Source organism: Blautia sp. MSK18_10, from assembly GCF_020553185.1.
Taxonomy (GTDB): domain Bacteria; phylum Bacillota; class Clostridia; order Lachnospirales; family Lachnospiraceae; genus Blautia_A; species Blautia_A wexlerae.
The window spans coordinates 57,672-114,387 of the sequence record NZ_JAJCGT010000003.1; the positions used below are offsets into that span (position 1 = coordinate 57,672).

Here is a 56,716-nt window from a genome sequence, read left to right on the forward strand (position 1 = left end):
TGAGCTTGAGAAAGCGGCAGAACTGGCGAAAAGTGCCAATGAAGCAAAAACACGATTTCTGTTTAATATGAGCCATGATATCCGGACGCCAATGAATGCGATCATAGGTTTTTCCGGATTACTGGAAAAGAACCTTCAAAACGAGGAAAAGGCAAAAGAATATCTGGGAAAGATCTGTTCTTCCGGAAATCTGCTGATGACGATTATTAACCAGATCCTGGAGATAGCCCGTATTGAAAGCGGCACTACAGCTCTGCAGCTGAAAGCAGAGGATATAAACACATTATTTCATACGGTAAACACAGTATTTGAGGAAGATGTAAGGAAGAAGAACCTGCAGTATTCGGTAGATTTGGATGTATATCATACCTTTATCCTTTGTGACAGGGTGAAACTTCAGGAGATAATGCTGAACATCATCAGCAATGCGATAAAGTATACGTCAGATGGGCATGGGGTTCATGTAAAGATATATGAGAAGGATTCAGAGGATCCCCGGAAAGCCCGGCTCATTTTTACCTGTGAAGATACAGGCATTGGCATGAGCGAGGAATATCTTCCACATATCTTTGAAGAATTTTCCAGAGAGCATACAACCACAGAGAACAAGGTCGTTGGTACAGGACTGGGTCTTCCTATTGTAAAATCCATGATCGAGTTGATGGGAGGAAGTATCCGGGTAGAAAGTACGCAGGGCGCCGGGACAAAATTCACTGTGGATATTTCTTTTGATACAGCATCAGAAGAGGATGTATACAGGAATCAGATATCTGAACAGCCGGATGCATTAAAGAGGATGGAAGGAAAACGTATTCTTCTTGCAGAAGATAATGATCTGAATGCAGAAATTGCGATAGAACTGCTTGCGGAACAAAAGATTATTGCAGACCGCGCAATGGATGGAGCTGACTGTCTGGATAAGCTGGAGAAAGCAGCTTCCGGATATTATGATATGATTCTTATGGATATTCAGATGCCGGTGATGGATGGATATGACGCTACAGCCAGGATACGCAGAATGAAAGATGAGGAGAAAGCTTCCATACCCATTATAGCAATGACAGCAAACGCCTTTGCAGAGGACAGACAAAAGGCGATATCGACCGGAATGAATGATCATGTGGCAAAACCAATTGATATGAAGGTGCTTTTACCGGTGATGGCAAAATATATCAGATAGAATAAATCCGCCGATATGATTACACAAGTTGATCGTATCAGCGGATTTTTTGTCAAAATCTGTGGACTTATATAGTATTAAAAACTATATAAACTGGTTTCTCTTGACAAGAATGAATATTGTGATATACTTTGAATATCAAAATATTTAAAATACAAACAAAATAACAGGAGAAGAATTATAATGAAGAATTTCAAAATAGGAGATAAAATCACAAGAGTTCCTTTGATCCAGGGGGGAATGGGAGTTGGAATCAGTCTTGGCAGACTTGCAGGTTCTGTTGCGAAAGCAGGAGGAGTTGGTATTATTTCCACTGCACAGATCGGCTACAGGGAAGAAGATTTCGACAGAAATCCGGCAGCAGCCAATGAACGTGCCATTGCCGGTGAAATGAAAAAAGCCCGTATGATTTCCGAAGACGGAATCATAGGATACAATATTATGGTTGCACTGAAAGAATATGCATCTCACGTAAAGGCTGCAGTAAAAGCCGGTGCAGACATCATTATCTCCGGTGCCGGACTTCCTACAGAGCTTCCGGAATTGGTAAAAGGAAGTCTGACAAAGATTGCACCTATCGTATCTACAGATAAATCCGCAAAAGTAATCCTGAAATACTGGGACAGAAAATACAAAAGAACTGCAGATCTGGTAGTGATCGAAGGTCCTCAGGCAGGCGGACACCTTGGCTTTCATAAAGAAGAACTGGAGAAATATACTGAAGAATCCTACAGTGAAGAAATAAAGAAAATCATCGCAACAGTAAAAAGCTACGCAGAGAAATATGAGACAGAAATCCCAGTGATTGTAGCCGGTGGTATCTATAACAGAGAGGATGTCCAAAAAGTGGATAATCTGGGTGCTGATGGCATTCAGGTTGCTACCCGCTTTATCACAACGGAAGAATGTGATGCAGACATCCGCTATAAAGAAGCTCATTTAAAAGCAAAAGAATCCGACATTGCCATTGTAAAAAGCCCGGTAGGAATGCCAGGTCGTGCCATTATGAACAAATTCATGACCCGTGTCATGAACGGCGAACAGATTCCACACAGTCCCTGTCATGGATGTCTTGTAAAATGTAGCCCCAAAGAAATACCTTACTGTATTACTGACGGACTGATCAATGCAGTAAAAGGGAATGTAGATGAGGGACTTCTTTTCTGTGGTGCAAAAGCATGGAAAGCAGAGCGTTTGCAGACAGTACAGGAAGTGATTAATGACTTGTTTTAATCAATCAAGCAGCGAAGCGGATTGTGAATATCCGTTTGACTATAGAAATGCATAATTTAAGGGGTGAACGTTTTGTAATGTTCACCCCTTATTATGGATTTGTACAGTATTTAATTCTGAATTTCTGCCAGTGCCTTTTTAAACTGAAATGTAAATAAAACAGAGGTAAAGATCACAGCAGTAATATCTGCAATGGGTTCTGCCATATATACGCCTGTTGTTGAATCAGATATCATATGAGGCATAATATAGATCAGCGGGATCAGCAGTACAAACTTACGGACAACAGCAACAATAATAGAGTTTACTGCCTTTCCAAGGGAGGTAAAGGTCATCTGGCAGGCAATCTGGATACCGAAGAGGAACAGACCACCCAGATAGATTTTCAGCATTGGTGCAGTAAATTCGATAAGACTTGTATCTGCCGTAAAAATGCTTACAAATACTCTGGGAACAAGCTGTACAGCAGCCCAGAGGAGTACAGAATATGACAGACAGGTGATCAGAAGCAAACGAAAAGTTTTCTTTACTCTGTCTGCATTTTTGGCACCGTAATTATAACTGGAAATTGGCTGTGCTCCCTGCGCAATTCCCTGAAGAGGAAGCATGGCAAACTGCATAACACTGGTCAGGATGGTCATGGCTCCCACTGCAATATCACCGCCGTACCGAAGCAGGGATGAATTAAAGCAGACAGTTACAATACTTTCACTTGACTGCATGATAAAAGCAGCAAGTCCCAGTGCGATACAGGGAAGAACAACTTTTGCCTCCAGATGGAGATGCTTTTTCCTGAGGTGAAGCTGTGTCTTTTTGCCACAGAGGAATAAAACTACCCAGAGTGTGGAAATTGCCTGTGAGATAACAGTTGCCAGTGCAGCACCGCGTACCCCCATATGAAAAACAAAGATAAATACAGGGTCTAAAACAATATTGCAGACAGCACCGATCAGGACGGAAACCATGGAAAATGTGGTAAATCCCTGTGCAGTGATGAATGCATTCATACCAAGGGTTAATTGTACGAACAAGGTACCGAAAGCGTAAATATGCATATAATCTGTTGCATAACTGATGGTGTTTTCACTGGCGCCAAAAGCCAGTAATAAATCTCTGCCCCAGATCAGTAAAATGGCAGTGAGGATAACAGAGATAATAATCTGAAGAATAAAACAGTTGCCCAATATATTCTCAGCAGATTTATTATCCTGTTTTCCCATGTAAATAGAAGCCCTTGGTGCGCCGCCGGAACTGACCAGTGCCGCAAATGCGGAGACGATCATGATGATGGGCATACAGACTCCCACACCGGTAAGTGCCAGGCTGCCTTCCCCCGGGATGTGGCCGATGTAAATACGGTCTACAATGTTATAAAGCATGTTGATGAGCTGGGCGATCACTGTTGGAATGGATAGCTTTAAAAGAAGCTTTCCAACAGGTTCTGTGCCCAGAAAATTTTTGTTATCCTGCATGGATGATAACCTCTTTCTTAAAAATATTTTTGAATGAATAATATTTAATGATACGATATAAAGAAAGGAAAGTCAACTCAGGATAGAGAATTTTGGCTACGTTACTGTGAACGGAGTGAACAGTAACGAACGGAGTGAACAGTAATAGTTCCGGGACATCTGGCAGATACAGATACCCGGAACTTTTTGGATTAAGATGCGTTATTTTAGAGGATTACTATAAATCAGGCAGCGAAGCGTATAGTTTTATCTGCCTGATATGTCAGAAAATGTCCGGATGAGATCAGATTGTAATTACATACGCCCTGTTTCCTCTATAATAGGGACGTCCGTCTACACCACTGAGATCATAACTCATACGGTAATATCTTTCGATATGTCCTGTGCCTTTTGCCCAGTTCGGATCGCAGACTTCTCCTTTGATCTCAGCCCATCCATGACCGCCTGATGAGATAACCTTGGCTTCAAATCCGACTGCGTTAGCCAGGTAAGCAAATGCAGATGCAAAAGCGAAACAGTCGCCATGCCCCCGGTAGAACATATCCTCCGCATAGCTGACATCCCAGTTTGAGTAATAGTAACGGAAATCGTAGTCATTGCCGGTGCCACCGTATCCGTAGCTGACTGCCTTCAGATAACATCTCCATAATTTCTCTGGTTTGGACATATTTCTTTTGGTCACACGACGCATGACCTGGTTAGCTGTGACCATAAGGTTCAGTTTTCTTTTTTCTTCACTGTTATAGCGTGCTTCTCCACTTTTGGTAAGATAAATACCATTTACACGCCGGGAAGTTACCATGGAGGCATAACAGCCGTTGCGGATCTGGAAGAAATAATAATCTCCCTTGATCTTCTGCCAGCCGTTTTGCTGGATTCCCTTTTCATTAAAATAATATTTCTTTCCGCGGATCGTGACAAGTCCCTTTACAGTATGTCCGTTTTCATCATAGTAATAAATGTTTCCGCTGGGTTTGTGGTCAAATTTGTTACGTTTTTTTGATGCTGCGGATACTGAAGCTGAAAATAAAAAAGAGCAACAGATAGCAATAAGAATTGCTGAGATAGAAAATACTTTTAATTTTTTCATAGAGCACCTCCGTTCTTTATGAGCAGATACTTATTTCTGATAAATAATGTACAATGAAGAAATTATCTGCTCTAATCATAAGATATATTTTATTATATAAGACAATTTAACTGTGCGCAATATTAAATTAAGGAGAAAAAGCGTTACTGTTCACACGCCACTATCCCGCGAGGTGTTTTGGCATGAATATGCCAAAATCCCGAGACATACAAGCCAAAATTCCATTGCCGCAGGCAATCTGGAATGAATTTTGGCTACGTTACTGTGAACGGAGTGAACAGTAACGAAAAAGCTGAAGAGCGGATTGTTGCGCGGATGTGTTTTGTGGTGTATAATTAAATGTAATAGGCTTGTGAACAGTAGCTCTGTAATTTAAGCAAGGATATAAGGTGAACAATTTTGAAAAAGACGATAGAAGAACTATTAAGTGGAAATTTCAGACATGAACATCCGCAGCTCCTTTTTTCGCAGGACAAAATAGAAGTGACTCTGAAAGCAGGTGATGTGTACAAAGGGGAACTGTATTTCGGAACAGAGGATAATCAGAAAATACGTGGATATATTACATCTTCCAACAGGCGCGTGGTACCGGGAACCGAGAAATTTTCGGGAACTACGGTGAGACTGCAGTATGGAATTGACGGTGCGGGGATGCACCCGGGTGAGAGACATGAGGGATGGCTTTGTTTCACCACAGACATTGGAGAATATAAGCTGCCATTTCTTATTCAGACAGAGAAAGCAGAACTGAAAAGTGTAGCCGGAGATGTGCCGGATATGGATACCTTTGTGAATATTGCAAAGGACGATTTTAAAGAAGCATATCGTGTTTTTACAGACCGCAGATTTGAACTTCTGTTAAGAAATGCCGGACAGAAAGAGAAAGCTCTTTATAAGGGACTCTCAAAACAGCCTGTGACATTTCAGCATGTAGAAGAGTTTCTGATCGGAACGGGAAAAAAGGATCCTGTAAAAATTGAACTGAAGGCAGATCAGAACAGCTTTTATGATATCAGTGAATCTGTCCGCGAAACTTTTGCAGTCCAGAGGAGCGGATGGGGACATCTCAGGCTGGAGGTAGAGGCGAAAGGCGATTTTCTGGAAGTTTCCAGGCATGTGGTCACAGATGAGGATTTTATAGGAAGCTATTATCAGGTGGAATATGTAATCCGTAAAGAAAAGCTGAAAAAAGGACGTCAGTTTGGTGAAATCACTGTGAAGAGTCCTTATCAGCAGCTGACTTATCAGATCACTGCATCCATGGAATCGAAAGTGCAGCTCAAAACAGAGATTCATGTGAAACGGCATAAGCTGGAACTGTTACGTGACCTTGCAGAATACTCCTGCAAAAGAATGGACAGTAAGACATGGATCGGCAGCAGCAGATTTGTCCTTAATCAGTTAAGGGAAGAAGGCTGTGATTATCCGGAATATCAGATGTATGAAGCATACATTCTTCATATGGAAGAAAAGGATGAGCAGGCAAGAGAAATTCTGAAGAAATTTAAACATCAGAACTTTGTCAGAGAGAATCTGGAACTGGCAGGTGCTTACCTTTATCTCTGCGTTCTTACAGGATTGCACAAAGACAGAGAACAGGCGATAAGACGTCTGTACAATTTCTTTCTGCAGAAGGAAGACAGTTTCCTGTTGTTCAAACTCTGGCTGGAGATGAATCCGGAGGATAAGGGTTCCCCTTCAAGGCTGGTATTTATGATGGAGGAACTTTTTGAGAAAGGCTGCAGGAGTCCGTTTCTGTATCTGGAAGCATGGAATTATATCAGCAGTGATACAACACTTCTTCACAGAATGAGCAGTTTCTGGACACAGGTATTTTTATTTGCGGGAGAGAAAGGTCTTCTGACAGAAGAGCTGGTGATGAGATTTGCCTATCTTACAGGGTATGAGAGAGAATTTTGTACCAGTATGTACAGAGCACTGGCAATGGGATACGATGCTTTTGAATCCGATGATACGCTGGAAGCAATCTGCAGATATATCATGCTTGGAAATCCGAGAAAACCGGAATATTTTAGATGGTTTTCCCTGGCAGTGGAGAAAGGGATCCGTCTGACAAGGATATATGAATATTATGTGGAAACAATGGATACATCTTATCAGAGAGAACTTCCAAAGCCCCTTCTGATGTATTTTACCTATAATAATACTTCTCTTGCAGATGATAAAAAGGCATTTATTTATGCAAGTATTGTGGGAAACAGAGGCCGTCAGCCACAGACATATGCGGATTACAGGGATCATATGAAGATTTTTGCCATGCGCAAGGCGAAAGAAGGACGGATGAATGAGAATTATGCGGTCCTTTATCAGGAATTTTTAAGCAATCCCAAGACAGAAGGACAGGCAAAACTGCTCGTGCAGAAGCTGTTTACACACAGACTGTACTGTGATGATAAGAAGATACGCTATGTGATCGTGCGCCATGAACAGCTCAGGGAAGAAGAAATTTACCCATGTATCCAGGGCGTAGCTTATCCAAGAATTTATACAGATGATGCGGTGATCCTGTTTCAGGATGGGAAGCAGAGAAGATATGTATCAACAGTAGATTATAATATCAAGAAATTATTCGATGAGCGTGAACTGACAGATAAGGTTCTTGGTTTTCATATTGAAGAGCCGGGACTGGTACTTCACTGCAGTGAGCATACAGAACTGAAACCGGAGAATCTTCAGGCATTCCAGAGGATCCCGGAGTCAGAGGAATTTTCAGATGAATATCAGAAATGTATCAGAGAGAAGCTGCTTTCTTATTATTCCGAACACACCAGAGCAGAAGAAGCAGATAATTATCTGAGACAGATGGATTATAAGAAATATGCGGCTGTAGACAGAACAGCTCTTCTGGAAGTACTGATCTCCAGAGGAATGTATCAGCAGGCAATGTCCATTGTTTCCCAATTCGGATATGAAGGAATCCGCATAGAGAGCCAGCTGAAGCTGACCAGCAGAATGCTGACAAGATGTGAGATGGAGGAGGATGACGAATTGCTTGCCCTTGCATCGGATGTATACAGACGCGGAAAATATGATGAAGTGATCCTGAAGTATCTTATGGAATACAGATTTGGTCCTGTAGATGAACTGATATCTGTATGGAAAAGTGCGCAGGGCTTTGAGATGGATACTTATGAACTGGAAGAGAAGCTTCTTGGCCTTCTGATGTTTACTTCTGATTACAGGAAAGAGGGAGAGAAGATCCTGGAGGATTATGTTCATCACAGCGGAAAGGAACGTATTACAGGAGCATATCTTACGCAGACTGCATATGGTGCATTTGTAAAAGAATATCCGATGAGTGTTTTTGTAAGAAGTCTGCTGGAGCGGGCTTATGATGAGAAATGGCCGGTTGATTTTGTATGCAGTCTTGCTCTTTTGGAAGCGTATTCCAAAGAAAAAAAACTGGAGAAAAAACAGCTTTGCAATGCAGAGGAGATTCTTCAGAAATGTGTGAAACAGGGAAGGTACTTTGCGTTCTTCGGGAAACTTCCGGTATCTGTCTTAAGTCCCTATCAGCTGGATGATAAAACCTTTGTGGAATACCATGCAGATCCGTCTGCAAAGGTGACACTCTATTATGCACTGGATGCAGGCCTCGGAAATCAGGTGAAATATCAGACAGAGCCTCTGCGTGATTTATATGAAGGTATTTTTGCAAAATCATTTACATTGTTCTACGGGGAGACATTGCGGTACTATTTTGAATCAGTAACAGGAGAGCGGGTAAATCGGACACAGGAGAGGGTACTTACAATGAATAAGATTGAGGGTACACCTGTAAGCAAATATCATATGATCAATCAGATGCTCTCTGCACGCAGACTGGATAAAAAGAAAGAAGTGTTTTCACAGGTGAAGAAGTATCTTCGCCAGGAACAATATGTGAAGAAGATGTTTGTGATCGAGAAAGAAGAGCAGGAACAGATTGTCCTGAAACCGGGAGGAACAAATGAACGAAATTCGTGATTTGATCGTGGGAATTGATTTTGGCAAAGAGTATTCTCAGATATGTTATTATGACAGAAAAGGAGACGAGGCACGTTCTCTTTCTATGAAAGCGGGTGGAAATCAGTATGAGGCTCCCTGTATTCTGTGCTGGAGACCGGAGCAGAAAGACTATTGCGTAGGACTGGAAGCAGATTACTTTGTCCGGGAAAAGGGCGGGGTCATGATCGATGATGTCTATGGAATCTGTGAAAAAAGTGATTCTGTGCTGGTGGAAGGACAGGAACTTGCACCATGGGAGATCCTGGCTCAGTTTCTGCAGGGAATGCTTAAATTTCTGGGAGTGGCAGAACTGGTCAAAAATACTAAATGTGTGGCGGTGACACTGCCTGGACTGACGGAAATTCAGGTTGAGAATTTCCAGAAAGCATTTGAGATAATTGGATTTCCACATGAGAAATATATGCTGCTGGATTATGGGGAAAGCTTCTATTATTATGTGCTCTCACAGAAAAGAGAAACCTGGAACCGCAGTGTGGGATGGTATGCCTTTACACCGGAGAACGTGTCTTTTCGCAAGATGACAATGAACAGTGCAACAAAGCCTGTCACTGTAAAACTGGAAGAAGCTGTGGAGACAGAACTTCCTGCTGAGGGACAGGAGAGAGATTCAGAATTCGGTAAGTTTGTCCAGAAAACACTTGGCAGAGATCTGTTTTCCAGCATTCAGATCACAGGAGATGGATTTTCACAGGACTGGGCAGAGCAGTCTGTAAGGTTACTTTGTTATCAGAAAAGAAAGGTTTTCTATGGAAATAATCTTTTTGCAAAGGGTGCCTGCGCTGCAGGAAAAGAGAAAACAGAAAACAAGGCATTAAAGGGATATCGCTTTTTAAGCGATTCTCTGGTTATGGCTGATGTGGGGATGGAAATGAGAGTGATGGGTTCTCCTACCTATTATCCGCTGATCGAGGCAGGAAATAACTGGTATGACAGTAAGGCATCCTGTGAATTTATTCTTGATGATACAGAGGAGCTTGTGTTTATTGTAAGCACGTACCACAGACCGGAGAAAAGAAGGGTAGGAATGATGCTGCCCGGTATTCCGTTGCGTCCGGACAAGACTACCAGATTACGGCTGGAATTACAGTATATCTCATCTACAGAATGTAAAGTGACGGTTACAGATCTGGGATTCGGAGAAATGTTCCCTTCCAGTGGGAAAACCTGGACAGAGACAGTAGAATGGTAAAGGAGATGGAGCAATGAGCGGATATATTTTATGTCAGACAAAAAAAGCACAGCGTCCTTATTTTATAGAGAATATCAGTATGAATATTTATTCTATAGAAGAACTCTGTTATTATCTGTACCACAATCTTTACCTTGCTGATCATACTGTTTTTAATGAAGAATTATGCAACTGGCTCAGAGATGAGCTTGAACTTGTGCATCTGGCTGCAAAGCTGAAACAGAATCTGGAGAGAAATGTAAGTGTGGAAGAGATGATCTATCCTGTTTTCAAGGAGATCAATTACCTTACCTATGAGGAGATGAAAGGCTTTAACAGCAGGATTGTGACTTATGGAAAAGAAAAAGCGGCAGTCCGTCAGAAGAGAAAGGGAGATGCACTGACAGAAAACGGAATGTATGTGAACGCCATCCGGGTATACCAGAAACTCCTGGAAAGAGAGGATCTGTCTGAGCAGAGAAAAGGATTCGCAGCTTCAGTGCGCTATAATCTTGGCTGTGCATACAGTTATCTTTTTCAGATGGAAAAAGCACAGGAATGTTTTCTGGAAGCATACAGAGAAGCACATTCAAAAGATGCCTTAAAAGCTTATATCATAGCATACAGCAGTGTTCATGATAAGACAGATTATGATAAGGTTATGGAAGAACTTGAAGTAGATGAAGAACTGAAGAAAGATATAAAAGAAGAAATCAGGCAGTCTATGAAAGCTTTCGAGTCTGTACCGGAAGAGAAAACAGATGAAAAAAATCTGGATGCCCTTCTGGAGAGACTTATGAAAGATTATCACAGAAGTACAGGTTCATAACTTACTCTTGACAGAGGCGGAGGTGTGTGATAGGATTAACACATACTTTCACATGGTAGAGTGGCTGTGTGATAAATAACAAAACAGATAAAGAGGAGATATTTATCATGAAAAAGAGATCTTTAGCAGTACTCATGGCAGGAGTAATGGCAGCTTCTATGATGACGGGTGTTGTTTCTGTATATGCAGATGCTGACAGTAAGACATTAACTGTAGGATTTGATGCACAGTATCCTCCTTTCGGATATAAAGACGATAATGGAGAGTATGTTGGTTTTGACCTTGACCTTGCACAGGAAGTATGCGACAATCTCGGATGGGAACTTGTAAAGAAACCGATCAACTGGGATTCCAAGGATATGGAACTGAATTCTGGTTCTATTGACTGTATCTGGAACGGATTTACCATTAACGGACGTGAGGATGACTATACATGGTCAGATCCATATCTGAACAATGAGCAGGTGATGGTTGTTGCAGCCGATTCAGGGATTGAGAAGTTGGATGACCTGGCAGGCAAGAATGTAGTAGTTCAGGCCGCTTCCGCAGCACTGGATGCATTAAACAGCGATGATAATAAGGATCTTACAGCAAGCTTTGCATCACTGACAGAGAATCCTGATTACAATACAGCATTCATGAATCTGGATTCCGGCGCTGCAGATGCCATCGCAGTAGATATCGGTGTTGCCAAATATCAGCTTTCCCAGAGAGAAGAAGGCAAATATGTGATCCTTGACGAGCCAATCCAGAGCGAAGAGTATGGAATCGGCTTTAAGAAGGGTAACGATGAGCTGAAAGATACTGTATGGGAAGAAGTTCTGAAACTTTATGATGCAGGTGAAGTTGATAAACTTGCTGAGAAGTATGAAGTAGCAGATATGCTCTGCATTGGAGATGATGAGAAATCTGATGATAAAAAAGATGATGCAGCAGAGGATGATGCTTCCGATGCAGACACAGCAAAAGAAGATACAGCTGATACAGCGAAAGATGCTGAATAGTCAGCCGGAACAAAAACAGTTATGATACAAGAGGACAGATCTGTGCAGGCTGTCCGCATTATAAAGGAATGGAGGGTACATTTTGTGCACCCTCTTTTCTTACTGTACAGGAGAAATTTTTCAGGAGGAAAGCTTATGTCTTTAAGTGTAATGCTGCAGCAGCTTGCCAGTGGTATGGTAGTTTCTGTAGAGATTTTTGTAGTGACATTACTTTTTTCACTTCCGCTGGGACTTCTGATCTGCTTTGGCAGAATGTCCAAGAATCCGGCGATACGTGGAATTGTGTCTGCCTACATATCAGTTATGCGTGGAACCCCGTTAATGCTGCAATTGATGGTTGTGTATTTCGGACCATACTTTATTTTTGGAATCCGTATTTCCATGGGATACAGCCTGATCGCTGTGTTTATTGCATTCAGTATTAACTATGCTGCATATTTTGCGGAGATTTACAGAGGAGGAATCGAATCTATCTCAGCGGGACAGTATGAGGCTGCAAAGATTCTGGGATACAGCAAAGCCCAGACATTTTTCAGGATCATCCTGCCGCAGGTGATCAAGAGAATCCTTCCATCTGTGACAAATGAGGTTATCACACTGGTAAAAGATACGTCACTGGCATTTGTTGTTGCTGTTTCGGAGATGTTTACAATTGCAAAACAGATTGCAAGTGCACAGACGACTATGATGCCTTTTGTGATCGCTGCTGTTTTCTATTTTGTGTTCAATCTTCTTGTTGCGATTGTAATGGATAAGATTGAGAAAAAACTGAATTATTATCGCTGACAGGCGGCTGGGGTTATAAAATATTTTTTGACTCTGACATCATTTAATTTAAGAGGAATATTTGCTATGGTATTATTTGAAATGAAAAACATAAAGAAGAGCTTCGGCAGCCTTGAAGTATTAAAAGACATTTCACTTCAGGTAGAGGAGGGTGAGGTTCTTAGTATTATCGGACCTTCCGGTTCCGGTAAATCCACACTTCTCCGCTGTGCCACCGGTCTTGAGACACCGGACAGCGGTGAGATCATCAAGCAGGGGGATGTGGGACTGGTATTTCAGAACTTTAATCTTTTCCCCCATTTTTCCGTACTGAAAAATATCACAGATGCTCCGATCAGAGTGCAGAAGAGAAAGAAAGAAGAGGTTTATGCACAGGCAAGAACTCTGTTAAAGCAGATGGGACTTGCAGACAGAGAGAATGCATATCCGTTTCAGCTTTCCGGCGGTCAACAGCAGCGTGTCTCTATTGCCAGAGCATTATGTATGAATCCGAAGATCCTGTTTTTTGATGAGCCTACTTCCGCCCTTGATCCGGAGCTTACGAGTGAAATTCTTAAGGTAATCAAAGATCTGGCAGCAGAGCACATCACTATGGTGATCGTCACTCATGAGATGACATTTGCAAGAGATATCTCTGATCATATTATTTTTATGGATAAGGGACTGATCGCAGTTGAGGGGAGTCCAAAAGAGGTATTTGAATCAGAACATGCGAGAATGAAAGAATTTCTTGGTAAATTCCATCAGGGATAAGGTTTTTGTGGTTGCTTTTAGAGGAATGATGTTATATAATTTCAACGTACGTGGTTGAGAAAAACGTACGTACAGAAGTGAAATAAAAGGATTAAAAATAATATCCTATAAAAAACAGGAGAGTGAAGATGAGTACAGACAGATATGTAAGTCCTTTATCAGAACGTTATGCCAGCAAAGAAATGCAGTATATTTTTTCCCCGGATATGAAATTCCGCACATGGAGAAGACTCTGGATCGCACTTGCTGAGACAGAGAAAGAGCTTGGCCTTAACATTACACAGGAGCAGATTGATGAACTGAAGGCACATGCAGAGGATATCAATTATGACGTTGCAAAGGAACGTGAACGTCAGGTGCGTCATGATGTTATGTCTCACGTATATGCGTATGGCGTACAGTGCCCGAAAGCAAAAGGAATCATCCATCTGGGAGCAACCTCCTGTTATGTAGGTGATAATACAGACATTATTGTAATGACAGAAGCATTAAAGCTTGTGAAGAAGAAACTGGTCAATGTTATTGCCGAGCTTTCTGCTTTCGCTGATAAATATAAAGATCAGCCTACTCTGGCATTTACACATTTTCAGCCTGCACAGCCTACTACAGTAGGTAAGCGTGCAACACTCTGGACACAGGAATTCCTGCTTGATCTGGAGGATCTGGAGTATGTTCTGGGAACAATGAAGCTTCTGGGATCCAAAGGTACAACCGGAACACAGGCAAGCTTTCTGGAACTGTTTGACGGAGATCAGGAGACTATCGACAAGATTGATCCGATGATCGCAGAGAAGATGGGATTTAAGGAATGCTATCCGGTATCCGGACAGACCTATTCCCGTAAGGTAGATACACGTGTTGCCAATATTCTTGCAGGAATTGCAGCAAGTGCACACAAGATGTCCAATGATATCCGCCTTCTTCAGCATCTGAAGGAAGTAGAAGAACCATTTGAGAAATCTCAGATCGGCTCCTCCGCAATGGCGTATAAGAGAAATCCTATGAGAAGTGAGCGTATTGCTTCCCTTTCCAGATATGTAATGGTAGATGCCCTTAACCCGGCGATCACATCTGCAACTCAGTGGTTTGAGAGAACTCTGGATGACTCTGCAAATAAGCGTCTGAGTATTCCGGAAGGTTTCCTTGCTATTGACGGAATCCTTGACCTCTGTCTTAATGTTGTAGATGGATTGGTTGTTTATCCGAAGGTTATCGAGAAACATATGATGGCAGAGCTTCCGTTCATGGCTACAGAGAATATCATGATGGATGCTGTAAAAGCAGGCGGTGACCGTCAGGAACTTCATGAGCGTATCCGTGAGCTTTCCATGGAAGCCGGAAAGACTGTCAAGGTAGAAGGCAAAGATAATAATCTGCTGGAACTGATCGCAGCAGATCCTGCATTCAACCTTTCTCTGGAAGATCTGCAGAGATCCATGGATCCGAAGAAATATATCGGACGTGCCAAAGAGCAGACAGAGAGATTTGTAAATACAGTAGTTCAGCCGATCCTCGATTCCCATAAGGAACTTCTGGGAGTGAAAGCTGAGATCAATGTCTGATCAGTAAATACTTAACATAACGGTTTGGAATATTACAGAATCTGATATAAAGATAATAAGCGTTGCTGTTTCCTGATGATATCCGGCAGGTCATTCTGCAAGGTCGGGTAAACAGTAATCAGTAAATACAGGAGGAATTATATAATGGTAAAAGCAGTTGTTGGTGCTAACTGGGGAGATGAAGGTAAAGGTAAGATTACCGATATGCTCGCTGAGAAGGCTGATATTATCGTAAGATTTCAGGGTGGTGCAAATGCAGGTCATACAATCGTAAATAACTATGGTAAATTTGCCCTTCATACTCTGCCGTCAGGTGTGTTTTATGATCATACTACAAGTGTGATCGGCAACGGTGTTGCACTGAATATCCCGGTATTTTTCAAAGAGTACAATGAAGTGGTAAGCAGAGGTGTTCCGGCTCCGAAGATCCTTATCTCCGAGAGAGCACAGATGGTTATGCCATACCATATTCTTTTTGACCAGTATGAGGAAGAACGTCTGGGCGGCAAATCTTTCGGATCTACCAAGTCAGGTATTGCTCCGTTCTACTCAGACAAATATGCAAAGATTGGTTTCCAGGTAAGTGAACTTTTTGATGAAGAACATCTGAAAGAAAAACTTGCAAGTGTATGTGCGACAAAGAATGTTCTTCTTGAACATTTATATCACAAACCGCTTCTTAATGTGGATGAATTATTTGCTGAACTTATGGAATATAAGAAAATGGTTGAACCATATGTATGTGACGTATCCCTGTATCTGTGGAACGCATTAAAAGAAGGTAAAGAAGTTCTTCTTGAGGGACAGCTTGGTTCTCTGAAAGACCCGGATCATGGAATTTATCCGATGGTTACATCTTCCTCTACCCTGGCAGGATATGGTGCAGTAGGAGCAGGTCTTCCACCATATGAGATCAAACAGATTGTTACTGTATGCAAGGCATACTCCAGTGCAGTAGGAGCAGGTGCATTTGTTTCTGAAATCTTTGGCGATGAAGCAGATGAACTGAGAAGACGTGGCGGTGACGGCGGTGAATTTGGTGCTACTACAGGCCGTCCAAGACGTATGGGATGGTTTGACTGTGTTGCTTCCAAATACGGATGCCGTCTTCAGGGAGCTACAGATGTTGCTTTCACAGTTCTTGATGTTCTTGGATATCTGGATGAAATTCCGGTCTGCACAGGATATGAGATTGATGGAAAAGTAACAACAGAATTTCCGACAACTACACTGCTTGAGAAAGCAAAACCGGTTCTGGAGACTCTGCCGGGATGGAAATGCGACATCCGCGGAATCAAAAAATATGAAGATCTGCCGGAGAACTGCAGAAAGTATGTTGAGTTCGTTGAGAAACATATCGGATTCCCGATTACTATGATCTCCAATGGCCCGGGACGTGACGATATCATCTACAGAAATAAATAATAAAGATAAATTTATCTGTCTGATCGGCAGACGGTAAATAAGACTATACGCCGGGGAATTTCTCCGGCGTGTCTTTTATATAACTGGAGGCTTATGAAAAAAGATAATAATAAGATAAAAAAAATCGGGGCATGGATCGCAATCATAATCCTGCTTCTTGCATGTTGTATGCCGATGATTTTTGCATTCGGGAATGGAGAAGATTCGCAGGTCTATTTTAAAGCCTCGCTTGCAGTGGCGATCATGGTTCCCATCATGGCTTATGCAATATGGATGGTTTATAAATTACTGAACAGGAATAAAAAGGTGGTGGATTCGGATATGGAGAATATTATTTTTGACGTTGGACAGGTTCTTGTAAAATATGACTGGGAGACCTATCTGGACAGTTTTGGTTTTCCGAAGGAAGAGCGTGATAAAATTGCGGAAGTGGTATTTCAGAGCAATACCTGGAATGAGAGAGACAGAAGCAGCGAGACTGAGCAATATTATGTAGATCAGATGGTAAAAGCTGCACCGGAGTACGAAAAGGATATCCGGGAGGTAATGCGCCGTTCTGACGAGACAATTGAGAAAACAGATTATGCGGAAACCTGGGTGAGATATCTGAAAGATAAAGGATATCATGTTTATATTCTTTCCAATTATGCAACTGACACACTGGAGAGAACGGAGGATAAACTTACGTTTCTTAAATATGTAGACGGAGCAGTGTTCTCCTGTCAGGTGAAGCAGATCAAACCGGAACCGGAAATTTACAAAACCCTGCTCGGACGCTACCATCTTGACCCGGAGAAATCCGTATTTCTGGATGACAGAGCAGAGAACTGTGAGGCAGCCAGAAAACAGGGAATCCATGCAATTCAGTTTAAATCTTTTAAACAGGCAGCAGCAGAACTGGAGAAACTGGGCGTCAATTAAAATTGTTACTGTTCACTCCGTTCTCAGTAACATAGCCAAAATTCATTCTAGTACAGCGTTTCGTAAATAACTATACCAATCGCGTAGGATGCGGATTCGAGTGTGCTGGTATAAAAACGCAGGCGTAGCGGGCTACGCTGAGGCTTTTAGACCTGTGCAATCGGATTCGCAGACAAGTGAGTGGTATAGTTATTTCGAAAACGATGTACTAGATTGCCTGCGGCAATGGAATTTTGGCTTGTATGTCTCGGGATAGTGGTGTGTGAACAGTAACTTAAAATTCACTAAAAATACAAAGAATATCATTTGTATTTTTAACTGAAAGATGATATAATAATAAAGCTTGTGGAAGGAATATTTTCCATATGTTTCCGCACAGGCATAATACCTATGAAATATTGGAAAAGAGGATTAAAGGAAATGAGCGATAAAACAATCTTAGAGCAGTGGCGTGCCATCGCCTATGACCAGCAGGCAGACCGTAATAAACTTCAGAGATTTTGGGCAAATTATTTTAATATTGAAAAAGGAATTTATGAGCAGCTTCTTAGCAACCCGGATGAGGTAGTAACCGGTACAGTTAAGGAACTGGCTGAAAAATATGGACAGGAAGTTCTGACAATGGTTGGTTTTCTTGATGGAATCAATGACAGTCTGAAGATTCCGAATCCGATTGAGACAATGGATGAGAACACAAAGGTTTCTCTGTGCTTCGATAAAGAACTTCTTTATAAGAATATGGTAGATGCAAGAGCTGACTGGCTGTATGAACTGCCACAGTGGGATGAGATCTTTACACCGGAGAAGAGAAAAGAACTTTATCTTGAGCAGAAGAAATCAGGAACAGTTGTCAAAGCAAAGAAAATCGGACGTAATGATCCTTGTCCTTGCGGAAGCGGCAAGAAATATAAATATTGCTGCGGTAAGAATGCGTAAGCATCCAAATCTGGAATATATTATCGTGCTTGGTGCCCATGTAGAAGGCACCCGGCTTACAAAAGCCCTTCTGGAACGTACCAGGAGGGCTTTACAGTATATGGAAGAGAATCCCGAGACTAAGGCTGTTCTGTCCGGAGGAAAAGGGGACGGAGAATCTATCACAGAAGCTCAGGCAATGTGCAATTATCTTGTGGAACATGGAATTGACAGAGAACGACTGATCCTGGAAGAGAAATCTACCAGCACAACAGAGAATCTGAAGTTCAGTCTGGGAATGATCGGACTGAATCATTCGGTGGGCATTGTCACCAATAATTTTCATGTTTTCCGGGGAACGGCCATAGGAAAGAAATGTGGATGCAGAGAAATTTATCCCATTCCTTCCAGATACCGTTCATGGAGACTTCTGATATATATTCCAAGAGAAATCCTGGCAATCATCAAAGATAAGCTGATGGGAAATATGTGACTGTTATGCGAATCACTATTTGACAGAGAAATATTTTTCCTTAATAACAGAAACCGGCATTTCCTGTCCGGTCCAGATCTGGAAAGCTTTAGCCCCCTGATGAAGAAGCATATACATGCCATTAAAGGTCTGGCATCCGGCTGCTTTAGCCTCTCTGAGCAGTCGGGTTTCCTGTGGCTCATAGACAACATCTGCCACTACAAGCTCAGGATGGAACAGAGATGTATCTTTGATGATGGTATCGTCAATATCCGGAACCATGCCTACAGAGGTTGCATTGATCAGCAGATAACTCTGTGCAATGGAATCTCGCAATGCAGTATGATCATCATTGTCGAAGAGGCAGACCTGACAACCTGTTTTAGCAGAGAGATTCTCAGCGAATTTCTGTGTGCGATTCCAGTATCTGCTGGTGCGGCGGGCAAAAATATGTACGGAAGCCGCACCGTCCAGGGCAGACTGTGCACAGATGGCCATCGAAGCTCCTCCTACTCCCATGACAGTTATATTTTTACCGGTAATATCATGTCCCGCATCACGTACAGATTGCATAAAACCGTACCCGTCTGTATTGTATCCGATTAACTTTCCGTTATCGTTCAGTACAGTATTGACAGCACCGATCAGTTGGGCTTCAGGGGAAAGATCATCCAATAATTCTACAATTTTATTCTTATTCGGCATGGTAAGGTTGAAACCGCGAATGCCGCAAGTCTTTAATCCTGCAACTGCTGCAGGAAGAGTTTCTTCATTTACATCAAAACATAAATATACATAGTCAAGCCCGAGAAGGCGAAATGATTCATTATGCATCAAAGGGGAAATGCTGTGTGCCACCGGGCTTCCTAAAAGCGCGGTAAGACCTGTGTGTCCGGTAATATTATTCATGTTAAAATCCTCCAGTCTGTTTTGTAGCAGAGACATAAAATACTGTCTGAATTGTGACAGTATAGAAGATGCCCTTCTAAAACATAGAAATTATCTATCATTTTATTCTAACTTCAATTATATGTCAATACATGTTCATTTTGGTTTATATGATAAAAACTGTCGATTTAGTGCGACAAATAATAAGACATAATTCCTCCGTTTTGACAAAATCCGCATACTTTATCACGTATAATGAATCTCACTTACCGAAGTGAAGGAGAAGTCAGAGGCAGTATCAGACGGAGGGAAGGAAATGCATTACGAAATATACATAGATGTAGTTTTTTTCACAAATCTCCTGATAGATTACATATTGATCAGATTTACAGGAATATTATTCCGATGTGGAAGAAGCAGAAAAAGAGCTCTTCTGGGAGCTGCTGCAGGTGCGGTGTTTTCCTGCTGGATCATTTATCTGCAATCTTTTCTGAAGTCTGGGATTTTTCTTCCGGCACTTGTCCTGCTGCATGGTGGCTGTGCTGCAGGAATGCTTGTGATCGGATGTAATCTGAAAAGGGGAAGTCTGCTGCTTAAAGCAATACTTACACTGTATTTTGCCGCATTTCTGTGTGGAGGGTTCTGGGAAGTGATCGTCAGTGATAAGTTGACAGTCAAAATGTTTCTGATCCTTGCAGCAGCAACGTGGTCCGGCATTACAGCGTTGTCATATCTGATGGATTCCATGAGAATACGGACAAAGAATATCTATCCGATAACCATATACTATAAAGGATGTGGATATTCTTTTCAAGGATTTTATGATTCCGGAAATCTGCTTATGGATTCTGTAAACGGAAAACCTGTATCTGTAGGGACAGAAAAAGTTTTATCTGAAATATGTTCAGAAGAAACCGTAAGCTGTTTAAAACACCTGAAAGAAAATCCCGGAGAGTCTGGGAAACCGGGAACTGCCGGGCTTCATCCACATTTTACTTTTTTTCACAGTATAGGAAAAGAACAGGGGATGATGCTGGCTGTTACTTTTGAGAGACTCTGCATTCAGACTCCAGCAGAGGTTGTCTGCATAGACAATCCGGTATTTGCATTTTCATTTGAAACATCCGCTTTTGGTAAGGAATACGAGGTACTTTTGAATTCCAGATTACTTTAACGGGAGGGGTTGTGACTATGAGCTGTTATCCATTACAGGTAGTGTCAAGAATGGTGATGAACCGTTCAGGAGAAGTTTTTTATATTGGTGGAAATGATGTGCTGCCGGCACCACTGGAGCCGAAGCGTGAGGCGTTTATACTGCAGAAGCTTGGAACAGGGCAGGAAGAAGAAGCGAAGTCTGTTCTGATCGAACATAATTTAAGGCTTGTGGTGTATATTGCAAAGAAGTTTGATAACACAGGAGTCGGGGTGGAGGATCTGATCTCAATCGGAACGATTGGGCTGATCAAGGCGATCAATACCTTTAATCCTGTAAAAAACATCAAGCTTGCCACTTATGCATCCAGATGTATAGAGAATGAGATCCTGATGTATCTTCGCCGCAACAGTAAGACAAAGATGGAAGTGTCCATAGACGAACCGCTGAACGTAGACTGGGATGGAAATGAACTCCTGCTTTCTGATATTCTGGGAACTGATGAGGATGTGATTTCAAGACGTCTGGAAGATGAAGTGGAGATTTCGTTGTTATCAAAGGCAATTAGAAAGCTTTCACCGCGTGAGCAGACGATCATCCGCCTTAGATTTGGTCTGGGAAAGGAGAATGCTGCAGAGAAAACACAGAAAGAGGTTGCAGACCTTCTGGGAATTTCTCAATCATATATTTCCAGGTTGGAAAAAAGGATCATGAAGAGATTGAAAAAGGAAATTGTGAAATATGAATAGACGTAATTGGGGAATGTAGTATAATGATATAAAGGATAGTAACTATTCAGCAATCCGACTGTAACTGTGAAAGCACTGAACGGTTATAATATAAGCAAACTGTGGGAACTGTTTTGCAGTGGGCGATTCACAGATATCAAGTCGGGGAAAGAAAAAAGGACAGAAGAGAAAAGTGAAGTTAAATAAAATACAGACAGAAAAAAACAAAGATAAAACTCTGAGGCAGGATACAGAAAGCTGCATACTGGCAGATTGCAGTTTATGTCCGAGAAATTGCCATGTAGACAGAACAGCCGGAAAAACCGGATACTGTGGAATGAATCAGAAGGTTAAGATTGCAAGGGCAGCTTTGCATATGTGGGAAGAACCATGTATTTCGGGAACCAGAGGTTCTGGGGCAGTCTTTTTTACAGGATGCAATCTGAGATGCTGTTTCTGCCAGAACCGGGAAATTGCCATTGGTGACAGTGGCCTTGAGATCACTGAGGAAAGACTGGCAGAAATATTCCTGGAACTGCAGGAAAAGGATGCTGCAAATATCAATCTGGTAACCGGAACACATTATATTCCACAGATCATCGCAGCTTTGGACTGTGCAAAGAAGCATGGGCTTAATATTCCGGTTGTCTATAACTGTGGTGGATATGAGAACACAGAGACATTGAAACTTCTGGACGGATATGTGGACATTTATCTTCCGGATTACAAATATGCGGAGAGCGAATTGGCGGTGAAATTTTCACATGCGAATGATTATCCTGAAAGGGCTATGGAAGCAGTTAATGAGATGGTACGCCAGACAGGAATGCCACAGTTTGATGCAGAGGGATATATGAAACGTGGGACTATTGTGAGACATCTTATATTGCCGGGGCATACAAGAAATTCAAAGAAGGTTCTGAAACTTTTACATAAGACTTTTGGAAAGCAGATTTATATCAGTATCATGAATCAGTATACGCCGGTTTTTGAGCAGAAAGAATATACAGAACTGAATCGTTGTGTAACCAGAAGAGAATATGAAAAAGTTCTGGACTATGCATTTGAGCTTGGGATTGAAAATGGATTTTTTCAAGATGGTGAAACTGCCAGAGAGAGTTTTATTCCTGCGTTTGATTATGAAGGTGTGAGAAAAATGCCATAAAATAAAAAACTCCCATAAATGGAAGGAGGCCGGTACTTTCGTACCGGCGCGTATGAAAAAGAAAAATATTTATAAGAAAGATTCATCATCTTTCTAAAGTTCATTATATCCAATAAATATGAATAAAATATGAATACAGTGTAAAAAAATAAAATTTGTTTTACCAAAATATTTTTAGAATTTCTTCCATGTATCCCTTACAAACAATATCAGTAACGGGAAAATCTCAAGACGTCCTGCCAGCATATCAAAAGTAAGGATAAGCTTTGAAAACCAGGAGAACATGCCGAAGTTTCCGGTAGGTCCTACCAGTTCCAGACCAGGTCCGATATTATTAAAGGTTGCCGCAACCGCCGTAAAATTCGTGATCAGATTGAAATCGTCAAAGGCAATCAGGAATATGGAGGATGCAAAAATCAGCATATATACAATGAAGAAAATATTTGTGGAACGAACAACTTCATGTGGGATGGCTTTGCCGTCCATTTTTATTTTCTTTACCGCATTTGGATGCAGAAAAATATGAAGCTCCTTGCGGACTGTTTTGCAGAGAATCAGGATTCTGGATACTTTAATGCCGCCGCCTGTACTTCCGGCACATGCACCGATAAACATCAGCAGTACCAGGATTGTCCGCGAAATTTCCGGCCAGGTATTAAAATCTGTTGTTGCATATCCGGTTGTTGTGATAATGGAACCAACCTGGAAAGCTGCCTGCTGAAAAGCTTTGGCTGCACTTCCGAAAATATGGTAAATATTGCAGGTGATGATAAGAATTGCAATACCGATGATTCCGAAATAATACCGCACTTCTTCCATTTTAAAAGCCTGAGCAAATTTTTTTGTGATAATGAAAAAGTAAGCATTAAAGTTAACGCCAAATAAAATCATAAATACAGTAATGACTACCTGCAGATATGTACTGTAACTGGCCATGCTGTCATTTTTAATACCAAATCCTCCGGTACCTGCAGTACCGAAAGCTGTACATATGGAGTCAAACAGCGGCATACCACCGACCAGAAGAAGCAGGATCTGGATCACTGTCATTACGAAATAAATAGAATACAGAATTTTGGCAGTTGACTGTACTTTTGGCGCAAGCTTGCTTACAGATGGTCCGGGACTCTCCGCTTTCATAAGATTCATATGATAACCGCCGGTAAGTGGCAGAAGGGAGAGGATGAAAACCAGAACACCCATTCCGCCGATCCAGTGCGTGAAGCTTCTCCACATCAGCATACAATGAGGAAGTGCCTCCACATCGCTGAGAATACTGGCTCCTGTTGTAGTAAAACCCGAAACTGTTTCAAATAATGCATCTACAGGATTTGGAATGCTTCGGCTGATCACAAAGGGGATTGCTCCTATGATACTCAGAACGATCCAGCTTAATGCTACAGTCACGAAACCTTCTTTTGTGTAGAAAGCCTTTCTTGTCGGCTTTTTCCTGGTGAGAGGAAGCCCGATGACCAGGCATAAAGCAATCGTGATCAGAAAAGCTATACCGGAAGTTTCCTGATAGATCAGTGCCGTAATTGCGGGCAGAGCCATAAATACAGCTTCAATTTTCAGAATCATTCCGATGATATAGACAATAATGGAATAGTTCATAATTTGGCTCCTTTATTTTTCCAGAATATCTGTAATATCGCGAAGGCCCTTCTGAGAAGTTACTATGATAACGGTATCTCCGACCTGAATGGTATCCTGGCCTCGGGGAATCTTGACCTGACCATTTCGGTTCAGGTAACCTACAAGGAGGTTTTTCTTCAGGTTCAGTTCAGATAATGGAATGCCTGTTACCGGTGAATTTTCGCGGATGGCAAATTCCAGAGCTTCTGCCTGATTATCCAGGATATGATAAAGGGTTTCAATATTGCTGCCGATGCTGTTCTGCATGGCACGTACATACTGCAGGATATAGTCGGCTGTGATATATTTCGGATAAATGACGCTTCCGATATCAAGGTTATCAATGACATCATCAAAGGCAAGGCGGTTTACCTTGGCAATCAGTTTGGCATTGGAAACTGTTTTGGCAAAGAGTGAAAGGAAAACATTTTCCTCATCCATGTTTGTGAGTGATACAAAAGCCTCTGTGCGTGAGAGTCCCTCTTCCATAAGGAGAGAACGATTGGTTCCGTCTCCGTTAATGATAGTTGCCTCCGGAAGCAGATCACTTAAGGTTTCACAGCGGGACTCATTCTGTTCAATGATCTTAACGGAGATGTTCATATCAAGCAGGGCTTTTGTAAGGTAATAGGAAATGGTTCCTCCGCCGACAATAATGGCGTTTTTTACCTGATTGGTTTTCAGGCCGATCTTTTTGAAAAAGGCTGCTGCATTCACCGGGGAAGCAAGAATGGAAACCATATCTCCGTCGTGGATCACCTGATTACCGCCGGGAATAGATACATGATCCCGGCTTTCTACTGCGCAGAACAAGACGTCGCATTTCAGGGCTTCCGTAATGCGTGAGATTGTCATGCCATCCAGATTAAATTCAGGAAGCACTTTGAATTTCAGCATTTCCACACGACCACGTGCGAAAGTATCGATCTTGATAGCTGAAGGGAAGCGTAAGAGACGGGAAATTTCCTGTGCAGCTGCAAGCTCCGGGTTAATGATCATAGTAACACCCAGACGCTTCTTGATGAAGCTGATCTCTTTGGCATAGATAGGATTGCGGACACGGGCAATCGTCTGGCAATGGCCGGTTTTCTGTGCGATCAGGCAGCAGAGGAGATTCATTTCATCAGAGCCGGTTACGGCAATCAGGATATCTGCATTCTCAATACCTGCTTCCACCAGCGTGTTGATACTTGCACCGTTTCCCACGATACCCATGGCATCAATGTCATCCTGAAGGGAAGTGATCACATTAGAAGAAACGTCTATAAGAGTAATGTCGGATTCTTCTTCCTGAAGCTGTTCTGCCAGGGTACGTCCAACTTTACCGCACCCAACAATAATTATCTGCATAATTCCTCCAATAAGGGGGCTGTCACATAATATCTATGTGAGACAGCCCCTTTTATATCATATTTTTGTTTGTAATTGCTCAATATTTTTGACAATTACTTTTGTGGCTATTAAGCTAAGAATACTATAGCACCACCGGATATATTTGTAAAGCAAATATGAAATTTCTGTGATTTTTAAGATGGAGCGTATTACTGTTCATTCCGTTCTCAGTAACACGCTTCACGATGCTAATCGCATAAATTCGCGCAGTATGTCGCAGGTTTTGGCTGCGTACGTTATTTATTGCTGTTGCATGATGCAGTGCAGGGATTATCAAATCCCGGGGTAAAAGCATAGAAGTTTTTGGCATCAAGTTCTTCCTGAATGGACTGAAGAGCTTCCCCAAATCTCTGGAAATGAACAACTTCTCTGGCACGCAGGAATTTGATGGGATCCGCAATCTCAGGTATATTGCGGACTACTCTGAGAATATTGTCATAAGTAGAACGGGCTTTTTGCTCTGCAGCAAGATCCTCGAACAGATCAGTGATCGGATCACCTTTACTCTGAAATTCACATGCATTAAATGGTACGCCACCTGCTGCCTGTGGCCAGACTCCCACTGTGTGATCGATATAATACGGTCCAAATCCGGATTTCTCAATTTCCTCCATGGAAAGGTCCCGGGTAAGCTGATGTACAATAGTGGATACCATTTCCAGATGACTGAGTTCTTCTGTTCCTATGTCGTTGAGCAAAGCAGAAGTCGTTCGGTTCGGCATGGTAAAACGCTGGGAAAGATAACGCAGGGAAGCGCCAATCTCACCGTCCGGGCCACCGGAGTGCAGTACCCTATAATAGTCCCGCAACCACAGTGTTTATGCGGGTTTGCGGGATTTTCAATTCAGGAAATAATGATGTCAAAAGACATTTTTCCGGATTCCTTATCATATATGATCTGCTCTACAACACTTCTGATCAGATTTCCTTTTTCTTCGTAACCTACGTCTGGATTCTTCAGGACATCCGCAACAGAACGGATCTCTTTCAGGACTTCTTCTGTATTAGGTTGCTCTGACTGTTCTTCCTGTAATAGCTGTGAAAGGGCAGCAGTCAATTCTAATCGGTCTGATACCAGACGGTCCTTATTATTCTTGTATTCCGCCAGAGTATCTACTCCTGCCTCATAAGCCTCTTTGATTCTGCCTTCTCTCATGGCGAGCTTACTGATCTCTCTTTGCAACTGATCAATCTGCAGTGAATGATCAGTCTTTTTCTTTTTACATACATATGTAAATTCTGCTCCATCTAAGATCTGATCAAAATAACTTATCACAGCTTCTTCGGCCTTTTTGACTGATAAAGCAACAGAAGTCTTATGAAATCCCTTTGCGTACTTCCAGCACTGGAAATAAGGACACTTATTATTACCGGTGTAAGAAAGTGTGGCTCCGCAGACAGAGCACTTCAAAAGACCGGATAGCCAGTGCTTGCAGGCAGAGACATTCCGTGCCTTGACCGGGCGTTTCCGGGAAGTGATCAGCTTCTGACGTTTTTCGTACCGTTCCCTGGAAAGACGTACCTCATGGTTTCCTTCAAATTCCACTCCGTTCCAGACAACAGTTCCGCAATAGAAGGGATTTCCAAGAATCCGGTCAACGCTGCGCCGCTCGAAGAGTTTTCCACGTTTTGTCCGGTACCCGAGATCATTGCAACGCCTGGCAATAGCTGTCTCATCTAAGTTCTGATTATCATACAGGTCCATGATATAAGAGACAATGGCATATTCAGCTTCATTAATGATATAAGGTTTTCCATGTCCAACTGCAGTATAGCCAAGACAGGGAGACGTCTGATAGCCTTTTTGCAGGGCTTTTTCTTTCATGCCACGCAAGACCTCACCCGACAATCGAATGGAATAGTATTCATCCATCCATTCGATGATGCGCTCGATCAGGCTGCCAAAAGGTCCCTCGATCAGTGGCTCAGATACACTGATCACGTCTACATTATCCTTCTTGAGCATACTCTTGTATACGATAGACTCTTCCTGGTTACGGGCGAAACGACTGAATTTCCATACCAGGATCACATCAATAGGGTGAGAAGGCTGCTTCGCCAGGGCGATCATCTTCTGAAACTCCGGACGCTTCTGTGCGTGCCGGCCGGAAACACTCTCAGTAAAGATAAAGTCCCCGGAAACAATCATGTCATTCTTCTGGGCATAATCCAGCAAAAGGCGCTTCTGTGCATCAGGAGATAACTCTGTTTGGTCCTCTGTCGAGACACGGATATAGAGAGCTGCTACTTTACTACTCATAAATATCACCTCGGTTTTATAAAATATGTAATTTCAAGTATAAAAATAACAGCCACACAAACGTTCTGATTGTGTAACTGCTCCGAAGATGATACAATATCTTTGCCAAAGTACTGGATCTCTTCGGAGATTCTTGAGCCGTCCCTGCTACCAACAGGGGCGGTTTTTATTATAATAATTCAGAGATCACAATTGATAAATCGGGATATATACATACTGGAATTTCATCGTCGAAAGAATACAATCCGGTACCCGATTCATTTTCAAAATCGTAGACATTTACGATACCTTTCAGGGGATTTATAATCCAATATTCTCTGACTCCGGCCATCCGGTATTTAAATAATTTTATTCCGTAATCTTTACTCTGGGTAGCAGGAGAAACAACCTCAATTACCCAGTCAGGTGCACCATGACAACCTTTTTCATCTACTTTGTCCGGTGAGCAGACAACTGTTAAGTCTGGTTCGACATAGTTCTTGTTATCTTCATTCAGGAACACTGCAAATGGAGAAACATATGGTTTACAGGATCCGCTTTTACTTTTAATATAATTGCGGATAGTAGCATACAGTTCACCGACGATTACCTGATGCCTGGTATTAGGTGGTGCCATCATATAGATCTGTCCATCAATCAGCTCTGCACGTTCACCATCCGGAAGAGCGTAGATGTCATCTATTGTATAAATCCGTTCTTTGGGTAATGGCATAATGAAAACTCCTTTCGTTAATCTATTGAGACAGTTACTTACTATAATTTCTTTAAGTTTTTACGTGGACCTTTTTCAAGTAAAATTTTATATGGTTCCGGCATTTCATAGTTTCCCCAACGTGTGTACAAAACCTCTTTGAGCAAAACTGGATGTAAATATCTCTGAACAACTTCTATTATTTGCTCTGAGAAATTCTTTAAATCAGATATATCTGAAATTGGCATACGAATTTCATTTTTATTTATATCCGGAAGAATCAATAATTTTTGCGTTCCGGATAACGAAATACGGCAAATCCATTTTCTTACATTTTTCTCATACAAAACAGCAGTATAGGATCCTGTATGCTTAAGGCTGATTTTATTCACGTCAACGGTATTCTTCAGGACATCTTTGATTTCAGAAAGAATATCCCAATGTTCGTTTGTTTGTATATTGGGAGCTGATACATTTGAACTGGTAACAGTGGTGTTAAGAGCCGCCTGGATTTTATCAGTCAACAATTCATTTATGTAATCGGTTAGTGCTTTTTCTACAATAGGTCGAAACTTTTCTATCACAGACTGTGTTTTTGCACCTTTATATACTGGCTGAAGAAAAAGCTTGATAAAATCATCAGTCGGATTTTTAAACTGATTTTCGATAAAATTTTTAAATAAACTATTATATTTCAATAATGAAGCAGAGTCCATAATTTCAGAGATATTAAGATTTTGTTTTTTAAATTTATTCAACTGAGAAATTTCTGCATCTTTGATATTAAGAAGATTGATATCTAGGAAAGGCTCTTTATCCATTTTGTTTGTGTCATCTAAATCTGTATAGAACTTATATTCTATACCATTGGTAAGAATGGCAAATTTAGCAGGTGTTGACACGAAATAGCGAAATAACTGAGAACTATGCCGATCTAACTTCTTATTTACAGATTTAGCTTCAATAAGAATGACAGGATCTTTACCCATCAGGATGGCATAATCAACCTTTTCTCCTTTTTTAATTCCAATATCAGCTGTGTATTCCGGACAAAATTCTAAAGGATTAAACACATCATATCCAAGAAGTTGAAAAAAAGGAACAATCAGAGACATTTTTGTAGCCTCTTCGGTTTGAAGAGTATCCTTGATATTTTCAAGACGCTCGGTGTATTTTCTTAATTCATCTTTGAATTCCATAATGGAAATCCTCCCTCTGTAATATAGACAATTTTAATGCAGATTATTTTCCTAACCTCAATTCAATTAATTTTTGATGATATCCAGTTATTCGGGATATCTGTTCAATAGTAAATTCTTTATATTCTTCCAAAAGCGAATCTGGTAATAACAGCTCCGTTCTTTAATCTGCTGATGAAATCATATGTATCACCGCAAATGGTTCGAAATAAATGACATAATTATCAACAACAGCGTATACACCGTATTTAGCATGGTAACACTGAATAGCCTCTTTTAAATATTCCTCCGTAGCATCCAGATATTCAGCCATCTCATAAAGATTCCCACATCCTGCTTCATAAGCACTGATCAGACCGGTAAGTCCAATCTTTAGATTATACCCATAAAGCCGAGCTCGATACTCCTGTTTTCGGCTTTCTGCCTTATTCTGGTCTAAAATGTTTCCGGAGCTGGTGCGATAATGCCCGATTTCTTCGGCAAGCACACAAGATTTTTCTGCTTGTGTTTCTATATCCTTTCGGATTGCTATGCGACTGCCACGGATCAGGCCATCATGTTCAGTAAGAGGTTGTTCTTTAACAAGTAACCCTTCCTGATTGGCAGCAGTCAGTAATTGTTCGTAATTCAATTGGGATCACCCCTTTAGCGATTAAAATAAAACGGTTCTCTTTAAGCTGTTTGCTTGTAGTCAACAACTGCAATTTCAGTCAGCATACCTTTAACTTTTTGAATAATTTCTTCGATTCGCTCAAGTGTTTCACCATTTAAGTATTCTTCCCCGCATTGAGAACACTTTTCACAAGGAACGTTCTTGATAATGATATAGCATCCCTGATAATCAGTCATGTAAGTTGTTGTAGAAGATTCAATATTACCTTTGCAGTAAAAACAAGTCATTATGCGTTCTCCTTTCTAGTCTTGAAATCAGATTCCCATTTATCAAAACTGGGGAAATAAGCTGTTATAAGGAACAAATCCGATTCGTGATTTCCGATGACTACATGAAGATATTTATCTTCGATGCTCATCCCCAGAATTAAACAACTGGGGTAAGGATAATCATCTGGATATTGTTCGATGATTTCTCCATTCATAATACAGGATATTACATCTTTTAAGAATATTCCACGCTGTTCCAGCCTTTTAGCTGCGTGGAGTGTAATACGAATGTTTTTGGGTATACATAGTTTACGCAATTCCAATATATCTAATGCCATATCATTCCTCCCATTCTGAATCATCATTCATAATATCCAGATCATGCTGAACACCCTCAGGAGTCTGTTCTACATCCGTCCTGGCATGAGCTGCAAGAAGATCTTCTTCCATCTGCTGGGTGGAGAGGAGGTTCTTTGAATAAGTTGAAACTTTATTTTTATTGGATGTAGATAATTGATCGTATAAAACTAAAAGATCAATATAGCGTGATATACGTTTAGCTGTTTGCTCCTTATTGTTAGATATTACTGTCATTTCAATGGTTCCTATGGGATCCCCCAATTGAAAAACAAAATCAGAATTCTGGTTTGTTGAGGTATTTTCAGAAGCAAGATTTATTGTTTGCTCATTATCCATCATTTTTAAAAGAGTATCTAGTTCAAGTCCCATTCCAGAAGCAACTTTGGCTATTGAGGGAAGGGTAGGAGAAATAGGCTTGTTATTTCTGGGATTTACATTATTTTCCAGCATTGAAATATATCCTTTGCTGAGCGAACAGTTACTTGCAAATTCACTCATACTTATATTATTTTCTTTTCGATATTTTTTTATGATATCTCCCAGTGTCATTGATACACCACCTTTTCTTTGTTTAGTATATTGTACAATAATGAAAAATAAAAGTCAACGAAATTGTTCAACATACTTGACAAATAATTCGACAAATGATACTATACGAATAGTTCAACATGATGAACAGAAAGGGGGATAGTAAAATGGGATTTAAAATAAGAGAATGTAGAAATGAAATAAATATGTCTCAAGAAGAGTTATCTAAAAAATCTGGTGTATCCAGAACAATCATTTCAGGTTTAGAGAACGGTACAATTACAGTAACAACTACAGAAACATTACTTAGAATTGCACGTGCTATGAATAAAAAGGTTGTGGATATTTTTTTTGAAACATAGTTCAACATGTTGAAAAAACAACAGGCATATCCAGAAAGAGGTGAGATAAATATCAACGATTGTAGTAGCCATAATTGCATCAGCAATTACCGCCAAAATAGTAGCCACCTACTATTTTAAAAAAGTAGATGGCTATGTTAAAGAAATGTGTGAAATGACAAATAAAAATAATGAAAAAACACTGTCTATTGTACACAAACTTCAAAGAAATTCTCTCCCAAAGGAGTAAGACACCCAAAATATTTTTTGATTTCCAGTTTCTTTGGTTTGTTTAGACTCTCTGTTTGTATAGAAAGAATTTTATAATATTCAGTTTCTTTAAAAGACTCATAAATAGAATCGTCCACTAGAGAGGCATCGGTTATTATTTTTATTATTCCTAATCGGTTAAGAGAGGAAATAGAAGAGCAAGCCTGCTCGAGGCTAATTTCTGAAAACGAAGGAATATAAACGTTTGAAATAATGGTATTGAAACTATTGTCACTGTAATCTCTTAAAATATAATCAACTAATGGAAAACTATCTCTAGGATCAAGACTTTTTAAAATTTTAGCGTCCAAAGGACTCATTTGCTTAATAATTTCTGCAAACGATGGATGAACAGCTTGAGTGTATCTGTCATCCATAGACTTAGATATTAAATTTACAAATAGTTTTCGAAGATCTTCTGATTCAATACAGTATTTGGAGTTTTCAAGAGCTTGGGCGGTTGTCTGAATGTTTGGTTCAGTAAGGTTCTCTTCGGGAATAGCTGCGATTGATTGAGATAACTCTTGACCATACAGTTCAAGGTCATGAGCGTATTTCATGCGACGCTTATCAGCGGCTTGAGTAATTCCGCCAAAAACCAAAAACCATAAATCAGAAAATGTTTGACCTATTCCTTGGGTTGGCTTATCCGTGAGATTTTTAACAGCGTTATCAATAGAATCTGGTAACTCAAGTAATTTGATAAGGGAAGAATCTTTATCAGACATAGTTATTACCTTCTTTCTTATGTACTAGGCATGGCAGTGCCTGTAATACCAGAATAGGAGAGCAAAGAGGAAAAGTCAATAGCTGTCAGACCAGAATGAGACAGCATAGGGAAGAGGTGAAGTGAGATGGAAATTCGATCTATAAAAATTGATTTCGACAAAGATATGCTGGAAATCAACGGAAAGAAAGCAGAGAAGCCAGTTATTGTAACTCTCCCAGGGCCTGATGGATGGCCCACACAGAAAATGTTCAACCCGGAAATCAAACCCTATGAAGAGTATGGACGTATCACAGTCACTATCAATAATAAGCTTTGATAAAACGAATGTTATTGGATACAGCATAATCAATCATTTTAATGAAATGACCGTTTATGATTGTTCCACAGATTTCGGAAATATCTTTGCCAGCATTAGACGGAATAGCAATTAAAAGATAATTTCCGGCAGAATCCTTACATTCAGTAAAGTAAGTATCATATCCATTGATATTTATTGAAATAGGTTCCATAAACGATACTCCTTTCTTAGATACTCGGCATGCCAGTGCCTGTAATACAAGAATAGGAGAGAAACAAAGAGAAGTCAACAAAGGCCGTTCGACAAACTGCTTAAATTTTTATAAACAGTAACCCATACATATCATTTCCCATACCATAAAAAAGAGGTGAGGAAGATGTCAGAATTAAAGCTGGTAACAAGAAATATCCGTATTAATGGAATTCAGCATAAAGCCAGTGATATGTCAGAAGAAGAAATCAAATGCCTGCTCATCCAGAGGCAGGATGAACTTCTTCTGAGCATGAATTACGAAAGAAAAGCCGCCGGTTAAGGCGGAGAAAGAAGGACAAGCATTATGAAACAGTACATAATCATAGCCCTCTGCATCCTTGCAGGGAAATATGTGGACATCCCGATCTGGTTTAACATCCTCTTTGGGATATCCGCATACTGGGCGGTAGATCAGTTCAGGAGAGTTCAGGAGAAAGAAACATGTTCAGAGACAAAATAAGAGAGATTCTGGAACTTGTACTCAAAGCTGAAGAAAAGAATATTTATGTGGCATACAATTATGACACAGGCACAAAAGCATTAGCGATTATAACAAACACAAAGGTATTTGGCTTTGAAGACAATGAGTATATGGAAGAATGGTCAGAAGAATGCATTCAGTATCTCAAAAACCTGATCGGGGAGAGAACAGAATGACTGAAGAAGAAAGAATGAGGGAAGTAGAACGGATTTCCAGAAGAACCAAAGAATCCGTCAAGATCCCGCCAGATCAGCAACGAATCATCCGTATTGTTCGATTTAAGAGCGGAAAACTGGTACTTGTATAGGAACGCTGGAAGATGCCATTCGAAATGCAAAACGAATGGAAGACCTCTACGGACCGATCGAACACATAGAATAAAAAAGACTCATGTAACGCAAATACATGAGCCGGGGTGACTTTTGCCACTTGGATATTAAACCTGTAAAAAATATAACATCCAGGTGGCGAAAAGTCAAGATTTAAGCAGGAGAAAACCTGCTATATTTTTAACCTTTTTCAGGGGACAGGAAAGTCCCTTCAGGGCTTGATTAAGGGTATTAAACTTACGACACCGGGGTGACATATGAAGTGTGGATACATAAGAGATACATGGGATTGTGGGGAAACCTTAGAGGTAGAGGAAAAGCATACAGGAAGATATGGTGCAAGGGGGCAGAAGAGGGAGCCGAAGAAGGAACCCACCCCGGAAGACATCATAAGGCAGAATCAATGGAAGCGGGTGAGAGATCTTAGGAGGCTGGTAAAGTGGAACTTCACAACCGGAGACAGCTGGATCACACTCACCTACCAGAAAGACAAGAGGGTAAGCTGGGAAGAGATGATAAAGCATATGCAGAAATTCATAAGAAAGCTTCAGACCAGATATCGGAAATATGGTTGGACCTTAAAGTATATCTGGAGACCACAGATAGGAAAGAGGGGTGCGATCCACATCCATATCCTCTTAAATGCCGAATCAAATACAGAGACCCGGACAGAAAAGATTGTCAGGGAACTTTGGACACATGGGAATCCGAACATGAAAGTGGTATACGACCTGAAGAACGGAGATCTGGCAGAGTACATAGCAACACCTTTACAGGAATGGGAACCGGAAAAAGCAAAAGCATATCATCCGTCCAGAAACCTGATCCGCAAAAAACCGGCCAGAAAAGAAATAAAAAGACGTTCCCTGATAGACAAAGATGGAGTAGTCAGAGAACCCAAAGCCCCCAAAGGTTACTATGTGGATCCGGATTCCATCAAAAAAGGGATCAATCCTGTGACAGGATACGCGTACCGCCATTACACACTTGTAAAGATAGACAGGAGGATTTGAAGATGGACCAGAAAATGGCAAGAGTAGATATTTCCCTTATCGTCAGTGATAAAAGCGCAAGGATAAAGAAAGGCAGGTGCGTATACATCATTGCCAGCCAGGATTTTCCAAAAGGTCCGGGAAATCCGATCAGCGGCAGAGAAGAAGCAGAAGATACCACACCACACCGCCTTGTCATGCTGGGACTGATCGCTGCCCTGAAAAGAATACGCAGACCGTCCCTGATCACAATCCATACAACCTGCCAATATCTTGCAAATGGTCATAAGAACCTTAACGTATGGAAGACAAACGGATGGAAAAGAAGCGGGGACCGGGAATTAAAAAATGCAGACCTCTGGCAGGAGATAGATAAACAGCTCAGCGGTCATGCAGTAAGATTCCAGACGGAATTTTAACACAAGGAGAGGAGAACACAATGTTTGATAAATTTGGAGAAATGAATTCATACACAGAGATCAATGAACTGGCAGCCAATCTTCTGCAGGAAGGAGATCTGGACAGCTTAAAAGAACTGGCAAAGGAAAACGGCATTCCGGATGATTATGTAGAGATGTATCTGGAAGAAGCCATCCCATCCCTCTGCGATTCCACATCTGCAGCTATTGGCAAAATCGATGTGGAATGCACGAAACTAAAACCCAAGGAACTGATGCTGGACTGGGTAGAGTACATCAAGGGACTTTGTATGGAGAATGAGATGATCGCCCACCAGGTCCGCAAGAAAGGAAAGACTCTGCAGGGATGCATGGTGGTTCTGCTGGAATATTCTTTTAAAAACCAGATCACAGTAGATAAAGCGATCATAAAGGCAGCAGGAGTCAGTGCCGGTAAGGTGACATTTGGAGTTCCCGGTATGGCAAAAGCCAAGGAGCTGATCCGGGATTACTACATGGGAGGGGCAAAGGCATGAAGCGGACAAAATTATTACGCTGCATCCCATGTACAGTTCCAAAAGTAAAAGATTCCGACAGCGTGATCGCTGCAAGCCAGCTTCTTGAGGCGGACGGAGAGCGGGCAGTAGAGATCAGCCTGTTCGTCAAAGGAGAACTGAAAGCCCGGTATTTTGCAGATAAAAAGAACCACAGTACATGGGTAAATGAAACATGGACAACCTGCGGGCTCAAAAATGTACTCAGACTTTGCATGGGCCAGCCGGTTTTGAAAAACGATTTTTACCACGGCTCCCCGGATATGGAATGGGCCGCACAGGAAGACAGGGACAGGGTATATAACTTTCTGGATACCTACAGCATTGGCAGTTACGAGACTACAGTGAATGAAACAAAAAGAGACCTGGCATACATCCGGAAGCAGGAAAGAATCAATGAAATGATGACAGAAGTCCCCTGTGTGCCGGAGGAAGCAGAGAAGTGGGTAGAAGATAAACTATTTCCGGGAAACATCCTGTTTTTTAAGAAAGAAGAGAACCGGACTACATTCAACTGTACTGCCTGCGGTTATGCCGGCTGGAGAAAAAACGGATGGAAGCATGGAGAAAAAACCATATGCCCGAAATGCAAGGCACCGGTAACGACAAACAGCAGACAGGAGGAAAAGACAGCCAAAGCCATGGTAACCATTCTACAGCAATATGACAAAAAGTGGGTGGAGCGTCAGTTTCGGGCAGTCTGCAGATGGACAGCAGGGAAGAAAGAAATAAAGCTGTCTGAGAGGATCAGAGCTATCATGCCGCTGAGGGAAACCTGGGGAAAAGTGTGGTACGGCACGATTCCGGAAGCGGATGAGTTCACACAGGAATTCTGGGACAAACCACATGGAAAGAGATTTGTTCCGTCATACCTGTATCCCGGAAATCTTCCGGAAGTGTTAAAAGCCGGAGGACTGGAACACAGCGGAATGGATATCCTTGCAAATGCAGGCATGAAATTCAACGTAAACATCTATATCATATCCTTCCACAACCACCCTTATCTGGAATATCTGACAAAAGCCGGTCTGACAAGACTGGCAGCAGATATCGTAAATGGTCACTGGGTAGAGATCAACAGAAACGGAAGGAATCTCAGGGAAGTACTGATGCTGGACGGAAACCACTTAAACAGGCTGAAAACGATAAACGGTGGAGCCGCCATCCTGGGATGGCTCAGGTACGAACAGGACAATGACATCCGGATTACACAGGAAAGCTTGGAATGGATTGCCGGAAAGAATTTAAAAATAAGTGACTGCCAGGATATCCTTAATGAACTTGAAAGCGTGAACCGGATGGTCAACTATCTGAAGAAACAGAAAATAGCTCCAAGTAAATCTACGATCATATGGAGAGACTACCTGCGTATGGCAAGAGAAGAGGGATACGATACCACTGACGACATTGTGAGACTTCCAAAGGATTTAAAGGCTAGGCACGATCAGCTGGTAGAAGTGAGAAATCAGAGAAAAGATGATAAACGGCTGGAAGGATATAAGAAACTGGATGACCGGATAAAAGAAAGGCTTCCGGACATGAAAGATTACTTCTGGGAAGACCGGGAATACATGATCATACCGGCAGGAACATGCAAAGAACTGATGGACGAAGGAAGAACCCTTCACCATTGCGTGGGAAGCAGTGACACCTACATGAGAAAGATGGCAGATGACGTCAGCTGGATCCTGTTCCTGCGAAGAAAATCAGAACTGGAAAAGCCCTACTACACCATAGAAATCAGTCTGAAGGACGACCATATCATCCAGTTCTATTCAAAATATGACCGACAGCCGGATAAAGAGACCATCAATGGTATCCTGAACCGGTATAAACGGAGCATCCGAAAAAAGAAGATAAAAATTCAGGTACCGGCAGCAGGCATAGCATAAGGAGGATACTATGGAATATATGCAGTTAAGTATGGATGACTATATCCAGAGCAAGAATGAGATCAAACAGGAATTGGGAGGGATCGTAAAAAGCTTCGTGCGGATCGGATGGCAGCTGACCCGTATAGATAAGTCAGGAGCCTATAAACACGATGGATACAACACCATTGCAGAATTTGCCAGAACAGAATATGGCATGAATCCATCAGGAGTCAGCCGTTTCATGAAAGTATATGAGAAATATTCCGTTCCGGGAGATACACCGGAGCTTAAGGAACAGTACAGGGAATTCAAATTCAATAACCTGGTAGAAATGCTCCAGCTTCCGGAAGAAGACCAACAGATCTTTCATCCGGAGGATAAAAGAGAGGACATCCGCGAATTAAAAGACTTCAACAAAGAAAATGAAAGTAATCCGATGAATCTCTTAGATTGGAAATCTGCACAGAGTACAGAGGACAAGCTCCACGCCACGATCCAGGAATTCTTCCGGGAAAAGACAGGAATCCTCAATGCCCTGTACAGCAGTGAGGCATACCAGTCCGGAAACATCAAGGAAATGGCACAGATCGTCAACCCTGGTGACAGCATGAGTTATCGAAAAGGAACGGTCTTCTTAATGTTCCATCAGGAAGATATCACAGTCAAGATATTCAATGAAGAGATGAGGAATATCTCCTGGGACCAGTTTTTTACATATACACAGGAGATATTTGCGGAAGCGGCAGCAGGAGCGGAGACATATGAGAATTATTTTGGGATTCCAGAGGAAACTCATGACTCAACGCCCAAAGAGATTCCGAAACCTACGCCAAAACTCGTATCGAATCCGATACCCGAACACGATGTTCGCCCTGAACCGGAAATTGCGCTGGCGCAACAGCCAGAATCGGTGGAGAATGTGGAAAAAACTGTGGATAACCATGAAGAAGGTCAAAAAACAGCAGTTCCAGAAAAAGAGGACTCTACATCAGGAAAACCTAAAGCAGATTCCTATTCTGAAACACCAGAATCTCAGCCGGAAAACATAGAAAAAAGTCAAGAAACAGCACTTCCAGAGCCGGAACCACAGATTCCAGGCCAGGACAGCATTGAAAACCATCCGGAATATATGCCAGAACCGGAAGAACAGCCAGAAAGCAATCTGAAACCAGAATTGCAGGAAGACCATCTCGGTGAGGCCAACGAAATGGTGACGGAAGAACTGGAAATTGCGCCGGCGCAATCCGGATCAGAGCCGCCTGCAGCAGAACCTAAGACCAGAAAAGAGTATATAGATACGTTAACAGTTTATGGAACAGCTGAGTATATAGCAAGAGCTATGCGGCAGTTCGCAAACAAAACCTACAGCACGCTTCTGGATCCTGCGTTCTGGGAAACATGGCTAAACGGAAAAGTAGACCATAACGGAAGACCCTGGGAAGATTAAGGGTGCCCTAAAATTCACATAGATACATCCTTCCTGTGTGAGCCTGTCAGATCACAGGAAGGGGAAAGGAGAAAAATGAATCTCAGACAGAAAAAGAAATTATTTAGAAAAGTAACCGGTCAGAATCCTCCGGGATGGATGCATTACAGTAGCCGCCGGTTCCATGATTTTCTTTGCAAACCCTGGGGCGGTCTGGCAGAGCTGAAGAAACAGGCAGCCACCAGAGCAGTAGAAGACTTTAACTGGAATATTTCAAGGAGAAATGAATGGATAAGATCGTCACATCGATACAGGAGATAAATTTAGAGGACATCAGATTCCCAATCATTGCAGTATTTGAACACCCGGAAGATTATCCGACGAAATCTGTAGACAGAATATTTGAATTAACCAAACCAACAGATACCGTGATCGTAAAAGATATACTGGAAGAACTACAGAAAGATATTCAGACACGCTGGATAGGGATATTCTTCCAGAGAACAGAATTTGATGTACCGTCAATGAAAGGATGCTGGGTATGAATCAGGAAGGATTATTATTCCCAAAAGGAACCATTAGAAAAAAACGAAAGAAGCACCACAAAAGTATCATAGACAGAGATGCAAAAGGTCAGTGCTTCATCTGCGGAAAAACAGGTTATACAGAACGCCATCACATCTATGGCAGTGCAAATCGCAAATACTCCGAGCAATATGGCTTAACCGTATATCTTTGCCCGGAATGCCACAGGACTTCAGAGATTGCCGTACATAGAAACAAGGAAGTTCGAACCACCTTGCAGCGGATCGGCCAAAGAACATTCGAAAAGAAGTGCGGCAGCAGGGAAGAATTTGTAAAACTATTTGGTAAAAACTATCTGGAGGATGAAAATGAGCACAAGAGCAGAAATATGTAAACATAGTACAGGACACATCGGAGCTGTAGCAGTATACACCCGTCCCACCTGTCCGAACATGCACATCATCAAAGGCAAATATGTTACGGCCAGAACGAACTGCAAGGAATGCAGATTCTATGAGGAGAGGAAATGAATTTATGTGAAATCACAGACATAAAGACAGGAAAGACTATAGAACCGGCGGTTACGCTGAAACAGGCAGCAGAAAGACTGAAGTGTTCCGGAAGTGCAGTATCAGGAGCTTATTATGGAAATTATGCAATTGGTCATAGATATGCAATAGAAGCGGTAGATACAGCCATTGCAAAACAGGATTCAATATGGACCGAATGGGAAATGCGAAGAAACTGGTTTTTAAAATTATGTGGGAGGACATAAGAATGACAGGAAAGAACAAAGAAGGCTATCCGGATCCGACAGCCAGCAAAGCAATCCGGGCAGCAGATCATATGCCAGAGCATACATATAGAGATTATTGCATACTCAGAGCAATGGCATACCGCATGGGATTAAAGATAACCAGGATAAAAGATTTAGAATCTGGAAAGGAATGGAGCCGATAAAAAAGAAGGAGGCCGGGAACTATCAAAAGCTCCCGGCTAAAAGTATGAAAAAGAAAAAGTTTTATTTGCAATTACTCTTTGCTCTGTACAGGTAATAATATACCCAGAAAATGTGAGCAATATGTGATACAGATTTGAAGAATTTGTGAAAGGGGAGCGATACCGATGGACAAGAATATCCTGGAACAGTACATAGAATTAAAAGGGGAAATACAGGATCTGCAAGACAGGATAGACAAAGATGAACGCAGACTTGTGAAAATAGAAAAAGAAGGCGTAGTGTCTGATACAGTAAAAGGAACCAGAAGTAATGGAACTTTTGGCTCAATCAAAATCACCGGCTATCCGTTTCCTGAATGTGATCGGGTAAAAGGCATGATAAAGAAAAGAGTAGCAAAACTGCATATTTTAGAGGATGATCTTTTAAATGCAATAAATGAAGTAGATGATTTTATTGAGAAGATTCCCGAAAGTGATCTTAGAATGATGTTTCGTTTTAAATATTTAGATGATATGACCTGGGCAGCAGTTGCCATAAATATGAATTACCGCTTTCCGAAGAAAAGAATTAAATATACGGAAGATAGCTGCCGAAAACGCCATAACAGATATTTGGAAAAAAATTGTAAATATTAAAAATGTCCGGTCATGTCCACTTTCTCTATGGTACTATGTAAACTGAACTCAGTGGAAGATCATACAGAGTTCTCCTTCCATTAGATGACTGCCAGTACCCACCTGGCAGATTACCAGAACATCTCACCGAGAGGGAGTGAGCGTGAGCCATTGAGCTGCAGGTTCGAATCCTGATGTTCTGCTTTTCCTATGGAGAAATTCAAACCACATACATTTTTTTAAAACGTCCTGTAGAAATATGGGACGTTTTATTGTTGCGCTTGCCTTATACATAATCGAAAATACGAAAAAATATTTCCAAATGCGGGTTGACAAATTAACCTTTATAGGTTAATATTAAAATGCGATATAGGAAAGGGCGAAGGTGAAGCACTATGATTAATAATTTTGGTAAGTTCTGCAGGAAACTCAGGATAGATAAAAGCGAACTCCTGTATGATATGGCAAAAACATTGGGAGTTTCATCTGCATTTTTATCCAAGGTCGAAAACGGAAAGAAAAAACCGCCGAGAGAGTGGAGAGAAATCCTCATAAGTAACTATGATTTAGATAGAAATCAGATTCGTGAATTGGATCGTTGCATGTATGAGGCGCAAAATTATGATAGCATAGACATAAGTGGAATGAATGATAATGACCGAATGATGATGCTTTCATTTGCGAGAAAATTTAACAATATTGACAAGAATAAGCTGAGAAGCTTTTTAGAAAGTGAGGCTGATGATGAATGAATGTTGCTGCTGACCCAATGTCAAGAGCAAGTATTAGAAAACTGACAAAAAAACTCCGTGAACTTGCCGGATGTGATAAACGCGAATTTTTTCCAATTGTTCGTTTTATAGAATGGATTTTAGCAAATCCAGACAATGGAATAGATTTGGAAATCGTAGATCCGGACGAAATGCAAGATACTTATGGTACAACTAATACTGGAAGTAATATAATGCGTATCAGAAGTGATGTATATGATGGTGCTGTTAAAGGAGATCCAAGACATAGATTTACTTTATGCCATGAGGTAGGACACTATTTTTTACATCAACCAGATTCCGTATCGTTTGCACGTGGAAAAATACCAAGATATAGAGACCCGGAATGGCAGGCGAATACATTTGCAGCGGAGTTAATGGCACCGTATGATCTTGTCAAAAACATGAGTGTTGACGAAATTATGGAGAAATGCGGAATGTCAAAACAGGCAGCAACAATTCAATTTAATGAATATCACAGATGATGTATTGAGCCGAAAGGTTTATACATACAAAAAACCAAGCACCCATTCTTGGAGATGCTTGGCTCTTGCGAAATCTGTATACACAGTTGTTCAACTGGTTACAATTCTCTCTCGACAATTGAATTGTAACACTGCGTATATCCTTTTGCAAGAGTTAATTGCGAAAGGAGAGTGATTTTATGTACATTTTCCGCGCGTGGATTACACGCAAAGATGGTACTCGGGATTACGCCAAGGATCATGGAAAGCGTGCTTTTCGTATCTGGATTGGTCCAGGTCCTGAACCAGAAAAAGAGAAAAATCGATAATTAAATCATTCGAGAAGCATATTTAGCCAGTTGGATATGTTTCTACTTTAAAAACTTTGAAAAAAGGAGTAGAAACATTATGGCAAAGACCAAATCAAGTGTCAGAGGAATTCAGAATAAAAAAATTGTGGTTGTAAAACCATATAAACGAAGTGATGGAGTGAAAGTGAACGGACATAGACGCTCAACTCCAAATTAAATATAATGAGCAAAAGGCATTCTACGTAAAAAATAGAGTGCCTTTTTAGTGCATGCAATTATATTAGGATATTTCTAGCGATATCCAGTAGACTTAATTTAAAAAATATAATATAATAATAGTAAATATATTATTTTAGGAGAAAGATTATGTCAGAGGATGCAAAAACACTTATTTTTAATATTTATGGAGAATTAAAAGAAGGAAATGATCCTGAAAAGATAAGACCGGGAGAAATAGGAATGACAGAAAAACGTTTGATTTCTGCTGGTAGAGAACTCAGAGTAATAGGTTGGTTGCCACATTTTACTGTCACAAAAGATAACAATTCGGGAGTGCAAATATGGTTCATTGGAGAAATAAGTTCGGAAGCAATGGAACAGTTAGATGAGTGGGCAAAAGAATAAAGTTGAAGCAGTCCTTCGGGGCTGCTTTTTCTATACTCAAAAACGAAACGAATGAGAGGCGGTGAGTCTGAGTGACAAAAAAGCAGAAAATATTTGCAGATGAATACCTAATAGACTTAAATGCCACAAGGGCTTACCGGGTAGCATATCCATCTGTAAAGAAAGACGAAACAGCAGCGGCAGCAGCAACCAGAATGTTAAGAAATGTTAAGGTTTCAGCTTATATTCAAGAAAGGATGCAAGAACGCCAGAAACGGACAGAAATCACTCAGGACAGGGTACTGAAAGAACTGGCTGCCATAGCTTTTGCTAAAGCTACAGACTATGCAGAAGTTAAAGACGGGCAGGTAAACATAAAAGACACAGCAAACCTGGATGAGCAGCAGATCAGAGCTATTGCCGGGATAAAAGAGGGCAAATTCGGTATTGAAGTGAAATTAAATAATAAAGAGCAGGCATTGGAACTTCTTGGAAGACACCTTGGAATGTTTAAGGATAAACTGGAAGTATCCGGCTTGGATGAAGAGAAAAAGAAACTGGGAGACATCCTGGAGCAGCTCCGAGGGGGTGGTTAACCTTCATGAGTTCTCAGAGATTAGTATTATCAGATAAATACAAAGCATTTCTACATTGCAGTGCCCCGGTAGAATTTCTTGAAGGAACCTGACTACGGCAGCAGGGAAAACAACAGTAGGACTTTTTAAATTCATGTGTAAGGTTGCCAAATCTCCAAAGAAACTGCATATTCTTGCAGCGGATGATACAGGAACAGCAGAAAAGAATATCATTAATAAAGATTTAGGGATTTTGGATGATTTTGGAATTTTGGTAGAGTACAACGGATCTGGAACAAAAGATGATAAAATTCCCCATTTATTGTTTCATGCCCCGCAAGGCGATAAGACAATATACGTTCTTGGCTATGGCAACAAAAAGAAATGGAAGAAAGCTTTAGGCGGACAGTATGGCTGCCTATATATCGATGAAGTTAATACAGCAGACATCGACTTTGTCCGGGAGGCATCCATGCGTTGCGATTATCTTATGGCAACCCTCAACCCAGATGATCCAACTCTGGATGTATACAAAGAATATATCAATTGCAGCAGACCTTTGCCGGAATGGGCAGACAGCACACCGCAGGAAATAAAAGATGAACTAAGAGAAGAACCAAAACCCGGCTGGGTCCATTGGTTCTTTTCTTTTGACGATAATGCTGGACTTCCGGAAGAAAAGAAGCAGCAGATTATCCAGAATACGCCGAAAGGAACAAAGATCTGGAAAAACAAGATTCAGGGTTTGCGAGGAAAAGCAACAGGATTGATATTCCCGAACTTCAGCAGGAAACAGCATGTCGTTTCAGAGAAATGGATAAAAGCCCAGATGGTAGCAGGAAAGCTGAAATTTAAAAAATTCACCTGTGGCCTGGATACCTCGTACTCTTCAAAGTCTCCGGATACAATCGCAATGATATTCCAGGGAATCACAGAGGACAGGAGATTGATCACACTGGCTGAAAAAGTGTACAGCAATAAGGATCTGGATCAGCCACTTGCTCCTTCCGATACAGCTGTAAAATTCATAGAGTTTTTGGAGAAATGCCGAAAGGATTGGGGATTTGCAAAAGATACCTTTGTTGATTGTGCAGATGCTGCTACGATCACAGAATTGAGAAAGTACAAACGTCTTCATGGCTGTATGTACAACTTTGTAGAATCTTACAAAAGAGTAGAGATTCTGGATAGAATCAAGCTTCAACTTGGATGGATCCAACAGGATTGCTATCTGGTTGTAGATACATGCACCAATCACATAGCTGAATTGGAGAAATATTCCTGGGATGAGGAAAAAGATATCCCGGAAGACCGAAACGACCATACGATCAACTCCCAGCAGTATGGCTGGATCCCATATCGGAATATGATTGGTTTCGAAACGGAGGAAACGAAAAGGTGAAATGGATGGATAAATTAAACGAGAATATAAAGAAGACAGTTCGGAGCTGGCTGAATGTGCTCCCGGCTAATCCATATAATTTCCAGATTAATGAGATACTGGATTTCGAGGGACATGCGATCCGCAACCGAATCTGGTACAGAGGAGACGGAAATGAACTGGAACAGTTCTATCAGCAGAATCAGGAATATGCAGACAGACATAAGTTCTGGGCAAGCAGATGCACTCCTGGAATGGATATGAGAAAGATACATACAGGTCTGCCGGGATTAATCGTACGCACGCTTTCTTCAGCGGTCCTTCCTGATATGGAAGACTTTGAGTTTGAGTCACCGGCTCAGGAACAGCTATGGAAAGATATGGAAAAAGAAAACCGGTTTCGGAAAAAGATAGAAAGCGCTTTGAAAGAAACATTATATATTGGCGATGGAGCCTTTAAAGCAGTCATTGACACAGAACTCAGTGATTACCCGATTATAGAATGGTATCCGGGAGACAAGGTGGAATTTGTTTATCAGAGAGACAGGATCCGCGAAATAGTATTTAAAACTCCGTATCATAAGAAAAGCAGGACATATGTCCTGAATGAAAGATACGGATATGGATACATCATAAATGAATTATATCAGGGAAATAAACTTGTGGACATCAAAACGATTAAGGCCACAGAGAATCTTAAAGACGTTACATTTGATGATTCGGTAATCCTTGCAGAGCCATTTATGATCTACGAATCTGCGAAGTATGAGGGCAGAGGCGGAAGTATTTTTGACGGAAAACTTGATAATTTTGATTCTCTGGATGAAACATGGAGTCAGTGGATGGATGCACTAAGGTCAGGAAGAGCAAAAACTTATGTGCCAGAATGCCTGATACCTCATAATCCGGAAACAGGCGAGCTTGTCAGACCTAATCCTTTCGATAACCGTTATTTTTCTGCAGACGGAGATATGAGAGAAGGACAGCGCAATCAGATTATCACAGAACAGCCTGTTATCCCGCATGAAAGCTATCTGGCATCTTATGTAACTGCGCTGGACCTGTGTCTGCATGGAGTGATCAGCCCGTCAACACTGGGGATCGATACTAAGAAACTGGATAATGCTGAAGCTCAGAGAGAAAAAGAAAAGACAACACTTTACACCAGAAATTCCATCGTAGAAGCAATGCAGGAAACACTTCCGGCCGTGGTAGGGATGTGTATCAATGCAAATAACATTCTTCATGGACAGCAGGTAGAAGAGGTAAATGTAAATATTCCATTTGGAGAATACGCCAACCCTTCTTTTGAGAGCCAGGTGGAAACTGTGACGAAAGCAAAACAGGGTGGAATCATGAGCATTGAACGTTGCGTAGAGGAACTTTATGGCGATAGTCTGGATGAACATTGCAAAGAAGAAGAGATAGCCCGTCTGAAAGCAGAACAGGGCATACAGGATCTGGAAGAACCATCCATCAACATGAAACTTGGTGATTTTGAAGTAGATACAGGAGGTGGATCAGGTGAAGGTTAAAGTAAACAACCGAATATACCGGATGAATAGAGAAGAATACCAGGGACTTCTTAAAATCGCCAAAGAACAGGTCGCACAGGGAATATATGCTATCGAAAGAGAAGATTATGCGGAACTTCGATGTGATCATTGCGACAGCATTACAAAGTTGAAGAAGTTGACACGACAGTTTAAGGCTCAAGGATTCAAGGTATTGTCTAATGGCAAGGATAAATGATGAATACGATATCGGAGCTGCCTTTGAAGCTATAGAGAATGAACTCATAGCATCCATGATCCGCAATATGGAATCTCATAAGCAAGAAGAAATTGGCGAAGACAAACAATGGTCCATGTGGCAGACAGAAATGTTGAAATCCCTGGAAGAATATAAACATAATAATCAAAAGAAATATGGCAAACAGTTTAAGGATATCAATGCAAAGATAGCGGAGCTGATTCGGACTGCAAGAACAGAAGGAAATATGCAGCAGGAGATCACTATTTTGAATGCCATAAAAAAAGGCTTTCCGGCAAATAAAATAAGCAAGGGAGGTACTGCAGAATTTTTTAAACTGAATGATCGGAAGCTGGAAGCTCTGATCAAAGCCACAACAGATGATATGAAGAAAGCAGAAACTGCAGTGCTTCGTATGGCTAATGATCAATATCGGAGAATTATTTATAATGCTCAGGTATATGCCAATACCGGTGCAGGAACCTATGAAAAAGCTGTGGATATGGCAACTAAGGATTTCCTCAAAGCAGGTCTAAACTGCGTGGAATACGCCAATGGTGCCAGACATACCCTTGCAGACTATGCAGATATGGCAATCCGAACAGCAACGAAAAGAGCGTACCTGCAGGGGGAAGGAGAGAAACGCCGGGAATGGGGCGTGTACACAGTGATTATCAATAAACGCGGCAGTGGCTGCCCTTGCTCTTTGTGTGTCCCATTCGTGGGAAAAGTCATGATTGATGATGTATGGAGCGGAGGTCCGAAAGACGGAGTATCTCCCGTTACAGGAATTAAGTATCCGCTGATAAGTGCTGCCATAGTAGCTGGACTTTACCATCCCCGATGCCGTGACAGCCATACAACCTACATTGAAGGAGTCAATACTCCACCCGATGGGAAATATACCAGAGAAGAGCTCAACAACCTTGCAGAGAAAAACGCTAGGCGGGAACGTCAGCAATATGCCGAACGCCAGGAAAAGAAATATAATAGGCTGTCACAATTCTCTCTGGATCCGGAGAACCAACAGGTGTATGGACAAAAACAAAAAGAGTGGCAACATGTAAGAATGAAGACTGGTAATATGGACAGCCAGGAATATGCAGAATCAAAAAGACCACTTGTGGATTTCCACGCAGTTCCGCAGAGTCAGATTGTCAGCCTTCTTCGTACAGAATCACAGGATTGGATTGATCGTTTATCAGAAAAAGAAAAACATGCGATTGAAAAATACACGTTCAATTCTGGCGATCAAAAGCCGGATCGATTCTTTGAACGGCTTAATGCTATGCTTCGTGGAGATATAGCAGAAGATAAAAAACTTAGAGAGTATGCAGAAACAATATCAGGTGCATTGAAAAAGAGTAAGATTCAGCATGATGTTATTACATATAGAAATCTGGACATACCACTTTATGATGAATTTGAAGTAAATGATCTGGTCACGGAAGGACAGTTTATCAGTACTTCGGTGACTCAAGGAGCTGCGTTGAACAAATCATATAAAATTTTGATATATGTACCAAAAGGCAGCAAAGGAGCATATATTGAAAGGATAAGCAGATATCCTAAGCAAAGAGAGTTATTGCTTGACAAGGACACTATATTCAGAGTAGTATCAAAGAAAGAAAAAGAAATAGAATTGCAGGTGATCGTATGAAGATGAAATCAAAGGAAAAGAAAGCCTATAAAGACTTTCAGGACAGAGTGGCAATGCCGGGTAAACCAAGAAAGCTTACAGAAGAAGAAATTAAGAAATTGAAAAAAGAAGGACGTATTTAGTACCACCAGTCAGAAATGGCCGGTGGTATTTTTATACTCTTTTTTAAAATTGCGCCGGCGCAACAGAGGGAGGTGAGAACATGAAAATCGAAGTGATCCATAATTTCTACGATAAAGAAAACAACTTGAAGCTTCGAAAGGTCGGAGACAAATATTCGGTATCAAAAGAAAGAGGGAAATATCTCATAGCATTAAAAGTGGCTAAAGAGATCCCGGAACAGAAAGGCGGTGATCCAGAATCTCCCGCTGAGGCGTAGGGTGAAACGCCTTATTTTTATGCCCGAAGGCTTAAAACTACGCGGAGACACCGGGTTAACAACTGTTTATGTGAGACACACGTAAAACTGTATTCGTGCAGACAGCACATAAAAAACTGTAAAGGAGCATGTAAAAATGTATAAGAGATTCAGATGCAAATTATCAATGAACCTGCAGACATTTGCAGAAGGTGGAACTGCTGACGGTGGAGGAGGTTCAGGAGCAGAAGGCGGAACACCACCAACAGGAACACAGCAGACACCACAGTTTGATTATGATAAACTGGCCAGTCTGATCGCGGGAAAGCAGAGCGTAACAGAGGAATCTGTTTTAAAAGGCTATTTTAAACAGCAGGGGCTTTCAAAGGAACAGATGGATCAGGCAATTGCATCATTCAAACAGCAGCAGGCGGCAAATACTCCTGATGTAGCAGGACTGCAGAGTCAGATTACAGAGACTCAGAACCAGTTGACAGCAGCACAGGCAGCAGTGCAGGCCGCAAAGGTTGAAAACGCAGCTACAATGATGGCAGTATCCCTGGGGCTTGATGCAAAGACAATTCCATACGTCTTGAAAATGGCTGATCTTAGTCAGACAGCAGGACAGGATGGGAAGATTAACGAAGAAGCACTGAAAACAGCACTTAATACGGTATTGGAAGCTGTTCCGGCTTTGAAACCACAGGCTGACGGAAAGACCGGTTTTACTCAGGTAGGAACTGGCGGTAATCCGGCACAGCATTCTCAGACAACTACAAACCAAACAGCAGTGCCAACAAAACGTTGGAATCGCTGGAACTAAAAAGAAAGAAGGTATAAACTATGGCATTAAATTATGCAGAACAGTGGAGCCCGGAGCTCCTTGAAATCCTGATGCAGGGAACCCTGACATCTCCATTTGTAACTAGCAATGTTAGATGGCTTGATGCCAAAACATTTCATTTTACTCAGATGAGCACATCCGGATACAAGAACCACAGCAGAAAAGGCGGCTGGAATGTTGGTTCTTACGAACAGAAAGACGTACCATACACACTGACACACGACCGTGATGTTGAATTTATGGTAGATAAAGCAGATGTTGATGAGACAAATGCTACAGCTTCTATTCAGAACATTTCCCGCGTGTTTGAACAGACATGGGTAGTTCCGGAAACAGATGCGCTGTTCTTTTCCAAGGTAGCTCAGGCAGCTCAGAAGACAGAAGACTATCATGGATCCACAGCAACATCTGCATACACAAAGGCAAAAGTATTCGGTATGCTCAAAGATATCCTTGCAAAAGGGAAACTCAGAAGATACAAAGCAAATGGTTCTCTGCTTATGTATGTTCGCAGTGAGATTATGGACGCTCTGGAGCAGTCTACAGAATTCACCAGAAAGATTGAAATGACCCAGATTGCAGAAGGTGGTCTTGGCATTGAGACCAGAGTAACTGAGATCGATGGTGTGCCGATCATGGAAGTTATTGACGATGAGCGTTTCTATGATGCATTCAACTGGGAGCCGGAAGGCGGCGGATTTGAGCCACTCAAAAAAGCATCCGGAGTGACAGGAGCACACAAGATCAACGTGCTGGTTGCCTGCGGTCAGACCTGCAAAACCGTACCAAAGATTAACAGTATTTATTACTTTGAGCCGGGCGGACACACCAAGGGAGACGGATACCTGTATCAGAACAGGTCATTTTCTGATGTATTTGTGTTCCCGAATGGACGTGATGGCAATATCGACAGTATTTATGTTGACGTAGACACAACAGAGGTTGGTGCCTGATCGGAGGGCGTCATATGAGATATAAATCGTATGCAACAGAAAGCTATTACCTGGATACCTATGAAGGAATTCTGATACCTGAAGATGAAATAGAAAAAGCATTAAAGCAGGCAAGCAGACATGTAGATTCCCTGACCTACAACAGGATTGTAGGCCGGGGTTTTTTAAATCTTACGGAATTTCAACAGGAAATTATCCGGGAAGTTATATGCAGACAGGCAGAATTTGAGTATGAGAACGCAGACGAAATAAGCAGTGTCCTGTCCTCTTACAGCATTAACGGTGTATCTGCCCAGTTTGGTAGTTCATGGAATGTATTTACAGGAAAAGGCATTGCAATGAAGAGAGACGACTATACACTTCTCTGCCAAACCGGCCTTTGTTGCCAATTAGCGAGGTGATCATATGAAATATCCATGTCTGGTACCCAGACGGTTATGTAAAACAGATATCAGCCTGTCGCTTGACAGAGAAGGTTTAAATGAGTACGGAGAACCGCTGGAACCTATACAGTATTCAGGAAAATGTAATTATCAGGATAAAGCCCGGACAGTGTTGACTGCTGAAAAGAAGCTGATCAAGATCACAGGAACAGCCTTGTTTTGCGGGGACATATGCCCGGAACTTCCAGTCATATCCGGCGGTGAGGCTGTCATATTTGGTGTAAAAAGGCGGATCGAACAGGGAACAAAGGCACGAAATTCTGACGGTTCAGTAAATTATACAGAGGTTCAGCTAATATGATCCGGGTAAATTCAACAGTGAGATTGAATCTTCCCAAAATCCGAGAACTCTCAGAGATGCAGGTGAAAGCTCTGGAACAGACGGCAGAAGCGCTTCACACAGAAGTGGTACAGGCTCAGGTTTTCCCGAGAGATACCGGAAACCTGCAGAATGAAAGCACGTTCGTGGATACTTCCAAAAGCAAACAGGGGAAAGTATCTATAGTATCATCAACTCCATATGCCAGAAGGCTGTATTTTCATCCGGAATATCATTTCCATACAGACGAAAACCCGAACGCAAAAGGAAAATGGTATGAAGACTGGATTCCGGGAGGAAGAGAGGCAGATTACTGTACAAATGCATTTAAACGAATCTACAGGAGGCTGACAGGAATATGACATTAGCAGACGTGAGAGACTATATAGCTTCCCTTGAATTGGCTGCACACGTATACATGGGGAAACTTCCGGATAAGGAAGATAAATCTATTGGAGTATACAACAGCAAGCATCAGTATCCACAGCACATAGCACTTGGAGGCCCCGCTCAGGAGGGATACGGGCAGAAATATATAACTCTGCTGATACATTGGAATAAATCTCCAAGGGATACCGAAAAAACAGCTACAGAGCTGTTTGAAGTGCTCAGACGGGCAAGGGATATAACGATTAATGATGAAACCATTAAATTTATACAGCCACTTTATGAAATCCAGGATGTTGGAACGAACGATTCCGGAATTTGTGAAATGGTAATAGAGGCGGCTGTTATCTATGCGAAGAAAGGAAAACAGAATGAAACGTAAAGCTTTACAGATGAATTTACAGAAATTCGCAGGAAAAACAAACGTATTTCCGGTTCTTGATAACAAGTTCAAAGTTGGAAAGACAAAGGAATCAGCGACAACCATTGCAGATATGGAGACATTTTCCGTAGAGTTTTCTAATGGTGTGGAAACCTGGACACCTATGGACCAGGAAGGCTGGCAGAGAGCCCTGATGACTGCAAAGGCGGTTACCATCACTCTCAGTGGAAAGAGAAACATTGGAGACACAGGAAACGACTACATTGCAGGAAAACAGTTCAGTAACGGACATGATGCAGAAGGATATTTTGAATGGGAGTTCCCGGATGGAACAACCGTATCCTGGGATGCCGCTGTATTTGATGTTAAGAACTGTGGTGGTGGAGATTCCACAAATGTAGCTGCATTAGAGTTTGATGCAATCAGCAATGGCAAGCCTACTGTAACACCCGCTGTATAAGGAGAAGAATAATGGCGAAAAAAGTAAATATTACAGAAAAACTGGAACTGGATGGCAATCCATCCCTGATTATTGGCAAAGAGGAGTTAGAAGTAAACGCAGATGCAGCAACCATGTTAAAGATCATGGGAAAATATTCAGAATTTACCTCGGAAAATGCTACAGCAAAAGACATTCTGGATTTATACAATTTAATGCTCCCGGAGGAAAGTCGGGAAAAGATTGAAAAAATGAAGATCAGCTTTAATGATCTGACGACAATTGTCATGGAAGCCCAGAAACTTATTGTAGGAGAGGAAGAAACTGCGGGGGAAGCTCTGACCCATACTATGACCTGATTGAAGATTATGACCTGATCGTATCTTCCTTCCAGTCACAGTATGGGCTGAGACTGTCGAGAGAAATACACAAAATGTCATGGACAGAGTTTAAACAGATGCTCGTGGGAATTGACAATAAAACAGCACTCGGAAGGATTATCGCAATACGTGCAGAGGATGATAAAGAAATTCTGAAGACTTTTACAAAGGAACAGCATCGGATCAGAAATGAATGGAAAGAAAAACATACAAAGGTAGTGGCTGAATCCATATCAAAACAGGAAATGGATACCGCTATGGATGGATTTAAAAATGCCTTTTTACGAATGGCTGGATTAGGAGGTGACTGAAACTACATATGGCAACAAGTATAGGACAGATTGCACTTGATCTTGTAGTAAACCAGAACCAGTTCCAGCAACAGATGAACGGTATTACCAAACTGGCAAAAAAAGCAGGTGTTGCACTGGCAGCAGCTTTCGGAACCAAGAAATTAATTGATTTTGGCAAACAGTGCCTGGAATTAGGCTCTGATCTGGCAGAGGTCCAGAACGTAGTAGATGTGACGTTTCCTCATATGACTGCAAAGGTCGATGAATTTGCAAGGTCTGCGGCACAGAGCTTCGGTCTCTCAGAGACTATGGCGAAACAGTACACTGGTACATTTGGAGCCATGGCGAAAGCTTTTGGATTCACAGAACAGCAGGCTTACGATATGGGTTCTACTCTGACCGGATTAGCCGGAGATGTAGCTTCATTTTATAATCTGAGTCAGGACGAAGCTTACACAAAGCTTAAATCTGTATTTACAGGTGAGACAGAGTCTTTAAAGGATCTGGGCGTTGTAATGACTCAGACAGCCCTTGACAGTTATGCGTTGGCAAACGGATTCGGCAAGACCACATCACAGATGACGGAAGCTGAGAAAGTAGCTTTACGGTATTCATTTGTGCAAAAGCAATTGTCAGCAGCTTCCGGGGATTTCGCAAGGACATCTGGAAGCTGGGCAAATCAGGTCCGCATCCTGAAGCTGCAGTTTGATTCTCTAAAAGCAACGATTGGACAGGGACTGATCAATTTATTTACGCCCATCATCAAAGCAGTAAATACTCTGATCGGGAAATTAGCAACTCTGGCAAATGCATTCAAAAGCTTTACGGAGCTGATAACAGGCAATAAATCATCCGGAACAAGCCAGATCGCATCAACAGGCGCAGCGGCAGCTGATGCGGGAGCTGGTATGGAAGATGCCTCCCAGTCTGCCGACAACATGGCAGATTCTACGAAGAAAGCCGGAAGTGCTGCGAAAAAAGCGGCAAAAGAGATGCGCTCTCTGATGGGATTTGACCAGATCCAAAAGCTAGATAGCCCATCTGATGCAGAATCTGATTCGGATTCTGGCACAGCAGGTGGCACAGGAAATCCCGGAGTCAATCTGGGAGATGCTGTTGATTTTGGAAAACTGGCAGAAGGCGAGACAACTATTGATAAAACCAACAAGAGTTTGGATAAACTTCTGAAACGCTGTAAAGAACTGGCTAATATCTTCAAAAAAGGATTCCGGATTGGTTTCGGGGATTCCCAGAAGAAAATAAAGTCCATCAATGACAGTATCAAAAATATAGGAAAAACACTCAAGGAAATATTTACAGATCCGGCTGTCGTCGAGTCAGCGAATCATCTCTTAGACTCCCTGGCATTATGCTTTGGGAAAATGGTTGGTTCCTTTGCAAGAATAGGATTAACCATAGCTGACAATCTGATTGGCGGATTTGATAAATATCTCACAGGAAGCAAGGATTACATTAAGGAAAAACTGGCATCTATTTTCGATATCAGAGCAGAAATTGCAGATTTAGAAGGTGATTTTTATGTTGCCATGGCTGACATTTTCGATGTATTCTCCGGGGAAACAGCCAAAAGCATTACCGGACACATTATAGGAATTTTTGCCGATGGAGTTCTTGGAGCTTGCGAGGTACTCTTGAAATTTACAAGGGATATAGAACAGATTTTTATCTTGCCTGTTACCCAGAATGTAGACAAGATAAAAACAGCAATCGAAAATACACTGGTTCCGATTGAAATAGTTCTGAATACCCTGCACCAGGCGGTTGTAGATACATTTGAAAAGATATCTGAAACGTACGATCAATATGTAAAACCTTTCATGGATTCTCTTGCACAGGGAATTTCAGATATCGTAGGTACCTTCCTTGATGCATATAATACATACATTGTTCCTGTCTTGGATTATCTGGCGGATAAGTTCAGCACAGTGTGGGCAGAACATATACAACCCGCACTCAACGGAGTCATCGAACTGATTGGCAAGATCTTTGAGAATTTACAGGCATTATGGGAAACACTCCTGGTACCTGTGATCAACTGGATCATTGCAACTATTTTACCTATTTTAGGACCGATTATTGCTAACATCGGAGATCAGATTTTCGATCTGCTGGCTGTTGCAGGTGATGTGATCAAGGGAATCACGGATATTCTGGGAGGATTCATTGATTTTTGCACGGGTGCTTTTACTGGAGATTTTGATAAATGCTGGCAGGGAATTGAAGAAATCATAGAGGGATTCAAGACTATTGCTGAATCAATCTTTAAATATGTGAAAGAACATATTTTTCAGCCATTTATTGACTTTATAAAAGGAGTCTTTGAAGGATCCTGGGCGGGAAGTTTTAAAACGCTAAAAACAATACTGAACACATTTGGGAAATCTGTAAGCCGGATCTGGTCGGATATAAAACAGATATTTAACGGAATCATTGATTTTGTTACGGGTGTTTTTACAGGAAACTGGACACAGGCATGGGAAGGTATCAAAAACATATTTGGTGGAATATTTGACGGATTAATAACTCTGGCTAAGACACCACTGAATGTAGTTATTGACATTATCAACAGCCTGATGGAAAAACTTAACTCCGGTTTATCGGCAATAGAGAACGCAT

General features: G+C 41.4%; 69 protein-coding genes (2 of these 69 only partly in view). 54 read left to right on the plus strand and 15 right to left on the minus strand.

Annotated features, from left to right (window positions below):
- Both LI074_RS02425 and LI074_RS02430 read left to right on the plus strand, forming a co-directional pair.
- Positions 1-1,180, plus strand: partial view of an ATP-binding protein gene (locus LI074_RS02425; RefSeq protein WP_173697631.1) — the 3' portion only. 881 nt of this gene lie to the left of the window's left edge; the window shows 1,180 of its 2,061 coding nt (coding positions 882-2,061); its start codon lies off the left edge, out of view; the stop codon is at positions 1,178-1,180.
- Positions 1,181-1,363: 183 nt separating this feature from the next.
- Positions 1,364-2,413, plus strand: a complete 1,050-nt coding sequence (locus LI074_RS02430) for an NAD(P)H-dependent flavin oxidoreductase (RefSeq protein WP_055057404.1) — start codon at positions 1,364-1,366, stop codon at positions 2,411-2,413.
- Between the two features lie 110 nt (positions 2,414-2,523).
- On the opposite strand, the gene LI074_RS02435 is transcribed toward LI074_RS02430, so the two are convergent.
- Together LI074_RS02435 and LI074_RS02440 are read right to left on the minus strand one after the other, a co-directional pair.
- On the minus strand, positions 2,524-3,885 hold the full coding sequence (locus LI074_RS02435) for an MATE family efflux transporter (protein ID WP_022380904.1): 1,362 nt from the start codon (positions 3,883-3,885) through the stop codon (positions 2,524-2,526).
- A gap of 283 nt (positions 3,886-4,168) precedes the next feature.
- Positions 4,169-4,975 carry a transglutaminase domain-containing protein gene (locus LI074_RS02440; RefSeq protein WP_025579600.1) on the minus strand — a complete coding sequence of 269 codons (807 nt, stop codon included), beginning with the start codon at positions 4,973-4,975 and terminating at the stop codon, positions 4,169-4,171.
- A 399-nt stretch (positions 4,976-5,374) separates the two neighbouring features.
- Here LI074_RS02440 and LI074_RS02445 point away from each other — a divergent pair, with 399 nt between their 5' ends.
- The 11 genes from LI074_RS02445 (at position 5,375) to LI074_RS02495 (ending at position 18,860) form a co-directional block, all read left to right on the plus strand.
- A complete protein-coding gene (locus tag LI074_RS02445) occupies positions 5,375-8,962 on the plus strand; it encodes a DUF5717 family protein (RefSeq protein WP_226839505.1) in 3,588 nt (1,195 codons plus the stop codon).
- Positions 8,946-10,193, plus strand: a complete 1,248-nt coding sequence (locus tag LI074_RS02450) for a DUF5716 family protein (protein ID WP_055057401.1) — start codon at positions 8,946-8,948, stop codon at positions 10,191-10,193. Before LI074_RS02445 ends, LI074_RS02450 begins: the two co-directional genes overlap by 17 nt.
- Before the next feature lie 13 nt (positions 10,194-10,206).
- Complete coding sequence (locus LI074_RS02455; protein WP_055052508.1) at positions 10,207-11,001, plus strand: hypothetical protein; 795 nt, start codon at positions 10,207-10,209, stop codon at positions 10,999-11,001.
- Between the two features lie 107 nt (positions 11,002-11,108).
- Positions 11,109-12,005, plus strand: a complete 897-nt coding sequence (locus tag LI074_RS02460) for an amino acid ABC transporter substrate-binding protein (RefSeq protein WP_022380908.1) — start codon at positions 11,109-11,111, stop codon at positions 12,003-12,005.
- Positions 12,006-12,140: 135 nt separating this feature from the next.
- The gene (locus LI074_RS02465; RefSeq protein ID WP_020994087.1) at positions 12,141-12,791 is read left to right on the plus strand and encodes an amino acid ABC transporter permease; all 651 of its coding nucleotides are present in this window, start codon (positions 12,141-12,143) and stop codon (positions 12,789-12,791) included.
- Between the two features lie 66 nt (positions 12,792-12,857).
- On the plus strand, positions 12,858-13,544 hold the full coding sequence (locus LI074_RS02470; protein WP_008704195.1) for an amino acid ABC transporter ATP-binding protein: 687 nt from the start codon (positions 12,858-12,860) through the stop codon (positions 13,542-13,544).
- A gap of 128 nt (positions 13,545-13,672) precedes the next feature.
- Entirely contained in the window at positions 13,673-15,106 is a 1,434-nt protein-coding gene (gene purB / locus LI074_RS02475) for an adenylosuccinate lyase (RefSeq protein ID WP_020994086.1), read from the plus strand.
- Between the two features lie 144 nt (positions 15,107-15,250).
- Positions 15,251-16,531: an adenylosuccinate synthase gene (locus LI074_RS02480; RefSeq protein WP_022380910.1), complete on the plus strand. Its 1,281-nt coding sequence runs from the start codon at positions 15,251-15,253 to the stop codon at positions 16,529-16,531.
- 93 nt (positions 16,532-16,624) lie between these two features.
- A complete protein-coding gene (locus LI074_RS02485; RefSeq protein WP_022380911.1) occupies positions 16,625-17,452 on the plus strand; it encodes an HAD family hydrolase in 828 nt (275 codons plus the stop codon).
- Between the two features lie 420 nt (positions 17,453-17,872).
- Positions 17,873-18,388 (plus strand): SEC-C metal-binding domain-containing protein, encoded by a 516-nt coding sequence (locus tag LI074_RS02490; protein WP_055057400.1) that lies wholly within the window; start codon positions 17,873-17,875, stop codon positions 18,386-18,388.
- Positions 18,381-18,860 carry a YdcF family protein gene (locus LI074_RS02495; RefSeq protein ID WP_025577363.1) on the plus strand — a complete coding sequence of 160 codons (480 nt, stop codon included), beginning with the start codon at positions 18,381-18,383 and terminating at the stop codon, positions 18,858-18,860. The genes LI074_RS02490 and LI074_RS02495 overlap by 8 nt, the downstream gene beginning before the upstream one ends.
- Before the next feature lie 15 nt (positions 18,861-18,875).
- Here the strand turns inward: LI074_RS02495 and LI074_RS02500 are convergent, their stop codons facing one another.
- Entirely contained in the window at positions 18,876-19,748 is an 873-nt protein-coding gene (locus LI074_RS02500) for a shikimate dehydrogenase (protein WP_022380356.1), read from the minus strand.
- Positions 19,749-20,043: 295 nt separating this feature from the next.
- Between LI074_RS02500 and LI074_RS02505 the strand changes: the two genes are divergently transcribed.
- From LI074_RS02505 to LI074_RS02515, 3 genes are all read left to right on the plus strand, one after another.
- A complete protein-coding gene (locus LI074_RS02505) occupies positions 20,044-20,901 on the plus strand; it encodes a sigma-E processing peptidase SpoIIGA (protein WP_055057399.1) in 858 nt (285 codons plus the stop codon).
- 17 nt (positions 20,902-20,918) lie between these two features.
- A complete protein-coding gene (sigE, locus tag LI074_RS02510) occupies positions 20,919-21,629 on the plus strand; it encodes an RNA polymerase sporulation sigma factor SigE (RefSeq protein WP_020994083.1) in 711 nt (236 codons plus the stop codon).
- A gap of 217 nt (positions 21,630-21,846) precedes the next feature.
- Positions 21,847-22,773 (plus strand): radical SAM protein, encoded by a 927-nt coding sequence (locus tag LI074_RS02515; protein ID WP_055057427.1) that lies wholly within the window; start codon positions 21,847-21,849, stop codon positions 22,771-22,773.
- A gap of 174 nt (positions 22,774-22,947) precedes the next feature.
- On the opposite strand, the gene LI074_RS02520 is transcribed toward LI074_RS02515, so the two are convergent.
- From LI074_RS02520 to LI074_RS02565, 10 genes are all read right to left on the minus strand, one after another.
- Positions 22,948-24,387 (minus strand): TrkH family potassium uptake protein, encoded by a 1,440-nt coding sequence (locus LI074_RS02520; RefSeq protein WP_055057398.1) that lies wholly within the window; start codon positions 24,385-24,387, stop codon positions 22,948-22,950.
- 12 nt (positions 24,388-24,399) lie between these two features.
- Entirely contained in the window at positions 24,400-25,758 is a 1,359-nt protein-coding gene (trkA, locus tag LI074_RS02525; RefSeq protein ID WP_055057397.1) for a Trk system potassium transporter TrkA, read from the minus strand.
- Positions 25,759-26,036: 278 nt separating this feature from the next.
- On the minus strand, positions 26,037-26,609 hold the full coding sequence (locus tag LI074_RS02530) for a manganese catalase family protein (RefSeq protein WP_119245752.1): 573 nt from the start codon (positions 26,607-26,609) through the stop codon (positions 26,037-26,039).
- Positions 26,610-26,644: 35 nt separating this feature from the next.
- Entirely contained in the window at positions 26,645-28,060 is a 1,416-nt protein-coding gene (locus tag LI074_RS02535; RefSeq protein ID WP_173697632.1) for a recombinase family protein, read from the minus strand.
- Positions 28,061-28,229: 169 nt separating this feature from the next.
- A complete protein-coding gene (locus LI074_RS02540) occupies positions 28,230-28,772 on the minus strand; it encodes a Uma2 family endonuclease (protein ID WP_022381196.1) in 543 nt (180 codons plus the stop codon).
- A gap of 41 nt (positions 28,773-28,813) precedes the next feature.
- Entirely contained in the window at positions 28,814-29,950 is a 1,137-nt protein-coding gene (locus LI074_RS02545; RefSeq protein ID WP_173697633.1) for a type I restriction endonuclease, read from the minus strand.
- Positions 29,951-30,113: 163 nt separating this feature from the next.
- Positions 30,114-30,581, minus strand: coding sequence for a hypothetical protein (locus tag LI074_RS02550; protein ID WP_173697634.1), 468 nt, complete (start codon positions 30,579-30,581; stop codon positions 30,114-30,116).
- A gap of 41 nt (positions 30,582-30,622) precedes the next feature.
- Positions 30,623-30,850 carry a type II toxin-antitoxin system MqsA family antitoxin gene (locus tag LI074_RS02555; RefSeq protein WP_008704146.1) on the minus strand — a complete coding sequence of 76 codons (228 nt, stop codon included), beginning with the start codon at positions 30,848-30,850 and terminating at the stop codon, positions 30,623-30,625.
- Positions 30,850-31,170, minus strand: a complete 321-nt coding sequence (locus LI074_RS02560; RefSeq protein ID WP_173697130.1) for a DUF4258 domain-containing protein — start codon at positions 31,168-31,170, stop codon at positions 30,850-30,852. Before LI074_RS02560 ends, LI074_RS02555 begins: the two co-directional genes overlap by 1 nt.
- Position 31,171: 1 nt before the next feature.
- Positions 31,172-31,741: a helix-turn-helix domain-containing protein gene (locus LI074_RS02565; protein WP_173697635.1), complete on the minus strand. Its 570-nt coding sequence runs from the start codon at positions 31,739-31,741 to the stop codon at positions 31,172-31,174.
- A gap of 146 nt (positions 31,742-31,887) precedes the next feature.
- On the opposite strand from LI074_RS02565, the gene LI074_RS02570 reads away from it, so the two are divergent.
- Complete coding sequence (locus LI074_RS02570; protein WP_173697636.1) at positions 31,888-32,082, plus strand: helix-turn-helix transcriptional regulator; 195 nt, start codon at positions 31,888-31,890, stop codon at positions 32,080-32,082.
- A gap of 185 nt (positions 32,083-32,267) precedes the next feature.
- Here LI074_RS02570 and LI074_RS02575 read toward each other — a convergent pair whose 3' ends face one another.
- On the minus strand, positions 32,268-33,059 hold the full coding sequence (locus tag LI074_RS02575) for a DUF4393 domain-containing protein (protein WP_173697637.1): 792 nt from the start codon (positions 33,057-33,059) through the stop codon (positions 32,268-32,270).
- A gap of 126 nt (positions 33,060-33,185) precedes the next feature.
- On the opposite strand from LI074_RS02575, the gene LI074_RS02580 reads away from it, so the two are divergent.
- Positions 33,186-33,377 (plus strand): hypothetical protein, encoded by a 192-nt coding sequence (locus LI074_RS02580; RefSeq protein WP_173697638.1) that lies wholly within the window; start codon positions 33,186-33,188, stop codon positions 33,375-33,377.
- Here the strand turns inward: LI074_RS02580 and LI074_RS02585 are convergent.
- On the minus strand, positions 33,361-33,570 hold the full coding sequence (locus LI074_RS02585; protein WP_173697639.1) for a hypothetical protein: 210 nt from the start codon (positions 33,568-33,570) through the stop codon (positions 33,361-33,363). The genes LI074_RS02580 and LI074_RS02585 overlap by 17 nt on opposite strands.
- A gap of 165 nt (positions 33,571-33,735) precedes the next feature.
- Here LI074_RS02585 and LI074_RS02590 point away from each other — a divergent pair, with 165 nt between their 5' ends.
- From LI074_RS02590 to LI074_RS02765, 36 genes are all read left to right on the plus strand, one after another.
- Positions 33,736-33,891, plus strand: coding sequence for a hypothetical protein (locus LI074_RS02590; RefSeq protein ID WP_173697640.1), 156 nt, complete (start codon positions 33,736-33,738; stop codon positions 33,889-33,891).
- 24 nt (positions 33,892-33,915) lie between these two features.
- Entirely contained in the window at positions 33,916-34,071 is a 156-nt protein-coding gene (locus tag LI074_RS02595; protein WP_173697641.1) for a hypothetical protein, read from the plus strand.
- Positions 34,053-34,268 carry a hypothetical protein gene (locus LI074_RS02600; RefSeq protein WP_173697642.1) on the plus strand — a complete coding sequence of 72 codons (216 nt, stop codon included), beginning with the start codon at positions 34,053-34,055 and terminating at the stop codon, positions 34,266-34,268. The genes LI074_RS02595 and LI074_RS02600 overlap by 19 nt, the downstream gene beginning before the upstream one ends.
- Positions 34,265-34,399 carry a hypothetical protein gene (locus LI074_RS02605; protein ID WP_265107633.1) on the plus strand — a complete coding sequence of 45 codons (135 nt, stop codon included), beginning with the start codon at positions 34,265-34,267 and terminating at the stop codon, positions 34,397-34,399. Before LI074_RS02600 ends, LI074_RS02605 begins: the two co-directional genes overlap by 4 nt.
- A gap of 279 nt (positions 34,400-34,678) precedes the next feature.
- The gene (locus LI074_RS02610) at positions 34,679-35,434 is read left to right on the plus strand and encodes a rolling circle replication-associated protein (protein WP_173697643.1); all 756 of its coding nucleotides are present in this window, start codon (positions 34,679-34,681) and stop codon (positions 35,432-35,434) included.
- A 2-nt stretch (positions 35,435-35,436) separates the two neighbouring features.
- Positions 35,437-35,832 carry an RNase H family protein gene (locus LI074_RS02615; protein WP_173697644.1) on the plus strand — a complete coding sequence of 132 codons (396 nt, stop codon included), beginning with the start codon at positions 35,437-35,439 and terminating at the stop codon, positions 35,830-35,832.
- A 20-nt stretch (positions 35,833-35,852) separates the two neighbouring features.
- Positions 35,853-36,347 carry a hypothetical protein gene (locus LI074_RS02620; protein WP_173697645.1) on the plus strand — a complete coding sequence of 165 codons (495 nt, stop codon included), beginning with the start codon at positions 35,853-35,855 and terminating at the stop codon, positions 36,345-36,347.
- Positions 36,344-38,257, plus strand: coding sequence for a PcfJ domain-containing protein (locus tag LI074_RS02625; protein WP_173697646.1), 1,914 nt, complete (start codon positions 36,344-36,346; stop codon positions 38,255-38,257). The genes LI074_RS02620 and LI074_RS02625 overlap by 4 nt, the downstream gene beginning before the upstream one ends.
- Before the next feature lie 10 nt (positions 38,258-38,267).
- Positions 38,268-39,686, plus strand: coding sequence for a hypothetical protein (locus tag LI074_RS02630; RefSeq protein WP_173697647.1), 1,419 nt, complete (start codon positions 38,268-38,270; stop codon positions 39,684-39,686).
- 75 nt (positions 39,687-39,761) lie between these two features.
- A complete protein-coding gene (locus LI074_RS02635; protein ID WP_173697648.1) occupies positions 39,762-39,986 on the plus strand; it encodes a hypothetical protein in 225 nt (74 codons plus the stop codon).
- Complete coding sequence (locus LI074_RS02640; RefSeq protein ID WP_173697649.1) at positions 39,953-40,210, plus strand: hypothetical protein; 258 nt, start codon at positions 39,953-39,955, stop codon at positions 40,208-40,210. Before LI074_RS02635 ends, LI074_RS02640 begins: the two co-directional genes overlap by 34 nt.
- Positions 40,207-40,584, plus strand: coding sequence for a hypothetical protein (locus LI074_RS02645; RefSeq protein ID WP_173697650.1), 378 nt, complete (start codon positions 40,207-40,209; stop codon positions 40,582-40,584). Before LI074_RS02640 ends, LI074_RS02645 begins: the two co-directional genes overlap by 4 nt.
- A complete protein-coding gene (locus LI074_RS02650; protein WP_173697651.1) occupies positions 40,559-40,720 on the plus strand; it encodes a hypothetical protein in 162 nt (53 codons plus the stop codon). Before LI074_RS02645 ends, LI074_RS02650 begins: the two co-directional genes overlap by 26 nt.
- The gene (locus LI074_RS02655) at positions 40,717-40,965 is read left to right on the plus strand and encodes a hypothetical protein (RefSeq protein WP_173697652.1); all 249 of its coding nucleotides are present in this window, start codon (positions 40,717-40,719) and stop codon (positions 40,963-40,965) included. Before LI074_RS02650 ends, LI074_RS02655 begins: the two co-directional genes overlap by 4 nt.
- Positions 40,966-40,967: 2 nt before the next feature.
- Positions 40,968-41,150, plus strand: coding sequence for a hypothetical protein (locus tag LI074_RS02660; RefSeq protein WP_173697653.1), 183 nt, complete (start codon positions 40,968-40,970; stop codon positions 41,148-41,150).
- Positions 41,151-41,315: 165 nt separating this feature from the next.
- Complete coding sequence (locus LI074_RS02665) at positions 41,316-41,786, plus strand: hypothetical protein (RefSeq protein WP_179962919.1); 471 nt, start codon at positions 41,316-41,318, stop codon at positions 41,784-41,786.
- 374 nt (positions 41,787-42,160) lie between these two features.
- Complete coding sequence (locus tag LI074_RS02670) at positions 42,161-42,517, plus strand: helix-turn-helix domain-containing protein (RefSeq protein ID WP_173697654.1); 357 nt, start codon at positions 42,161-42,163, stop codon at positions 42,515-42,517.
- Complete coding sequence (locus tag LI074_RS02675; protein WP_173697655.1) at positions 42,514-43,020, plus strand: ImmA/IrrE family metallo-endopeptidase; 507 nt, start codon at positions 42,514-42,516, stop codon at positions 43,018-43,020. The genes LI074_RS02670 and LI074_RS02675 overlap by 4 nt, the downstream gene beginning before the upstream one ends.
- Positions 43,021-43,676: 656 nt before the next feature.
- Positions 43,677-43,934 carry a hypothetical protein gene (locus LI074_RS02680; protein ID WP_173697656.1) on the plus strand — a complete coding sequence of 86 codons (258 nt, stop codon included), beginning with the start codon at positions 43,677-43,679 and terminating at the stop codon, positions 43,932-43,934.
- Between the two features lie 71 nt (positions 43,935-44,005).
- Complete coding sequence (locus LI074_RS02685) at positions 44,006-44,509, plus strand: terminase small subunit (protein WP_173697657.1); 504 nt, start codon at positions 44,006-44,008, stop codon at positions 44,507-44,509.
- A 133-nt stretch (positions 44,510-44,642) separates the two neighbouring features.
- Positions 44,643-45,890 carry a hypothetical protein gene (locus LI074_RS02690; protein ID WP_330597621.1) on the plus strand — a complete coding sequence of 416 codons (1,248 nt, stop codon included), beginning with the start codon at positions 44,643-44,645 and terminating at the stop codon, positions 45,888-45,890.
- Between the two features lie 5 nt (positions 45,891-45,895).
- The gene (locus tag LI074_RS02695; protein WP_179962918.1) at positions 45,896-47,404 is read left to right on the plus strand and encodes a capsid protein; all 1,509 of its coding nucleotides are present in this window, start codon (positions 45,896-45,898) and stop codon (positions 47,402-47,404) included.
- Entirely contained in the window at positions 47,394-47,621 is a 228-nt protein-coding gene (locus tag LI074_RS02700) for a hypothetical protein (RefSeq protein WP_173697659.1), read from the plus strand. The genes LI074_RS02695 and LI074_RS02700 overlap by 11 nt, the downstream gene beginning before the upstream one ends.
- Entirely contained in the window at positions 47,605-49,281 is a 1,677-nt protein-coding gene (locus tag LI074_RS02705; RefSeq protein WP_173697660.1) for a phage minor capsid protein, read from the plus strand. The genes LI074_RS02700 and LI074_RS02705 overlap by 17 nt, the downstream gene beginning before the upstream one ends.
- Positions 49,278-49,403, plus strand: coding sequence for a hypothetical protein (locus tag LI074_RS02710; protein ID WP_265107634.1), 126 nt, complete (start codon positions 49,278-49,280; stop codon positions 49,401-49,403). The genes LI074_RS02705 and LI074_RS02710 overlap by 4 nt, the downstream gene beginning before the upstream one ends.
- Positions 49,404-49,483: 80 nt before the next feature.
- The gene (locus LI074_RS02715; RefSeq protein ID WP_161276257.1) at positions 49,484-49,660 is read left to right on the plus strand and encodes a hypothetical protein; all 177 of its coding nucleotides are present in this window, start codon (positions 49,484-49,486) and stop codon (positions 49,658-49,660) included.
- 136 nt (positions 49,661-49,796) lie between these two features.
- Complete coding sequence (locus tag LI074_RS02720) at positions 49,797-50,462, plus strand: hypothetical protein (protein WP_173697661.1); 666 nt, start codon at positions 49,797-49,799, stop codon at positions 50,460-50,462.
- A gap of 20 nt (positions 50,463-50,482) precedes the next feature.
- On the plus strand, positions 50,483-51,436 hold the full coding sequence (locus tag LI074_RS02725; protein WP_161276259.1) for a phage capsid protein: 954 nt from the start codon (positions 50,483-50,485) through the stop codon (positions 51,434-51,436).
- Positions 51,437-51,450: 14 nt separating this feature from the next.
- Positions 51,451-51,837: a hypothetical protein gene (locus LI074_RS02730; protein WP_161276260.1), complete on the plus strand. Its 387-nt coding sequence runs from the start codon at positions 51,451-51,453 to the stop codon at positions 51,835-51,837.
- A 4-nt stretch (positions 51,838-51,841) separates the two neighbouring features.
- Positions 51,842-52,180, plus strand: a complete 339-nt coding sequence (locus LI074_RS02735) for a hypothetical protein (protein WP_173697662.1) — start codon at positions 51,842-51,844, stop codon at positions 52,178-52,180.
- Complete coding sequence (locus tag LI074_RS02740) at positions 52,177-52,560, plus strand: hypothetical protein (RefSeq protein ID WP_179962917.1); 384 nt, start codon at positions 52,177-52,179, stop codon at positions 52,558-52,560. Before LI074_RS02735 ends, LI074_RS02740 begins: the two co-directional genes overlap by 4 nt.
- Positions 52,557-52,967 carry a phage tail terminator protein gene (locus LI074_RS02745; protein WP_161276262.1) on the plus strand — a complete coding sequence of 137 codons (411 nt, stop codon included), beginning with the start codon at positions 52,557-52,559 and terminating at the stop codon, positions 52,965-52,967. Before LI074_RS02740 ends, LI074_RS02745 begins: the two co-directional genes overlap by 4 nt.
- Complete coding sequence (locus LI074_RS02750; protein WP_243148406.1) at positions 52,957-53,427, plus strand: phage tail tube protein; 471 nt, start codon at positions 52,957-52,959, stop codon at positions 53,425-53,427. The genes LI074_RS02745 and LI074_RS02750 overlap by 11 nt, the downstream gene beginning before the upstream one ends.
- A gap of 11 nt (positions 53,428-53,438) precedes the next feature.
- Positions 53,439-53,765, plus strand: a complete 327-nt coding sequence (locus tag LI074_RS02755; RefSeq protein ID WP_161276263.1) for a hypothetical protein — start codon at positions 53,439-53,441, stop codon at positions 53,763-53,765.
- A 17-nt stretch (positions 53,766-53,782) separates the two neighbouring features.
- Positions 53,783-54,097 carry a bacteriophage Gp15 family protein gene (locus LI074_RS02760; protein ID WP_265107635.1) on the plus strand — a complete coding sequence of 105 codons (315 nt, stop codon included), beginning with the start codon at positions 53,783-53,785 and terminating at the stop codon, positions 54,095-54,097.
- Between the two features lie 8 nt (positions 54,098-54,105).
- Positions 54,106-56,716 carry the 5' portion of a hypothetical protein gene (locus LI074_RS02765; RefSeq protein ID WP_173697663.1) on the plus strand. It continues 404 nt past the right edge of the window, so only the first 2,611 of its 3,015 coding nucleotides appear in the window; it begins with the start codon at positions 54,106-54,108; the stop codon falls past the right edge of the window.

Excerpts from the sequence above, each read along its gene's own strand:
- LI074_RS02570 (WP_173697636.1), top strand. The coding sequence starts at position 31,888 with ATGGGATTTAAAATAAGAGAATGTAGAAATGAAATAAATATGTCTCAA.
- LI074_RS02490 (WP_055057400.1), top strand. The coding sequence starts at position 17,873 with ATGAGCGATAAAACAATCTTAGAGCAGTGGCGTGCCATCGCCTATGAC.
- LI074_RS02540 (WP_022381196.1), bottom strand. The coding sequence starts at position 28,772 with ATGCCATTACCCAAAGAACGGATTTATACAATAGATGACATCTACGCT.
- LI074_RS02630 (WP_173697647.1), top strand. The coding sequence starts at position 38,268 with ATGGAATATATGCAGTTAAGTATGGATGACTATATCCAGAGCAAGAAT.
- LI074_RS02730 (WP_161276260.1), top strand. The coding sequence starts at position 51,451 with ATGAGATATAAATCGTATGCAACAGAAAGCTATTACCTGGATACCTAT.
- LI074_RS02665 (WP_179962919.1), top strand. The coding sequence starts at position 41,316 with ATGGACAAGAATATCCTGGAACAGTACATAGAATTAAAAGGGGAAATA.
- LI074_RS02555 (WP_008704146.1), bottom strand. The coding sequence starts at position 30,850 with ATGACTTGTTTTTACTGCAAAGGTAATATTGAATCTTCTACAACAACT.
- LI074_RS02580 (WP_173697638.1), top strand. The coding sequence starts at position 33,186 with ATGGAAATTCGATCTATAAAAATTGATTTCGACAAAGATATGCTGGAA.
- LI074_RS02485 (WP_022380911.1), top strand. The coding sequence starts at position 16,625 with ATGAAAAAAGATAATAATAAGATAAAAAAAATCGGGGCATGGATCGCA.
- LI074_RS02450 (WP_055057401.1), top strand. The coding sequence starts at position 8,946 with ATGAACGAAATTCGTGATTTGATCGTGGGAATTGATTTTGGCAAAGAG.
- LI074_RS02460 (WP_022380908.1), top strand. The coding sequence starts at position 11,109 with ATGAAAAAGAGATCTTTAGCAGTACTCATGGCAGGAGTAATGGCAGCT.
- LI074_RS02565 (WP_173697635.1), bottom strand. The coding sequence starts at position 31,741 with ATGACACTGGGAGATATCATAAAAAAATATCGAAAAGAAAATAATATA.
- LI074_RS02660 (WP_173697653.1), top strand. The coding sequence starts at position 40,968 with ATGACAGGAAAGAACAAAGAAGGCTATCCGGATCCGACAGCCAGCAAA.
- LI074_RS02545 (WP_173697633.1), bottom strand. The coding sequence starts at position 29,950 with ATGGAATTCAAAGATGAATTAAGAAAATACACCGAGCGTCTTGAAAAT.
- LI074_RS02695 (WP_179962918.1), top strand. The coding sequence starts at position 45,896 with ATGGATAAATTAAACGAGAATATAAAGAAGACAGTTCGGAGCTGGCTG.
- LI074_RS02585 (WP_173697639.1), bottom strand. The coding sequence starts at position 33,570 with ATGGAACCTATTTCAATAAATATCAATGGATATGATACTTACTTTACT.
- LI074_RS02625 (WP_173697646.1), top strand. The coding sequence starts at position 36,344 with ATGAAGCGGACAAAATTATTACGCTGCATCCCATGTACAGTTCCAAAA.
- LI074_RS02655 (WP_173697652.1), top strand. The coding sequence starts at position 40,717 with ATGAATTTATGTGAAATCACAGACATAAAGACAGGAAAGACTATAGAA.
- LI074_RS02610 (WP_173697643.1), top strand. The coding sequence starts at position 34,679 with ATGAAGTGTGGATACATAAGAGATACATGGGATTGTGGGGAAACCTTA.
- LI074_RS02600 (WP_173697642.1), top strand. The coding sequence starts at position 34,053 with ATGTTCAGAGACAAAATAAGAGAGATTCTGGAACTTGTACTCAAAGCT.
- LI074_RS02750 (WP_243148406.1), top strand. The coding sequence starts at position 52,957 with ATGAAACGTAAAGCTTTACAGATGAATTTACAGAAATTCGCAGGAAAA.
- LI074_RS02670 (WP_173697654.1), top strand. The coding sequence starts at position 42,161 with ATGATTAATAATTTTGGTAAGTTCTGCAGGAAACTCAGGATAGATAAA.
- LI074_RS02755 (WP_161276263.1), top strand. The coding sequence starts at position 53,439 with ATGGCGAAAAAAGTAAATATTACAGAAAAACTGGAACTGGATGGCAAT.
- LI074_RS02455 (WP_055052508.1), top strand. The coding sequence starts at position 10,207 with ATGAGCGGATATATTTTATGTCAGACAAAAAAAGCACAGCGTCCTTAT.
- LI074_RS02620 (WP_173697645.1), top strand. The coding sequence starts at position 35,853 with ATGTTTGATAAATTTGGAGAAATGAATTCATACACAGAGATCAATGAA.
- LI074_RS02690 (WP_330597621.1), top strand. The coding sequence starts at position 44,643 with ATGTGTAAGGTTGCCAAATCTCCAAAGAAACTGCATATTCTTGCAGCG.
- LI074_RS02595 (WP_173697641.1), top strand. The coding sequence starts at position 33,916 with ATGAAACAGTACATAATCATAGCCCTCTGCATCCTTGCAGGGAAATAT.
- LI074_RS02715 (WP_161276257.1), top strand. The coding sequence starts at position 49,484 with ATGAAAATCGAAGTGATCCATAATTTCTACGATAAAGAAAACAACTTG.
- LI074_RS02495 (WP_025577363.1), top strand. The coding sequence starts at position 18,381 with ATGCGTAAGCATCCAAATCTGGAATATATTATCGTGCTTGGTGCCCAT.
- trkA (WP_055057397.1), bottom strand. The coding sequence starts at position 25,758 with ATGCAGATAATTATTGTTGGGTGCGGTAAAGTTGGACGTACCCTGGCA.
- LI074_RS02470 (WP_008704195.1), top strand. The coding sequence starts at position 12,858 with ATGGTATTATTTGAAATGAAAAACATAAAGAAGAGCTTCGGCAGCCTT.
- LI074_RS02435 (WP_022380904.1), bottom strand. The coding sequence starts at position 3,885 with ATGCAGGATAACAAAAATTTTCTGGGCACAGAACCTGTTGGAAAGCTT.
- LI074_RS02735 (WP_173697662.1), top strand. The coding sequence starts at position 51,842 with ATGAAATATCCATGTCTGGTACCCAGACGGTTATGTAAAACAGATATC.
- LI074_RS02745 (WP_161276262.1), top strand. The coding sequence starts at position 52,557 with ATGACATTAGCAGACGTGAGAGACTATATAGCTTCCCTTGAATTGGCT.
- LI074_RS02710 (WP_265107634.1), top strand. The coding sequence starts at position 49,278 with ATGAAGATGAAATCAAAGGAAAAGAAAGCCTATAAAGACTTTCAGGAC.
- LI074_RS02725 (WP_161276259.1), top strand. The coding sequence starts at position 50,483 with ATGGCATTAAATTATGCAGAACAGTGGAGCCCGGAGCTCCTTGAAATC.
- LI074_RS02500 (WP_022380356.1), bottom strand. The coding sequence starts at position 19,748 with ATGAATAATATTACCGGACACACAGGTCTTACCGCGCTTTTAGGAAGC.
- LI074_RS02430 (WP_055057404.1), top strand. The coding sequence starts at position 1,364 with ATGAAGAATTTCAAAATAGGAGATAAAATCACAAGAGTTCCTTTGATC.
- LI074_RS02635 (WP_173697648.1), top strand. The coding sequence starts at position 39,762 with ATGAATCTCAGACAGAAAAAGAAATTATTTAGAAAAGTAACCGGTCAG.
- LI074_RS02640 (WP_173697649.1), top strand. The coding sequence starts at position 39,953 with ATGGATAAGATCGTCACATCGATACAGGAGATAAATTTAGAGGACATC.
- LI074_RS02605 (WP_265107633.1), top strand. The coding sequence starts at position 34,265 with ATGACTGAAGAAGAAAGAATGAGGGAAGTAGAACGGATTTCCAGAAGA.
- LI074_RS02535 (WP_173697632.1), bottom strand. The coding sequence starts at position 28,060 with ATGAGTAGTAAAGTAGCAGCTCTCTATATCCGTGTCTCGACAGAGGAC.
- purB (WP_020994086.1), top strand. The coding sequence starts at position 13,673 with ATGAGTACAGACAGATATGTAAGTCCTTTATCAGAACGTTATGCCAGC.
- LI074_RS02645 (WP_173697650.1), top strand. The coding sequence starts at position 40,207 with ATGAATCAGGAAGGATTATTATTCCCAAAAGGAACCATTAGAAAAAAA.
- LI074_RS02575 (WP_173697637.1), bottom strand. The coding sequence starts at position 33,059 with ATGTCTGATAAAGATTCTTCCCTTATCAAATTACTTGAGTTACCAGAT.
- LI074_RS02480 (WP_022380910.1), top strand. The coding sequence starts at position 15,251 with ATGGTAAAAGCAGTTGTTGGTGCTAACTGGGGAGATGAAGGTAAAGGT.
- LI074_RS02505 (WP_055057399.1), top strand. The coding sequence starts at position 20,044 with ATGCATTACGAAATATACATAGATGTAGTTTTTTTCACAAATCTCCTG.
- LI074_RS02440 (WP_025579600.1), bottom strand. The coding sequence starts at position 4,975 with ATGAAAAAATTAAAAGTATTTTCTATCTCAGCAATTCTTATTGCTATC.
- LI074_RS02705 (WP_173697660.1), top strand. The coding sequence starts at position 47,605 with ATGGCAAGGATAAATGATGAATACGATATCGGAGCTGCCTTTGAAGCT.
- LI074_RS02590 (WP_173697640.1), top strand. The coding sequence starts at position 33,736 with ATGTCAGAATTAAAGCTGGTAACAAGAAATATCCGTATTAATGGAATT.
- LI074_RS02615 (WP_173697644.1), top strand. The coding sequence starts at position 35,437 with ATGGACCAGAAAATGGCAAGAGTAGATATTTCCCTTATCGTCAGTGAT.
- LI074_RS02560 (WP_173697130.1), bottom strand. The coding sequence starts at position 31,170 with ATGGCATTAGATATATTGGAATTGCGTAAACTATGTATACCCAAAAAC.
- LI074_RS02680 (WP_173697656.1), top strand. The coding sequence starts at position 43,677 with ATGTCAGAGGATGCAAAAACACTTATTTTTAATATTTATGGAGAATTA.
- LI074_RS02520 (WP_055057398.1), bottom strand. The coding sequence starts at position 24,387 with ATGAACTATTCCATTATTGTCTATATCATCGGAATGATTCTGAAAATT.
- LI074_RS02675 (WP_173697655.1), top strand. The coding sequence starts at position 42,514 with ATGAATGTTGCTGCTGACCCAATGTCAAGAGCAAGTATTAGAAAACTG.
- LI074_RS02720 (WP_173697661.1), top strand. The coding sequence starts at position 49,797 with ATGTATAAGAGATTCAGATGCAAATTATCAATGAACCTGCAGACATTT.
- LI074_RS02650 (WP_173697651.1), top strand. The coding sequence starts at position 40,559 with ATGAGCACAAGAGCAGAAATATGTAAACATAGTACAGGACACATCGGA.
- LI074_RS02740 (WP_179962917.1), top strand. The coding sequence starts at position 52,177 with ATGATCCGGGTAAATTCAACAGTGAGATTGAATCTTCCCAAAATCCGA.
- LI074_RS02465 (WP_020994087.1), top strand. The coding sequence starts at position 12,141 with ATGTCTTTAAGTGTAATGCTGCAGCAGCTTGCCAGTGGTATGGTAGTT.
- sigE (WP_020994083.1), top strand. The coding sequence starts at position 20,919 with ATGAGCTGTTATCCATTACAGGTAGTGTCAAGAATGGTGATGAACCGT.